Source organism: Amycolatopsis sp. NPDC098790 (assembly GCF_044759945.1).
Taxonomy (GTDB): Bacteria; Actinomycetota; Actinomycetes; order Mycobacteriales; family Pseudonocardiaceae; genus Amycolatopsis.
This window is the reverse complement of sequence record NZ_JBIWAI010000002.1, coordinates 2,263,958-2,318,892: the sequence shown is the minus strand read 5'-3', so window position 1 is coordinate 2,318,892 and position 54,935 is coordinate 2,263,958. Positions and strand designations below refer to the sequence as shown.

Genomic DNA, 54,935 nt, shown 5'->3' with positions numbered 1-54,935 from the left:
GTCAGCCGCGTTACGGGCGGCAGCGGGCGCCGCAGGGCCAGGGCGCCGTGGTCGTCCGGCGGGAGCGCGTACCCGGCCGCTTCGGCGAGCGACAGCATGCGGACCGGTTCCGGCGGGTCGCCGCCGACGCGGTGGCGCAGGTCGAGCAGGCTGCCCGGGTAGTCCTCGGAGATCGCGCCGACCCACGGGACGCCGGCCTGCCGCAGCAGCAGCGCCAAGGGCAGCGGCGACTGGTGGAACGACGTCAGGATCAACGCCCGGTCGAACGACTTCGCCCGGATCCGCGACACGAACTCGCCGGTGTCCTCGGCGGTGACCGGGGGCGGCGACGGGTCGATCCACGGCGCCGTCCACGTGAGCACCTCGTCGACGCCCGGCAGCAGCTCGGCCGCGGCACGCCCGTGCGGCCCGGCCAGCAGCGTCACGTGGGACGCCTGCGCGGCGACCGCGCGCACGCACGGGCCGGCCAGCAGGACGTCCCCGAGGTTGTCCTGGCGGGCGACGAGCACCCGGCTCATCCGGCGACCCCGGCGACGCGCAGCGCTTCGGACAGGTCCTTCGCGACGGCGGCGTGCCGGCGCGCGCGGGCGATCTCGGGTTCGAGCGTGCGGGCCGTCGGCACCAGCACCGCGCGCGCCCCGGCGGCCAGCGCGGCGTCGACGTCGGCGCCGGTGTCGCCGATGACCACGCAGGACGCGGGGTCGACGCCCAGCTCGCCGGCCGCGCGCAGCACCATGCCCGGCCGGGGTTTGCGGCAGTCGCAGCCGTCGCCGTCGTCGTGGACGCAGACCTGCCACGTGCCGAACGGGCCGAACAGCTCCTTGACGCGGGCGTTCACCGCGGCGAGCTGGTCCGGGCTGATCAGTCCTTTCGCGACACCCGACTGGTTGCTGACCACGCCTACCGGGACCCCGCGGTCGCGCAGCCCGCGCACGAGCTCGACGGCGCCGGGCACCGGGCGGACGCCGGCCGGGTCGTTGAGGTAGGGGACGTCGACGATCAGGGTGTCGTCCCGGTCGAACAGCACCGCGACCGGCGGCTTCGGGCGCCGCGCCGCGATTTCTCCGCGGACGCGGTGGTAGCACGCGGCCGGCGGGATGAGCGCGCTCGTCACGGCCATCCGGGCGATCTCGCCGGGGGTGCGGGGGCCCGGCAGGATCCGGCGGGTGGCGAACTCCGCCGTCAGCCCGGCCCAGATCCCGGCCGCCACCACCGCCTTCCCGCGCCGGCGCAGCACCGGCAGGGCCAGCGCCGCCAGACCGGCCACTGTGGACAGTGCGTGCAGCCCGAGCCGGCCCTGGCCCGCGCCGGTGCGCTGCCGCCAGAGGACGCCGTGCTTGGCGCGCATGAGCGCGTTGTCCGCGTTGCCGCGCTGGGCTTTCAGGCTGTAGAAGAAGCCGGCGCGGCGGGCGGGGTGGGTCGTCAGCCGCTCGCCCTGGTCGATCCGGTGCCCGGCTTCGGCGACGCGCAGCGCGAGGTCGGAGTCTTCGCGGAACGCGCGCGGGAACCGCTCGTCGAACCCGCCCACTTCGACCAGCGCCGCGCGCCGGTAGGCCATGTCCGCGGTGATCCACCGCGCGTGCTCGAGGCCCGCCGTGCTGCGCTCGTCGTCGGTCGGACGGCGGTCCGTAGGCAGCGGGACGGTGATCCGCCCCTGGGACGCGGCCACCTCGGGTGGCAGCCACAGCAGGTCCTCGGCGAGCTGCCGGGGCCAGTCGGGGGCGAGCACGACGTCGTCGTCGACGAACGCGATCCACTCGCTTTCCGCCGTGCGCCAGCCGAGGTTCCGCGCGGCGGCCGGGCCGCGCCCGCCCGAACGCAGGACGCGGACGCCGCCGGGAACGTCCAGATCGGACCCGCCGGGGCGGTCGTCGACGACGAGGATCTCCGCCGGGCGCGGGCCTTCGCCGCCGAGCATCGTGTCGAGCAGTGGCCGAAGCGTCTCCCGGCCCGTCGTGGGGATCACCACGGTGTAGTCGAGCGAAGCAGTCACCGGACCGGGCTACCCGCGTGGCGCCCGGTCAAACGGCGTGTCGATCGCGGGCGCGCGGGTAACCGGGCAGGGACACGGAGGAGGTGCGGATGACCGCGGGGACGATCGAAATCCGGAACCCGGCCGACGGCAGCGTGGTGGGCAGCGTGCCGACCGCGGGCGAAGACGAGATCGACGCCGTCCTGGCCCTGGCGAACGAGACCAAGGCCGCGTGGGCGCGGACGCTGGCCGCCGAGCGCGGCGCGCTGCTGCACAGCGCGGCCGAGCGGCTGCGGGCCCAGGCGGACGAACTGGCCGCCGCGAACGAGAAGGAAACGGGACGGCCGCGCGACGAAGCCCGTGAAGGCGTGCTCGCCGGCGCCGGCACGCTGGACCAGTACGCGGAGCTCGGCCCGGTCCACCGCGGGCGCAGCCTGCTCGGCGACCCGGGCGCGACCGACCTGATGGTGCCCGAGCCGCGCGGCGTGGTCGTCGCGCTGACGCCGTGGAACGACCCGGTCGCGGTCGCCTGCGGCCTGCTCGGCGCGGCACTGGTCACCGGCAACACCGTGGTGCACAAGCCGAGCGAGCGCGCGCCGCACACGGGACAGCTGCTCGGCGAAATCCTCGTCGGCGTGTTCCCCGGTGGCGTGGTGCAGACCGTGCACGGGGACGGCGGGGTCGGCGCGATCCTGGCGGTGCGCGACGACGTCGACGTCCTCGCCCACGTCGGCAGCACGGCGACCGGCCGGTCGATCGCCGCGAGCGCGGCCGCGACCGGCGCGAAGACGCTGCTCGAGAACGGCGGCAACGACCCGCTGGTGATCGACGCGGACGTCGACCCGGCGTGGGCGGCGGGCCAGGCGGCGCTCGGCGCGTTCGCCAACTCGGGCCAGATCTGCGTCGCCGTCGAACGGATCTACGTCCACGAAGCCATCGCCGACGCCTTCCTCGAGGCACTGGTCAAGGAGGCCGAAGCGCGGACGCTCGCGCCGCTGGTCGATCGGCGCCACCGCGACCACGTGCACTCGCACGTCGCGGACGCGGTCGAGCGTGGGGCCCGGGTGCTGACCGGGGGAGCGGTCCCGGACGGTCCCGGCGCGCACTACCCGGCGACGGTGCTCACCGGCTGCGCGTCCGAGCTGCGGGTGATGGCCGAGGAGACGTTCGGCCCGGTGGCCCCGGTCCAGGTCGTGCCGAGCTTCGACGAGGGGCTCGCCGAAGCGGCGAAGGGCGACTACGGCCTGGCGGCGACCGTGCTCACGGCGTCGATGGCGAACGCCCAGCGCGCGTGGCGGGAGCTGCCGGCCGGGACGGTGAAGGTCAACAACGTCTTCGGCGGCGCCCCCGGCGGGGCGGCACATCCCCGCGGGCGCAGCGGGAACGGCTACGGCTACGGGCCGGAACTGCTCGACGAGCTGACCCAGACGAAGCTCGTGCACGTGGCGCCGCCCGGATGACCGACCGGCACGGCAGAACGCGGCACGGCGGAGATCGGCACGGCGGGGACCGGCGTCCGGTCCGGCTGAAGGCGGGCGACGAGGTCCGGCGGGGCCTCGCCGCCGCGTTCGGCACGGGCGGCGCGGACGTCGACGGGCACGACCGGACGCCGGTGGGCTGGTTCGCCCGCGCCGTGCGGGTGCCCGGCCGCGAACGCCGGATCCTCGTCCAGACGGCCAAGGCCACGCTGGCGGCGACGGCGGCGTGGCTGCTGGCGACGCTGGTGCTGAAGCTGCCGCAGCCGTTCCTCGCGCCGTACGCGGCCATCTTCCTGGTGGAAGCGACCGTGTACCGGTCGCTGCGCGGGTGGCTCCAGCAGGTCGGCTCGGTGGCCACGGGCGTGCTGCTGGCCGCCGTGGCCGGGCAGCTCATCCCGGCGCAGGCGGTCGCGCTGGCCGTCGTCGTGTTCGTGGGCCTGCTCGCGGGGAACTGGCGGCGGTTCGGCGACGCGGGGGTGTGGGTCGGCGTCACCGGCATGCTGCTGATCTCCTACGGCACCGCCCGCGACCTTTCGCTGCTGGGCGACCGCCTCCTGGAGACGGCGCTGGGCGCGGCCATCGGCGTCGCCGTCAACACGCTGATCTTCCCGCCGCTGTACGGCGAACGCTTGGCCACGGCGACCGATCAGCTGGCTAAGGCGCTGGCGGGCCTGCTCGAGTCGCTGTCGGACCTGGTGCGCCGCGACGAGCCGGGCGACCTCGACGACCTGCAGGCGCAGTCCCAGGACACCCGGAGCCAGGTGCTGGCAGCCGAGGAGGCGGTCGGCCTGACGCGCGAAGGGCGGATGCTGAACCTGCGCCGCGGCCGGCCGACGTCCGGCGCGCACCACGAACGTCCACTTCGGACGCTCACCGCGCTGTGGCCCGCGGTGGCGCAGCTGGTCGCGGCGGTGCGCACGACGGCGCAGGCGCGCGACCGGCACCCGTTCGAGTACCCGTGGGCGGACGCGCGCGGCTCCCTGGCCGACCTGGTGCACCTGCTGGCGGGCGCCGTGCAGGCGGTCGCCGTCGCGGGGGAGCCGGTCGACTTGGAGGAATGCCGCGCGCTGCTGGAAAAGCTGGAGGAGCGGCTGGTGACGGCGGACGAGGACGGCGTGCCGGCCCGGCTGGGCCTGGGCACGATGATCCTTCCGGCACGTCTGCTGGTGGAGAAGCTGGAGAACCGCTGACCGGACGCAGCCGACCTGACGTGAATGACTCATTCATGTCGCCAGGCGACATGAATGAGTCATTCACTACGTCGGTGGAGCGGGCCGGGCCGTCACGGCACGGCGATGGCCGCCTCGGCTTCCGAGCGGTGCCGGCGGCAGGCGGTGCAGACCATCGTCTGGCCCAGCAGTGAGCCGTCCCCGGCGATCAGCCGGGCGACGTGCAACGAGGGCAGGCCGCACTCCTCGCAGGGAATGGGCTTGCTGTCGCGGCTGATCATGACTCGGTTCGGCATCGGTGAAGCCCCCTGACGGGATCGAAGGTCCCACCCGGCTACCCAGTGGCCTGCACCACACTCATCTGGAGCAAGGACCTCACTCGAAAGGAGTAGTCAGGACGCCGGGTACTGCTGCGCTCCGAGCACGGTCGCGAGGTGGACGGCGTTGCGGACCAGCGTCGCGTTCGTCGACGCCACGGCCTTCGGCGTCTCGTCGAGGTCCTGGTAGTCGCCGCCCTGCATGGCTTCGCCGTTCCAGTACGTCGCGCCCTGCGCGGGCACCGTGAAGCCGGTGTCGTTCAACGCCTGGAACAGATCGGCGATGATCTTGTGCGCGCCGTCTTCGTTGCCGACGACGGCGGCCACCGCGACCTTGCCGAACATCGCCGGCCGGCCCTCGTCGTCGGTCTCGGACAGTTCCGCGTCCAGCCGCTCGAGGACGCGCTGCGCGACGCTCGACATGTGGCCGACCCACGTCGGGGTGGCGATCAGCAGGATGTCCGCGGCCGCGATCCTGCGGCGGATCTCCGGCCACTCGTCGCCCGCGCCCATGTCGGCTTCGACGCCGGGACGGACGTCGTGGTCGACCACCCGGACCACCTCGCCGGTGACGCCGCGCTCGGCGAAGAGGTCGAGCAGCTGGCGCGCGATGAGGTCGCTGCTCGACTTCGACGGCGACGGCTTGAGCGTGCAGGTCAGCGCGAGGACGCGCAGGGTCATGACTGCCTCCTGGGTTGGGTGCCGACGCCCACGTGCGTGAAGCCCGCGACGGCGTCGGGGTCGAGCAGGTTGCGCGTGTCGACGACGATCGCCTGCGCGGCGGACGCGGCCAGCCGGGCCCAGTCGAGGTCCCGGAACTCCGGCCATTCGGTGAGCACGACCAGCGCGGCGGCGTCCTTGGCCACCAGGTACGGGTCGTCGACGACCTGGACGGCGTCCAGGCCGGGCACGGCACCGACGGCCGGGTCGTGGGCGGCCAGTTCCGCGCCCGCGCGGGCGAGGTCGGCCGCCACCGCCAGCGCGGGCGAGTCGCGCAGGTCGCCGGTGCCTGCCTTGAACGCCAGGCCCAGCAGGCCGATCCGCGTGCCGGCGAGGGAGCCCGCCGTCGATCCGGTGACAGCCTGGCGCACCGCCCGCACGACCCGTGCGCGCTGCCGGGCGTTGACGCGGACGGCGTCGCGCAGGATGCCGAACTCGACGCCGGCGGATTCGGCCGCGTGCAGCAGCGCCGAGGTGTCCTTCGGCAGGCACGAGCCGCCCCAGCCGGGGCCGGGGGCGAGGAACTCCGGGCCGATCCGCGCGTCCAGGCCCATGGTGCGGGCGACTTCGCGGACGTCCGCGCCGAACCGTTCGCACAGTTCGGCGAGGACGTTCACGTAGGACAGCTTCACCGCGAGGAACGCGTTGCTCGCGTACTTCGCGAGTTCGGCGCTGGCGGAGTCGGTCGCCACCACGGGCGCGCCGGTCGGCTCGTACAGCCGGGCCACGCGCGAAGCCGCCGGCGATCCGGCCGGGTCGGTGCCGACCACGACCCGGTCCGGGTGCAGGAAGTCCTCGACGGCGTGGCCTTCGCGGAGGAACTCCGGGTTGGCCACGACCGGCAGGTCGTCCCGCCCCAGCAGCCCGGGCAGCCGGGCCGCGGTGCCGACCGGGACGGTCGACTTCGTGACGACCACGCAGCCGGGCCGCAGCAGGCGCCCCAGCTGCGGCAGGACGTGTTCGAGCACGCCGAGGTCGGGCCGGCCGTCTTCGGCGGGCGGGGTCGGCAGGCACAGGAACACCAGGTCGGCGCCGTACAGCTCGGCCTGGGCGTCGGTGAAGGTGAGCGTGCCGTCGCCGAGGCCCTGCCCGACCAGCTCGGCCAGACCGGGCTCGGCGATGCCCACCTCGCCGCGACCCAGGGCGTCCACTTTGGACACGTCGGCGTCCACGCAGGTCACCCGGTGCCCGAGCCGCGCGAAGCAGGCGGCACTGGTCAGGCCGACGTAGCCCGCGCCGACGATCCCGATGTGCTCAGCCATGCGCCACCCGCGCTTCCAGCGCCGAGCGGGTCGCGGCGAGCACGCGTTCCTCGCCGAGGAGCAGCAGCCCGCCGTCGGGTTCCGAACCGTGCGGGTCGCCGACGTTCCCGGCCCAGAGCACGACGTGCTGCCGCGCGGATGGCGGCGGGCCCCACAGCCGCGGCGGGGTCGGGCCGAACAGCAGCACCGACGGCGTGCCGAACGCGGTCGCGAGGTGCCCGACGCCGGTGTCGCCGCAGACGACCAGCGCGGCCCCGGCCACCAGCGCGGCCAGCTCGGCCAGGTCCGTCCGCCCGGCCAGCACGGCGTCTTCGCCGAGCCCAGCGCGGTCGGCGATAGATGCCGCCAACTCGCGCTCGGCGGCGCTGCCGGTGAGCACCACGCGGTGCCCGGCCGCGGCGAGCGCCCGCACGACGCCGGCGAACCGATCCGGCGGCCAGCGGCGCGCGGGGAAGGCCGCGCCGGGGTGCACGACGACGGCGTCCGGCGCGGGGCTCGGGCCCGGCGGTACGGGCAGCCGCAGCGCCGTGCGGTCCGCTTCCAGGTGGGCGTACTCGACGAGCCGGCACCACCGGTCGACCTCGTGGACGTCGTCGCGCCACTCGAGGCCGGGGACGTCGGGGAAATCGGGGTGGTGGTGGGTCAGCAGCTCGGCGGGATCGGTGGCCAGCAGGTCGTGGATGCTTTCCGGCCCGCTGCCGTGCAGGTTGACGGCGAGCCGCGGCGGCGGCCCGGGCCACGCGAGGTCGCCCAGGCCCGCGGTCGGCAGCAGCTCGTCGACCGCGTCGATCAGCCCGACGAGGTCGCGCAGCCCCTCGGGGGCGGCCAGGACCAGGCGGTCGTCCGGGTACGCGGCGCGCAGCGCCCGCAGCGCGGGGACCCCGGTCAGCAGGTCGCCGAGCCCGAGCGCGCGCAGCACGAGGACCGCGGAGCTCACGGCCACGACCCCTCCTCCGACGCGCACACGACCAGTTCGCGCACCTCCGAGCCGGGCGGCTGCTGGAGCGCGAAGACGACGGTGTTCGCGACGTTCTCCGGCTGGTTGAGCTTCGCGTCCGGCGGCGGCTTGTACTGGTCGGTGCGGCCGTCGAAGAAGTGCGTCCACATCCCGCCCGGGATCAGCAGCGTGACGCCGACGCGCCCGGCCAGCTCCGCGGCCAGCGCGCGGGTGAACCCGACGACGCCGAACTTCGAGGCGCAGTAGGCGGTCGCGTCGCTCACCGCCTTGATGCCCAAAGTGGACGCCACGGTGACGACGGTTCCGTGTGCCCGCTCCAGATACGGGAGCGCGGCGCGGATCACCGCGACGGTGCCGAGCAGGTTCACCTTGACGACCCGCTCCCAGTCCTCAGTGGACACTTCGCCCAGCGGACCGCAGGCGTCGGTGCCGGCGGCGGTGAAGACGCCGTCCAGACCACCGGCGCGCTCGGCGAGTTCACGGACCGCGGCTTCGGTCGCGGCGGTGTCGGTCAGGTCGGCTTCGACGTATTCGGCCGGGTCCTCGGGGCGGACGCGGTCGAGGACGTAGGGGGTGCCGCCCGCCTTGCGGACGGCGTCGACGGTGGCGGCGCCGAGGCCGGAAGCGCCACCGGTGATCAGGACGTTGCCGAGGGGTCGCATCGCACTCCTTCGCAAGCTTCGGGGTTCAGGCACTGGCCGCCGCGGCGACCAGCCGCGACGTCGAGTAGCCGGGGACGGTCGGGACGAGCACGACCTCGCCGCCGTGGCGTTCGACGACCTCGCGTTCGGGCAGGTCGGCGGCGGCGTAGTCGCCGCCCTTGACCCACACGTGCGGGCGCAGCCGCTCCAGCACGGCGGCCGGCGACGATTCGTCGAACACGGCGACGGCGTCCACAAAGGACAACGCGGTCAGCAGCCGCGCCCGGTCGCGGTCCCGCACGAGCGGGCGGCCGGGTCCCTTGAGGGCCCGCACCGACGTGTCGGAGTTGAGGCAGACGACGAGGGCGTCCCCGAGCGCGCGGGCCTGCCGCAGCAGGCTGACGTGCCCGGGGTGCAAGAGGTCGAAGCAGCCGCCGGTGGCGACGAGCCGGCCACCGCGGTCCCGGACGCGCTCGGCGAGGCCGAAGGCGTCGGTGGCCGGCTGCGGGTCGGCCACCGGACCGTCGTTCGTGGACAGTGCGGTGGCGCCGCCGTCGGCGACGAACCGGGCCGCCGCTTCGACCGCGGTCGTGACGGCTTCCCCGGCGTCCGCGCCGTCGAGCAGGGCGGCGGTGGCGGCCGCGGCGAACCGGTCGCCCGCGCCGCACGTGTCGGGCGCGGCGTGCCCGGGTGCCCGCGCCGCGGTGGGGACCGGCACGGCCGTTTCGCCGAGGCCGTCGGACACCACGGCGCCGCGCGAGCCGACGGTCACCGCGACCGCGTCGGCGTGCCAGTGCCCGCGCAGCAGCTTGGCCAGCTCGGCCGGCTCTTCGTGGCCGGCGAGCACCGCGCGGGCCTCGGCGAGGTTCGGGGTGACCAGCGCGATGCCGGGCACCGGCTGGGCGCCGCGGGGGTGCGGGTCCCAGACCACCGGGACCTTCTCGGCCCGGTCGCGCAGGAGCCGGCGGATGTGCGGGTTGCGCGTCAGGCCGCGTCCGTAGTCGGCGACGAGGATCGCGCCGGCGTCTTCGAGGACTTCGCGCACCTCGGCGGGCAGCGGGCCGGTGGTGGCCGTGCCGTCGCCGGAATCCAGGCGCAGCAACGACTGCCCGCCCGCGCGGACGCGGGTCTTGCACACCGTCGTGCCGCGCAGGGGCAGCGGCAGCACGGTGACGTCGGGTTCGAGCAGGCCGGTGAGCGCGTGCCCGCCTTCGTCGTCGCCGAGTGGCGTCACCAGCACGACTTCGGCGGCGGACCGCGCGGCCAGCAGGGCGGCGAGGCCGGCGCCACCCGGGCGGCGGCGGCGTGCGGTCAGGTCGACGACCGGTACCGGCGCCTCCGGGCACAGCCGCTCGGCGGTGCCTTCGGCGTCGACGTCGAGCAGCGTGTCGCCGAGGACGACCAGCGGCTTCACGCGGTCACTCCGAGCGCGTCGTCGAGCGCCGCGCACAGGCCGTGCACCAGGGCGAGGTGCATTTCCTGGACGGTCGCGACGGCCGGGGCTTCGACCGTCACGGCGTCGTCGCACAACGCGGCCAGGGGGTTCGGCGCGGGACCCGTCAGCGCCCAGGTCGTTACGCCCAGTTCGTGCGCGGCCTTCGCGGCGGCGACGACGTTCTGGCTGGTTCCGCTGGTGGACAGGCAGACCAGCACGTCGCCCGGGCGCCCGTGCGCGCGCACCTGGCGGGCGAAGACCTCGTGGTCGCCGTAGTCGTTGACGATGGCGGTGGTCGCGGAGGTGTCCGCGTGCAGCGCGATCGCCGACAGCGGCTGCCGTTCGTCGCGGAACCGGCCGACGAGCTCACCGGTCAGGTGCTGGGCCTCGGCCGCGCTGCCGCCGTTGCCGCAGGCGAGCAGCCGGCCGCCGGCCTCGAAGACGCCGGCCAGGTGCCGGCCCCAGCCGGTGATCTTGGGGGCGGATTCGCGCATCCGCCGGGCAGCCTCGGCCAGAGCGGCGAGATGGTCTTCCATCACGGCACCTCCTTCTCCTCCGGCGACGCCGCGCCGGCTCGTGTCGGACGGGGACGCCGGAGCACGAACGGCCCCAGCGCCAGCAGGTCGATCGGCGCCGAGCCGAAGCACTCGAGCGCGTCGCGGGGGGAGTCGACCATCGGCCGGCCCGCGGTGTTGAGGCTGGTGTTGATCACGACCGGCAGGCCGGTGCGCCGCTCGAACCCGGCGAGCATCCGCGCCAGCACGGGGTTTTCGCGGTCTTCGACGGTCTGCACGCGAGCCGTGCCGTCGACGTGGGTGACGGCGGGGATCTTCTCCCGCCAGTCTTCGGCGACGTCGTGCACGAACAGCATGTACGGGCTCGGCAGCGGGCCGCGGGTGAAGATCGCGGCCGCCCGCTCGGCGCGCACCATCGGCGCCACCGGGCGGAACTGCTCGCGGCCCTTGACGTCGTTGAGGCGTTCGAGGTTCGCCTTGCGGCCCGGGTGGGCGAGCAGCGACCGGTGGCCGAGCGCCCGCGGGCCGAACTCGGCACGGCCCTGGAACCACGCGACGACGGCGTCGTCGGCGAGCGCTTCGGCGACGGCCTCGGCAACGTCGCCGGGACGTTCGTACGGCAACTTGGCCTTGATGAGGATCTCTTCGAGCTCCTCGTCGGTCCATTCGCGACCCAGGCCGGCGTCGCCCATCGGCGCGCCGCGTTCCCCGGCGTCGGCGGCCAGCTGCAGGGCCGCGCCCAGCGCCGTGCCGGCGTCGCCCGCCGCGGGCTGCACCCAGACGCGGTCGAACGGGCCTTCGGCGTGCAGCCTGCTGTTGGCGACGCAGTTCAGCGCGATCCCGCCGGCGAGGGCGAGGTCGCGATGACCGGTGCGGTCGTGCAGCCAGTCCGTCAGTTCCAGCAGGATGTCTTCGAGGACCTTCTGGACGCTCGAAGCCAGATCGGCGTGCCGGCGGGTCAGTTCTTCGCCCGCCCCCCGGCGCGGGGCGAGCGCGCCGAGGTTCACGCCGGCGGCGCGGAAGCCGCCGTCGCCGGTGACGTGGACGTGCTCGCACAGCTCGTCGAGGAACTCCGGCTTGCCGTAGGAGGCCAGCGCCATGACCTTGTACTCGTCGCTGGAGCGGGCGAAACCGAGGTGCTCGGTGAGGTCTTCGTACAGCAGCCCGAGCGAGTGCGGGAGCTTCTGCGCGGCCAGTTCCTTGAACCGGCCGTCGCGGTACTCACCGGCCAGGTAGGACGTGCTCTCGCCGCGGCCGTCGGCCACCAGCACGGCGCAGTCGCCGAACGGCGCGGCCAGCGCGGCCGACGCGGCGTGCGCGACGTGGTGGCGGACGAACTTGACGATGCCCGGGTCGAGGCCGGGCAACGCGGACTTGAGGAACAGCGGCGCGCGTTTCGCGAACTCGGTCCGCAGCTCCTCGCCGCTCGGGTCGTGGCCGGCCAGGCCGGGTTCGACCAGCGCGGGGTCGTAGGAGTACCCGACGGCGTCGAGGTCCTTCGCGGACAACCCGGCTTGCTCCAGGCACCAGGCCGCCGCCTGCGCGGGCTGCTCCCACGTGGAGAACGGGACGGCCTGCTTGCCGTGCTTGCGGCGGCTGAAGCGTTCTTCTTCGGCCGCGGCGACGATCTCGCCGTCCACCACCAGCGCGGCGGCCGGGTCGTGGAAGACGGCGTTGATCCCGAGGATGCGCATCGACCTGCCTCTGGCGTTCCGGTGCGGACGTCATCGCCGGTCCGCTCTCGCCTATAGCGCTACCCGGCGAAGTCACCCATAAACGATTGCGCGCAAAACCCCTGGGCGTCGCTACTCAGCGCAGCGGCGCTCGCCGGAACCACGCCGCAGTGCGACGGAGACCGTCGTCGGCGTCGATCTTCGGTTCCCACCCGAGGACGTCCCGCGCGAGGGAGATGTCGGGGCACCGGCGCTTCGGGTCGTCGACGACGGCGTCGATCTCCTCGATCGGCGAGGCCGACCCGGTGATCTCCTTGATCCGCTCGGCGACCTGGCGGACGGTCAGCTCGTGCGGGTTGCCGATGTTGACCGGTCCCGGGTGGTCCGACCGCGCGAGGGCCACGAGGCCGCGGACGGTGTCCTCGACGTAGCAGATGGACCGCGTCTGCTCGCCGGTGCCGGTGACGGTGATCGGTTCGCCCTTGAGGGCCTGGTCGAGGAACGCGGGGATCATCCGGCCGTCGTGGGCACGCATCCCGGGGCCGTAGGTGTTGAAGATCCGCGCGATCCCCGTGTCGACGCCGTGTTCGCGGCGGTAGGCCGACGTCAGCGCCTCGGCGAAGCGCTTGGCCTCGTCGTAGACGCTGCGGGGGCCGATCGGGTTGACGTTGCCCCAGTACTCCTCGCGCTGCGGGTGCTCCAGGGGATCGCCGTAGACCTCGCTGGTGGAGGCGAGGACGAACCGGGCGCCGTCGCGGCGGGCGAGGTCGAGTGCGTGCTCGGTACCGTGCGAACCCGCGCGCAGCGTCTCCAGCGGCAGGGCGAGGTAGTCGCGCGGCGATGCGGCCGACGCGAGGTGGAACACGACGTCGGCCCGGCAGCCCAGCGGCATCGGCTGGGTGACGTCGTGGCGCACGAACTGGAACTTCTCGTGGCGGCGCAGCGTGTCGAGGGTGTCCGCCGAGGACGTCGCGAGGTTGTCCACGGCGATCACTTCGACGTCTTCTCCGAGCAGCAGCTCGCACAGGTGCGCACCGACGAAGCCGGCACCCCCGGTCACCACCGCACGTTCGAACCGCCTGGTCACTCCCGGATTCGTCATGCCGTGGCGGCTACCCGGCGGTTCCCGTGGCAAACCCCGTGTAAGGCCACCCCGATCGGGTAAGCCGCCGGTATGCGAGTTCTGCTCACCGGATGGGCCAGTTTCCTGCACGGCGAAGCGACCGCGGGTGACGTCCTCAGCTTGCGCGCGGTGGGGGCCGCGCTCGCGCGGGCGGGGATCGGCCACGACGTCGCGTGGAGCCCCGGCTTCCGGCCCGGCGCCCGGCACCTGCCCGACGCGCCGCCGTCGGAGTACACGCACGTCGTGTTCGCCTGCGGCCCGGTGCACGGGCCGCAGGTGCGTTCGCTGCACGAGCGGTACGCGTCCTGCCGCCGGATCGCCGTGGGCGTGACCGTGCCCGACCCGGAAGACCCGGCGGTGACCGGGTTCCACCGGATCTTCCCGCGCGACGACGGCGTCACCGCGGACCTGTCCCTGGCCGCGACGGTCTCGACGACCCCGGTGCTCGGCGTGGTGCTCGCCCCGCACCAGCCCGAATACGGCGGTGCGGGGCGGCACGACGACGTCCACGAAGCGCTGACCGGCTGGGTCGCCGGCCTGGACTGCGCGCGGGTGCCCCTGGACACCCGGCTGGCGCACGAGGACTGGGAGCGGTGCGCCACGCCGGACCAGTTCGTCTCCCTGGTGTCCAAAATGGACGCTGTCGTCACCACCCGGCTGCACGGGCTGGTGCTCGGGTTGAAGGCGGGGGTTCCGGTGGTGGCCGTCGATCCGGTGGCCGGCGGCGGGAAGGTGACCGCGCAGGGGAAAGCACTCGGCTGGCCGGTCGTCGCCGCCGAGGACGTCGCGGACACCGCCTTGCTCGACGCCCGCCTGAAGTGGTGCCTGTCCACCGCGGTCGAGCCGCCGCCGGCGCCGTCCTTGGCCGGGCTCGTGGCCGAGCTGGCGGGCTCGCGGTGAGCGCGCGCACGACCGTCGTCATCGCCACCCACAACCGCGCCGGGGAGCTGGCGCGCACCCTCGCCCAGCTGTCCTCTTTGGACCCGCGCCCGCCGGTCGTGGTGCTGGACAACGCTTCCGAGGACGACACGGCCGACGTCGCCGCGCGCTTCCCCGGCGTCCGGCTGATCCGGCTGCCGCACAACCTCGGGGCCGCCGCCCGCACGCTCGGGGTGCTCGTCGCGGAGACGCCCTACGTGGCCTTCAGCGACGACGACTCGTGGTGGGCGCCCGGCGCCCTGCCCGAAGCCGAACGGATCTTCGACGAACACCCGCGGACCGGCCTGCTCGCCGCGCGCACCCTCGTCGGCCCGGAATGCCGGGACGACCCGGTGACGCCCGACATGGAGAGAAGCCCGCTGGGCCGTCCCGACGGCGCGCCCGGGCCGCTGGTCCTCGGGTTCCTCGCCTGCTCCGCGATCGTCCGGCGGACGGCGTACCTGCAGGTGGGCGGCTTCAGCCCGTTGCTGCACTTCGGGGCGGAGGAGCAGCTGCTCGCCTACGACCTGGCCGCGCGCGGCTGGGACGTCTGCTACGTCGGGCACCTGCGTGCCCACCACCACCCGTCGCGGTCGCGGCCGCCGTCGTCCTGGCGCCGCCGCGCCGAGCTGCGCAACCGGCTGCTCATCGCCGTGCTGCGCCGTCCGCCGCGCGTCTGCCGCCGGGAGGTGGCCCGGACGCTCGTCACCGCGCCCGGCGCCGTCCTCGGCGCGGTGGCCCGGCTGCCCCGGGCGCTCGGCTCCCGCCGCGTCCTGCCCGCCCACGTCGAACACCAGGCCCGGACTCTGGAAAGGACCGCCGAATGGCGCGCATCTCGGTCGTGATCATCACCTGCAACCGGCGAGAGCAGATGCGGGAGACCTTGGCGCACATGACGTCCTTACCGGACGATCCGCCGATCTTCGTGGCGGACAACGGATCCGCGGACGGAACGGCCGCCATGGTCGCGCGCGAGTTCCCCGGCGTCCGCCTGTTCGCGTTGGCGGAGAACCTCGGCGCGGTGGCGCGCAACGTGGCCGTCGAAGAGGTCACGACGCCGTACGTCGCGTTCTGCGACGACGACACGACCTGGCAGCCGGGTGCGCTGACCCGGGCGGCGGACATCCTCGACGCCCATCCCGGCCTGGGCTCGGTGACCGGCCGCTGCCTGGTCGAGCCGGGCCTGTCGGAGGACCCGATCACGCCGGAGCTGCGCGAATCGCCGGTGCCGGGCCCCTCGTGGCTGCCGGGGCCGGCGCTGCTGGGCATCATGGCCGGGCTGACCGCGGTGCGCGCGAGCGCGTTCCGCGAGGTCGGCGGCTTCTCGACGCGGATGTGGCTGGGCGGCGAGGAGGAGCTGTTCGCGCTGGACCTCGCCGCGCGCGGCTGGTGGATGTGCTGGGCCGAGGACGTCGTGATCCACCACGCGCCGTCGAAGCTGCGGGACCCGCGCCACCGCCGCCGCCTCGGCATCCGCAATACACTGTGGACACTCCTGCTGCGCCGCCCGTGGCCGGCGGTCTTCCGCCGCGGCCGCGAGGTGCTGCGCACGGCGCCTCGCGACCGCGCGACGGCGGCGGCCCTGCTCGACGTGCTCCGCGGCCTGCCGTGGGTCCTGCGCGACCGCCGGGTGGTTCCACCGCACGTCGAGCACGGCCTGTACCTGCTGGAAGAACCCCAGCGGAATTCGAAGGCCCGCCGTTACGTGGGCTGAACGCCGTGACGGCCCATTCACGGCCTGAGAAGCCAGGGTCCGGCAAAGTCGCGCGTGCTCATTCCCCTCTCTGCTCAGGGCGCAGCTCGCGCTTCAAGCCGGAAGGGCGCTCCTCCTCGGCAGCCCGGAGGCCGCGGCGGTGCCGCGAATGCCTCATTCGAGACCTCCCACGTCCCGAATGCGGCATTCGCGACCTTCAAGTCCTGGCTGCCGCCAGGGCGGAGACCTGGCCTGAGAAGCCGTGAATGGGCCGTTCTCGGTCTTCGTCAGCGGGCCTCGGCGGTGGCGGCGGTCTGCGGGACGAGCTTGTGGTACGCCCGCAGCGTGTCGGCCGCGACGCGGTCCCACGAATAGCGGGCCACCGCGCGGTCGTGGCCGGCGGTGCCGTACGCGTGGCAGAGCGCCGGGTCGTCCAGCAGCCGGCGGACCCGGGACGCCAGCTCCTTCGGCTGGTGCGGCCGGACCAGCAGCCCGGTGACGCCGTCGACGACGGTGTCGGTCAGCCCGCCCACCGCGGCCGCGACCACCGGGACCCCGCAGGCCATCGCTTCGAGGGGCACGATCCCAAACGGCTCGTACCACGGCGTGCACACGACGGCGTCGGCCGAGCGCAGCAGCGCCGGCATGTCCTCACGCGACACCTGGCCGGGCCACCGGACGCGTTCGCCGACACCGAGCCGGTCGGCCAGCTCCCGCAGCCGCTTCGCCTCGGGGTCCTGCGACAGCCGCCCACGCTCGGGACCGCCCGCGATCACCAGTTCGGTGTCCGGCAGCTGCGCGAGCGCGGTGATCGCGATGTCGAACCCTTTACGCGGCACCAGCCTGCCGACGGCCACCAGGCGGTGGCGTTCCCGGCGGCGGGCGATGGGCCCGTCGGGGGAGAAGCGCCCGAGGTCGACGCCGCAGGGCACGATCGAGATCCGCGACCGCGGCACGCCGAGGCGCGACAGCTCGAACACCTCGTCGGAGCAGGTGGCGATGACGCGCCCGGCCTGCCGGCCGATGATGCGCTCCAGCCGGATCCGGTCGGCCGGGCTGGTGTCCTGGTCGCCCTGGTACCGCTTCTTGACGACGCCCAGGGCGTGGAACGTCTGGGCGACCGGTGTCGTGGTCGCGCTCGCCGCGAGGACGGTCGCGAGGCCGGACATCCAGAAGTGCGCGTGCGCGACGTCCGGGCGGTCGGCGGCCCACCGGTCGCGCAGGAAGCTCCCGAACTCGCCCATGTACGGCAGGAGGCGGTCCTTCGGCTCCTTCCGCGGCGGCCCGGCGGGCACGTGCACGACGTCGTACCCCTGCGGCGTCCGGACCTCGGCGGGTTCGTCGAGGCTCTCCCGGCGCGTGTAGACGGTGACGTCGTGGCCGGCGCGCACCAGGGCCGCCGACAGCTCGGCGACGTGCACGTTCTGTCCGCCGGCGTCGGCCTCGCCCAACGCGGCCAGTGGGTTGGCGTGCTCGGACACCATCGCGATCTTCATCGGTGAGGCGTTCCCTTCGGGGTTCAGCGGGCCGTCTCGGCGAGGAGGTGGTCCCAAGTGGTGAGGAAGGCGTCCAGCCCGTGTTTTTTCAGGGCGTGTTCGCGGGCGTTCTTGCCGGCCAGCGCGGCGAAGTCGGGTTCGTGCACCAGCTCGCGGAAACCCCGGGCCAGCACGGAAACGTCGGTGGAGAGCACGCCCGCGTCGGGCGGCACGGCCTCGATCGCTTCGGTGGCGGCGAAGACGACGACCGGCATGGCCAGGTGCATCGCCTCCAGGAGGGACAGTCCCAGCGACGTCCAGCGGGCGGTGTGCAGGTAGACGCGGCGGCGGGCGATCTCGTCGTGCAACGCCGGCGCGGGGACGTCGCCGCGGCCGCCGACCTCTTCCGTGCCCATGCCGAACAGGTCGACCGGCGCGGCTTCGGCGAGCGTGTCGAGGAGGTCGGCGCCGGTGACGCGGCGGCGGCGCACCGGTTCGTTGATCATCGACACGCCGGCGGCGAGCTCGCCGGTGTAGCGTGCGCCGGGGTCGGGGATGCCGTGCGGGACGACGGTGGTGGGCGCGCGGCCGCAGTCCCACATCGCCTCGTTGAAGTGGGTCACGTGCGCGACCGTGATGTCCGACCGCGCTGCCAGCGGGTGCTCGCTCGAAGCGGCGTACGGCCGCGGCGCGTTGTGCTCGACGTAGACGGCCGGCGCGCCCAGGCGCGCCACGAGGTCCAGCTCCTCCGGGCGCTGCACGACGACGACGTCCGGCTCGGCCTCGGCCAGGCGGTCGAGCGGCACCTCGGTCACGGACGGCCAGTCGCGGCCCGCCTTCCCGAGTCCCCAGGGCGCGCCTTCGGGCGACACCGGCAGCAGGTACTGGTGGCGGCCGCGGACGAAGGCGTCGGTCCACGAGCCGTGCACGTGCCAGAGCAGTACCCGCAGGCGCCGGGATCGGGGTTCGGTCATGGCCCACTGGTTTCCCGGAGAACGGGCGTTAAACGTGCAGTTGAACGGGGTACCCGGCTCGTGGCTGCTGCGTCGACGAAGGGACGGCCATCCATGCGGTTCACCCCACGGGGTACCCGGTTCTTCGACCTGCTCACCGACGCGGGCAGAAACCTGGTGACCGCCACGGCGGTGCTGCGCGACCTCGTCGCCGCCGAACCCGGCGAGCGGGAACAGCTCGCCAAGCGCCTGCACGAGGTCGAGCACCACGGCGACGAGCTGATGCACACCATCATGGTCGAGCTGAACAGCTCGTTCGTGACGCCGTTCGACCGCGAGGACATCCAGGCGCTGGCCGGGAAGATCGACGACGTCCTGGACTTCATGGACACCGCGGCGGACCTGGCCGTGCTGTACCGCATCGAGGCGTTCCCGCCGGGCACCGACGTGCTGGTCCGGGTGCTGTGCCGGTGCGCCGAGCTGACCGCGAACTCGATGCCGGGGCTCGCGAAGGTGGGCGAGCTCGAGCCGTACTGGATCGAGATCAACGAGCTGGAGAACGAGGCCGACCGCGTCTACCGGCGGGTACTGGCCCACCTGTTCGAGCCGGGTGGCGACGCGCTCGAGGTGCTGAAGACCAAGGAGGTCGTCGAGCAGTTCGAGCTGGCGGCCGACGCCTTCGAGCACGTCGCCGACGTGGTGCAGACCATCGCCGTCAAGGAGTCCTGAGTGACGGGCACGGCCGCCCTGGTCGTGGTGATCGTCCTGACGCTCTTCTTCGATTACACCAACGGGTTCCACGACGCGGCGAACGCGATCGCGAGCGCGGTGTCGACGCGGGCGCTGACCCTGCGCGCGGCGCTGCTGCTGGCAGCGGTGATGAACCTGGCGGGCGCACTGCTGTCGACGGGCATCGCCGCGACGGTGGCGAAGGGCATCATCGACGTCCCGGCCGGCCCGGACGCGCTGACGGTGGTGTTCGCCGCTCTCGCCGGCGCGATCACCTGGAACCTGGTGACCTGGTACTTCGGGCTGCCTTCGTCGTCCTCGCACTCGCTGATCGGCGGGATGGTGGGCGCGGCGCTGGCCGCGGCGAGCACGGTGCACTGGGCGGGGATCGCCGAGAAGGTGCTGATCCCGATGGTGGCGTCGCCGCTGCTCGGGCTGGGGCTGGGGTACGCGGCGATGGTGGCGGCGCTGTGGTTGCTGCGGCGGGCGAACCCGCACCGCAGCGGCCGGGTGTTCCGCCGGTTCCAGATCCTTTCGGCGTCGGCGCTCGCCTTGGGCCACGGGTTGCAGGACGCGCAGAAGGGCATGGGCGTGATCGTCCTGGCGTTGGTGGCGGCGGGGGAGCAGTCGACGTTTTCGGTGCCGTTGTGGGTGACCCTGCTGTGCGCGGCGGCCTTGTCGCTGGGCACCTATTCGGGTGGTCTCCGGATCATGCGGACACTGGGCCGGCGGGTGTTCCCGCTCGACCCGCCGCACGGGTTCGTGGCGGAGTCGGTGGCGTCATCGGTGCTGTACGTGACGGCGTTCGCGGTGAAGGCCCCGATCTCGACGACCCACGTGATCACGGCGGCGATCATGGGAGTGGGCGCGACGCGGCGGCTGTCGGCGGTGCGGTGGGGGATCGCGAGGGACATCGTGCTGGGGTGGGTGTTGACCTTCCCGGCGGCGGCCGCGGTGGCGGCGGCGGTGTACCTGGTGGCGGACGCGCTGACCTGAGCCGCGTGGGTCGGTCTGGGCCGAGGCGATGACAGGAATGAGTCATTCACGTCGTCTGGCGACATGAATGAGTCATTCACGTCATCCGGCCGCCGCGAGCCGCTGACCTGAGCCGCGTTTGCCGTCTCCTCCTGCGGGAAACCGGGCCCCGAGACCCGTACCCGGAAAGGGAGAGCCATGAAGGCAGTGACCTGGCACGGCAAGCGCGACGTCCGCGTCGACGAAGTACCGGACCCCAAGATCGAGGAGTCCACCGACGCCGTCATCCGCGTCACCTCGACCGGGATCTGCGGCTCCGACCTGCACCTCTACGAAGTGCTCGGCGCGTTCATGACCGAAGGCGACATCCTCGGCCACGAGCCGATGGGCGTCGTCGAGGAGGTCGGGGACGCCGTGTCGAACCTCAAGCCCGGTGACCGCGTCGTCATCCCCTTCAACATCTCCTGCGGCCACTGCTGGATGTGCGAACGCGGCCTGCAGTCGCAGTGCGAGACCACCCAGGTCAAGGAACACGGCAAGGGCGCTTCGCTGCTCGGCTACACCAAGCTCTACGGCCAGGTCCCCGGCGGCCAGGCCGAGTACCTGCGCGTCCCGCAGGCGCAGTACGGCCCGATCAAGGTCCCCGAAGGCCCGCCGGACGAGCGGTTCGTCTACCTCTCCGACGTCGTCCCCACCGCGTGGCAGGCCGTCGAGTACGCCGCCGTCCCGAAGGACGGCACCGTCGTCGTCTTCGGGCTCGGGCCGATCGGGCAGATGTGCTGCCGGATCGCGCGGCACCGCGGGGCCGCGCAGGTCATCGGCGTCGACCTCGTGCCCGAGCGGCTCGCCCGGGCCCGCGAGCACGGCGCCACCGCCCTCGACACCCGCGACCACAAGGACATCGGCGACGCCATCCGGCAGCTCACCAGCGGCCGCGGCGCGGACTCCGTCATCGACGCCGTCGGCATGGAAGCCCACGGCGCCCCGGTCGGCAAGCTCGCGCACACCCTCGTCGGCCTGCTGCCGCAGCCGCTGGGCGAGAAGATCACCGAGAAGGCCGGCATCGACCGCCTGAGCGTGCTCTACGCCGCGATCGACGCCGTCCGCCGCGGCGGCACCATTTCGCTGTCCGGCGTCTACGGCGGCATGGTCGACCCGATGCCGATGATGGAGCTGTTCGACAAGCAGGTGCAGCTGCGGATGGGCCAGGCCAACGTCCGGCACTGGCTCGACGACATCATGCCGGTGCTCACCGGCGACGGCGACCCGCTCGGCGTCGAGGGCTTCGCCACCCACAAGCTGCCGCTGGCCGACGCGCCGCGCGCGTACGAGATCTTCCAGAAGAAGCTCGACGGCGCGCAGAAGATCCTGTTGCAGCCCAACGCGTAACCCCGGGAGGGAACCGACCCTTGCGAGCCGTCACCTCGCTGCCGTACGAAATCACCGTCACCGACCACGTCCGGATCCCGGCGTCCGACGGGACCGTGCTGTCCGCCCGCATCTGGCGGCCGGTCTCGTCGGACACCGAGCCGGTGCCGGCGATCCTCGAGTACATCCCGTACCGCAAGCGCGACCTGACCGCCCCGCGCGACTCGATCCACCACCCCTACCTCGCCGGCCACGGCTACGCGTGCGTGCGCGTCGACATCCGGGGCACCGGCGAGTCCGAGGGCGTTCTGGCCGACGAGTACCTCGAACGCGAGCAGCTCGACGCCGAGGACGTTCTCGAGTGGATCGCCGCGCAGCCGTGGTGCACCGGCGACACGGGCATGATGGGGATCTCCTGGGGCGCGTTCGCCGCTCTCCAGGTCGCGGCGCGCAAGCCGCCGAGCCTGCGCGCGATCGTGATCTCGTCGTTCACCGACGACCGGTTCGCCGACGACATGCACTACATGGGCGGCTGCCTGCTGTCGGACAACGTCGCCGAGTCGGGCACGATGTTCTCCTACGCCACGTTGCCGCCCGACCCCGCGGTCGTCGGCGAGCGGTGGCGCGAGATGTGGCGGGAGCGGCTGGAGAACTGCAGCCTGTGGATCGAGAACTGGCTCGGCCACCAGCGCCGCGACGACTACTGGCGGCACGCTTCGGTGTCGGAGAACTACAGCGACGTCCAGGTCCCCGTGCTGGCCTCCAGCGGCTGGGCCGACGGCTACTCCAACGCCGTCATCCGGTTGCTCGCCCACCTCGACGTCCCGCGGCGCGGGCTGATCGGGCCGTGGTCGCACAAGTACCCGCACCTCGGCGAGCCGGGCCCGGCCATCGGGTACCTCCAGGAAGTCGTGACGTGGTGGGACCACTGGCTGCGCGGAGTCGACAACGAGGCCATGGACGGGCCGATGCTGCGGACGTGGATGCAGGAGAGCGTCCCGCCCTCGACGTCCTACGAGGACCGGCCCGGCCGGTGGGTCGGCGAGGCCACCTGGCCGTCGCCGCACGTGAAGCCGCAGGAGCTGCCGCTGACCCGGCACCGGCTCGCGCGGCCGGGGGAGACCGTCGAAGACGAGGCGCTGACGGTGTCCTCGCCGCTGTCGGTCGGGCAGTTCTCCGGCAAGTGGGCGTCCTACAGCGCCCCGCCGGACCTGCCCTACGACCAGCGCGAAGAGGACGGCGGCTCGCTGGTCTTCGACACCGACGTGCTCACCGAGCGCTGCGAGATCCTCGGCTCGCCGGTGGTGCGGCTGGAGGTGTCGGCCGACGAACCGGTGGCGATGGTCGCCGCCCGGCTGTCCGACGTCGCCCCGGACGGGCGCGCCACCCGCGTCACCTACGGCCTGCTCAACCTGACCCACCGGGACGGCCACGACGAACCCGCGCCGATGGAGCCGGGTCAGCGGTGCGCCGTCGAGATCGAGCTGAACGCCGTCGCGCAGGCTTTCCCGGCGGGGCACCGGATCCGGCTGTCACTGTCCACTTCGTACTGGCCGCTGGCGTGGCCGCCGCCGAAGCCGGTGCTGCTGAGTGTCCACACCGGACACAGCGCGCTGGAGCTGCCGGTGCGGCCGGTCGCCGAACCGGACGAGCTGCCCGCGCGGCCGTTCGGCGAACCCGAAGGCGCGCCGCCGATCTCCGTGACGCCGGTGGTGCCGGGGGAACAGCGCTGGACCGTGTCGCGCGACCTCGTCGACTACCACTCGGCGCTGGACATCGTGAAGAACGAGGGCACCGTGCGCTTCGACGACCTCGACCTCGAGGTCGCCCGCGACGTCCGGGAGCGCTACACCTGGGAGGCCGACGACTTCTGCTCGCCGGTCGCCGAAACCGAGTGGGTCGTGACGTTCTCCCGCGGCGAGTGGCTGGCGCGCAGCGAGACGCGCACCCGGGTGTCCTGCACGGACACCGAGTTCGTGATCGACGCCCGGCTCGACGGCTACGACGGCGCCCGCCGGATCGTCTCCCGCAACTGGCACCGGCGGATCCCGCGCGACCTGGTCTGAGTTTCATGTTCGCGTCACGGGGTACGCACTCCCTGTGCGGATCGTGATCACCGGGGCCACCGGCAACGTCGGGACGGCGCTGCTGGACGCCCTCGACCCTGCCTGCGACGTCGTCGGCCTGGCGCGCCGGCTGCCCGACACCACGGCCGAGCCGTACCGCCGGGCGGGCTGGCGCGCCGTCGACGTCGGGGTCCGGGGCGCCGAGCAGGAGCTGACCGGGCTGTTCGACGGTGCCGACGCCGTCGTCCACCTCGCCTGGTCCATCTCGCCCGTGCGCGGCGACCCGCCGATGTGGCGCACCAACGACCACGGCACCCGGCACGTCCTCGCCGCGGCCGCGGCGGCCGGCGTGCCGCACCTGGTCGTCGCGTCGTCGGTCGCGGCCTACGGCCCCGCGCCGCGCTGGGAGAAGGTGCCGGAAACCCACGCGTGCACCGGGATCCCGCACAGCGCCTACAGCCGCGGCAAGGCCGCGCTGGAGTCCCTGCTCGACCGGTTCGAGGAACGCCACCCCGAGGTCGCGGTGGCGCGGATCCGGCCGTGCGCGATCGTCCACCGGCGTGCCGCCGGGGAGTTCGCGCGCTGGCTGCTCGACCCGGTGGTGCCCGCCCGGATCGTCGGCGGCAAGCGGCTGCCGGTTCCGCTGTGGACCGGCCTGCGCGCCCAGGCGGTGCACACCTCCGACGTCGCCGAAGCGATCGGGCTGATCCTCGAACGCCGGTTCGCCGGCGCGGTCAACCTCGCCGCGCCCGAGGTCCTCGACTCCGACGCGCTGGCCGCGGTCCTCGGCGGACGGCGGATCCCGGTCCCGAAGCCGTTGGCGCTGGTGGCCGTCCGCGCGGCCTGGGCGGCCGGCGCGCTGCCGGTGCACCCGGGCTGGCTGGAACTCGCCGACCGCGCCGCGCTCGCGGACCCGACGCTGGCGGAGACCGCGCTGGGCTGGCAACCTCGGTACGACGCCGCGTCCGCGGTGGCCGAACTGGTCGCCGGGCTCCGGTCGGGCGAGGGGGCGGCGAGCCCGCCCCTGGCCCCGCCGCGCCGCGGTGGGGTCGTGTCCAGGCTGCGCTCGCTCACGCGGGTGGGGCCGAGCCACCAGTCGCAAGCCTGAACGGGAGGCCGCCAGTGAGCACCGAAGCCGCCGACGCCGTGGTGATCGGCGCCGGCCACAACGGACTGGTGGCGGCGAACCTGCTGGCCGACGCGGGCTGGTCGGTGCTCGTGCTGGAGGCGACCGAGCACGTGGGCGGCTCGGTCCGCACGGCCGAGGTCACCGAACCGGGCTTCCGCAACGACCTGTTCAGCGCGTTCTACCCGCTTTCGGCGGTTTCGCCGGTGATCCGCGGCCTGAAGCTGGAGGAGCACGGCCTGCGCTGGCGGCACGCCCCCGACGTCCTCGCGCACATCTTGCCCGACGACCGGTGCGCGGTGCTGTCCCGGGACGTCGACCGCACGGCGGCGTCGGCCGACGAGTTCGCCCCGGGCGACGGCGACGCGTGGCGGCGGCTGTTCGAGCAGTGGCGGGAGATCCGCGAGCCGTTGCTGAACGCGTTGTTCACGCCGTTCCCGCCGGTCCGTCCGGCACTGAAGCTGTTGCGGCGCACCGGAACCGGCGACGCGCTGCGCCTGGCGCGGATGCTGACGCTGCCGGCGCGCCGGTTCGGCGACGAGCTGTTCACCGGCGAGGGCGCGAAGCTGCTCGTGGCGGGGAACTCCGCGCACAGCGACCTTTCCGTGGACAACGCGGGCAGCGCGGTCTTCGGCTGGCTGCTCGCGATGATCGGCCAGGACGTGGGTTTCCCGGTGCCCGAAGGCGGGGCCGGGGAGCTGGTCGCGGCCTTGGTGCGCCGGCTGGAGTCCCGCGGCGGCCAGGTCCACTGTGGACGGCCGGTGCGCGAGGTGCTCGTCGGCGACGGCCGCGCGCTCGGCGTCCGGGACGGCTCGGGGGTCGCGGTGCGGGCGAACAAGGCCGTGCTGGCCGATGTGCCGGCACCGGTGCTGTACCGCAGGCTGGTGGGGGAGGAGTGGCTGCCGTCGCGGCTGCTCGAAGACCTCGGCAAGTTCGAATGGGACAGCGGCACGGTGAAGGTGGACTGGGCGCTGTCCGGCCCGATCCCGTGGACGGCCCCGGAGGCGCGCGGCGCCGGCACGATCCACTTGGGGACGGACCTGGACGGGCTGTCGGCGTTCGGCGGCGAACTGGCCCGCGGCCGGACCCCGCGCCGCCCGTTCCTGCTGCTGGGCCAGATGACGACGACGGACCCGACGCGCTCGCCGGCGGGCACGGAGGCGGCGTGGGCGTACACCCACGTACCGCGCGGCACGATGGAGAACCGCACGGCGCTGGAGCGGCGGGTCAAGCGCATCGAGGAGACGGTCGAGGCGAACGCGCCGGGGTTCACCGGGCTGATCAAGGCCCGGTACGCGCAGGGGCCGGCCGAGCTGGCGGACCACAACCCGGGCCTGGTGGGCGGCGCGATCAACGCGGGCACGACGGCGATCCACCAGCAGCTGTTCTTCCGGCCGGTGCCGGGAACGGGGCGCGCGGACACACCGGTCGACCGGCTGTTCCTGGCTGGGGCGTCGGCGCACCCGGGTGGGGCGGTGCACGGTGGGCCGGGCGCGAACGCGGCCAAGGCGGCGCTGGCGCGGGCGGGTGTCCTGGGTGGGGGGTACGCGGCGGTGATCCGGGCGGCCCACCGCGCGATCTACGGCTGAGCGCGGTGCCGCGGACCGCGAGCCCCATCCACCGCTGAGCCTTCGCCCTATTTCGCTTGCGGCGGTATCCCCGCTGCCGCATACTCGGCCGCCGGTGTCGGGACCTGCGGAAACGGGTGGTTCGTGTTCGATGTGATCATCGCCGGGTGTGGGCCCACCGGCGCCATGCTGGCTGCCGAGCTGCGGCTGCACGAGGTACGGGTGCTCGTCCTGGACAAGGAACCCGAGCCCGCGTCGTCGTTCGTCCGGGTCGTCAGCCTGCACACCCGCAGCCTCGAACTCATGGCGATGCGCGGCCTCCTGGACCGCCTCCTCGAACACGGTCGGCGGCGGCCGGTCGGCGGGGTCTTCGCCGCCATCCCGAAACCCGCGCCCGAAGCGCTGGAATCCGCCTACCAGCTGGGCATCCCGCAGCCCGTCGTCGACCGGTTGCTCGGCGACCACGCGGCCGACCTGGGCGCGGAGATCCGGCGCGGCCGTGCGCTGACCGGTCTGGACCAGGACGACGAAGGGGTGACCGTCGAACTCGCCGACGGCGAGCGGCTGCGGTCGCGGTACCTCGTCGGCTGCGACGGCGCCCGCAGCACCGTGCGCAAGCTGCTCGGCGTCGGCTTCCCCGGCGAACCGTCGCGCACCTTCACGCTGATGGGCGAGGTGGAAGCCGGCGCGCCACCGGAGGAAATCTCCGCCAGGGTCGCCGAGGTTCGTGAGACGACCAAGGCCTTCGACTTCCGGCCCATGGGAGCCGTCTACCGCGTCGTGGTTCCCGATTCAGGAGCCGGCGCTGAACAGCCGACTGTCGAAGACTTTCGGCAGGCGTTGCGTGCCGTCGCCGGCACCGACTTCGGCGTGCACTCCCCACGCTGGCTGTCCCGCTTCGGCGACGCGACCCGGCTGGTCGAGCAGTACCGCGTCGGACGCGTGCTGCTCGCCGGCGACGCCGCGCACATCCACCCGCCCGCCGGCGGGCAGGGCCTGAACCTCGGCGTCCAGGACGCGGTCAACCTCGGCTGGAAGCTCGCCGCCCGGATCCGCGGCCGGGCACCGGAAACCCTGCTCGACACCTACCACGCCGAACGCCACCCGGTGGCCGCGGACGTCCTGGCCAACACCCGCGCTCAGGTGGAACTCCAATCCGCCGGAGCCGTGCGCGCGCTGCTGACCGAGCTGATGGACCTCCCCGAGGTGAACCGGTACCTGATCGAGAAGATCATCGCGACCGGCGTCCGCTACGACTTCGGTGAAGGCCCGGACCTCGTCGGAAGGCGCCTGCGCGACGTCGAGCTGAATCGGGGAAAGCTCTACGACCGGCTGCACCGCGGGCGCGGCCTGGTCCTCGACCGCACCGAACGGCTGAGCGCCGGCGGCTGGGCGGACCGGGTGGACGTCATCGCCGATCCGGCCGCCGCGCTGGACGTCCCCGCGCTCCTGCTCCGTCCGGACGGGTACGTCGCCTGGGCCGGTGACCGGCAGCAGGAGCTGGACGTCCACCTGGCCCGCTGGTTCGGCGAGCCCGGCTGATCACGGGCGCGGGTGGCCGCTCTTCGCCCGGGCGTGCTTGCCGGTCGCCAGGTCGGCCAGCCGGGCCAGTGACTCCGTGTTCCGAGGCTTCACCAGCAGCGACTGGACGGCCGCCGGCAGCACCTTCCCGGGACCGCGGACGATGTGCTCGGTCATCCGGACCAGCGTCGCGCCTTCGCCGTGCGGTACGAGCGTGAGCCCGACCGCCGCCGCGCCCAGCGGCCAGCCGCGGGCTTCGAGGGACAGCGACAGGCCCGGCTCGACGGCCGTCACGACCGTCTCGTCCTGGATGTGCACCGGCCACGGGCCCACGCTGTGGTGGATCTTCGAGCCCACCGCGGGCCAGTCCTGCTCGACGTCGCGGATGTGCGAGCTGCCGACCACCCAGCCGGCGTAGAGCCAGCCGTCGGCGAGGACGTCGAACACGGCCTCGGGTGGTACGTCGATCACGCGGCTGACCTCGGTCACGGCTTCCTCCTGCTGTTCGGGACGAACCAGGAGTACCCCGCCACGGACGGGGTATGCCCCGCGCCGACGCAGGAGGTGGCGATGGCAGCCGATGGACGGAAAGCGCCCGAAGGTCCGGGCGAACTGAACAAGCGGACCTGGGGCGGGGTGCTCAAGCGCACCTTCAAGCAGTTCAACCGCGACAACCTGACCGACTGGGCCGCGGCGCTCACGTACTACGGCGTGCTGTCGCTGTTCCCGGGCATCATCGTGCTCACGGCGATCCTGGGCCTGCTGGGGCCGAACGCGATCCAGACCGTGATCGACAACATCAACCAGCTGGTTCCGGGGCAGGGCAAGGACATCCTCGTCGGCGCGATCAAGGAGCTGGCGGGCTCGCGCAGCCTGGCCGGGCCGCTGGCGATCATCGGCCTGCTCGGCGCGCTGTGGTCGGCGTCCGGCTACATCGGGGCGTTCATGCGCGCGTCGAACGCGATCTACGGGATGCCGGAGGGACGGCCGGTCTGGAAGACGATCCCGCTGCGGATCGCGCTGACGGTCGGGATCGTGGTGCTGCTGGCGGCGTGCGCGCTGGGCGTGGTGGCGACGGGCTCGGTGGCCCGCCGGATCGGCGACGCGATCGGCCTCGGGTCGACGGGCGTGCTGGTGTGGGAAATCGCGAAGTGGCCGGTGATCGCGCTGCTCGTCAGCCTGGCGTTCGCGCTGCTGTACTGGGTGGGGCCGAACGTGCGGCTGCCGGGGTTCAAGTGGCTGACGCCGGGCGGGTTGCTGGCGGTGGTGCTGTGGGTGCTGGCGTCGGCCGGGTTCGCGTTGTACGTGGCGAACTTCGGGTCGTACAACAAGACCTACGGTTCGCTGGCCGGGGTGATCGTGTTCCTTGTATGGTTGTGGATCTCGAACGTCGCGGTGCTGCTGGGGGCGGAGCTGGACGCCGAGCTGGCCCGCGGGCGCGCGATCGAGGCGGGCCGTTCGGACGACCAGGAGGAGCCGTTCCTGCCCCCGCGCGACACGAAGGCGATGGACGACGACGAAGCCGCGAGCGTGGCGAAGGAAACCGAACGGAGCTGAGCGGATGGCCTGCCGGATCACGGAACTGGTGCTGGACTGCCACGACCCGGACCGGCTGGCCGAGTTCTGGTGCGCGGTGCTCGGCTACGAGGTGATCGGCCACGAGCCGGACGGCCTGGAACTCGGGCCGCCCGGCGGCCGCTTCGGTTCCGGCCCGCCGACGCTGGTCCTGGCGCAGACCGAGAATCCCCGGCGCGGGAAGCTGCCGTTGCACCTGGACGTGAGCCCGGCGGGGACGGACCACGAGACGGAGCTGGCGAGGTTGCTGGCGTTGGGGGCCCGCCGGGCGGACGTGGGCCAGGACGGGACCGAGTCGTGGGAGGTGCTGCAGGACCCGGAGGGCAACGAGTTCTGCTTGCTGCGCAAGGACGTGGGGGAGGGCTGAGGGACGTTTCGGCGGATGTCTTGAATGAGTCATTCAGGACCTCGGAGGTCCTGAATGACTCATTCAAGACACGGGTGATTGTGGACATTTGTGATCTGGCGGGCGCGGGGCGGGGATAGCTGTCCTGTTGCGTCCCCTTCCGGCACCCCGAAGCTGTCATTGTGACTACGGCCGGCAACACCGCGTCAAGGCGGGAAAGATGCCTTGACCCGGCGTTGCCGGCCGTGTTCTGGCTTCGGATCGGGGTGCGGGGAGGTCTGGGTTCTCGTCGGTGCCTGTTCTCGCAGCCCTCTCGCCTGTGAAATCGGCAGGGCGAGGCAAGGCAGGCGGGCGCCCTCGGACCCCGGCCAACCCCTCCGGCCACCCTCAGCTGTCGGCAGCCTCCGCCGCGCACCGCCGCCACCGGACCTGATCCCCCGCAACCGGATCGGCGTGCCAAACAGCAGTCCCTTCGGACTCCCACACCGGCACCAACCGCCCGGTAACGACCCGTCCGCGAGCGACCCGCCCGAACAACTCGACCCCATCGGCCCGACGAGCCGCCGGAATCCACGCCGGGAACCTCGTGCGCGGCAGTTTCCGCTCGACCCACTCCCGGGCCGATCCCTCACTGCCGTGGTCGGACTCGACGATGCTCGACACCGGCCCGTCGCCGCCGACCGTCAGGCCGATCGACGCGCGCCAGCGCACGGAAGAAGCGTCGGGGTTCATCGGTCCCAGGTTCCCGGACGAGCGGGTCCGCGGGCCAGTACACGGACGGGTGGATCGCACTTCACTCACCGTGTCTCCTGTCACTCGACCGGGGAAGCCGGGGAAGTCTGTCCCCGACACAGTCACGCGCGGCTGAGCAGCCGCGCGCACGCCTTCTCCAGCACCGCCCGCGCGTCGTCGCCCTCGAGCCGCGCGGCCCTCTTCATCGCCGACGAGATCGTGCGCTCGTCGCGGTACGCCTCCACCAGCCGGGGGTCCACATAGGACGACCGGCACACCGCCGGGGTGTTGCCCAGCGCCTTCGAGACCTCCTTCATCACCCCGGACTCCGCCCGCTTGGCCGCCGCCTTCGACGCCGGGGCCTCCGCCGCCGCGAACGCGGCCGCCGCCAGGACCGTCGCGTTCCACGTCCGCAGGTCCTTCGCCGTGCAGTCGTCGCCGGCCAGCTCCTTGAACCGCTCGTTGACGTCGGCCGCGTGCACCTCGTGCCACGTCCGGCCGTCGCGGTAGACGAGCAGCCGGTCACTGCCCGTTTTGCTGCGCAGCAGCGACTTCACCACCGAAGCCAGCGCGGCGTCCCGGATCGCCACCTCCCGGTCGAGACCGCCCTTCGCGACGTAGCAGAACCGGCACTCGTCGCCGCGGACCGACGCGTGCGAGCGCAGGAGCGTCGCGACGCCGTGGGTGCCGTTCTCCTCCGCGTACTCCTCGCCGCCGGTGCGGAAGATCCCGCGGTCGAGCATCCGCAGCGCCGCGGCGAGGACCCTCTTCCGGGTGAGGCCGGACCCGGCCAGGTCCTCCTCGACCGACGCTCGCCACGACGGCAGGCGGCGCGCCATCGCCAGCACGCGGTCGTGCTTCTCCTCGTCGCGGTCCCGGCGCCACTGCTCGTGGTAGAGGTACTGGCGCCGCCCGGCGTCGTCGGTGCCGACCGCCTGGACGTGCCCGTTCTGGTACGGGCAGATCCACACGTTCCGCCAGGCGGGCGGGATGACCAGGCCCTTGATCCGGTCGAGCAGCTCCGGGTCGGTGACCGGCGAGCCATCGGGCGTGGCGTAGGAGAAGCCCCGGCCGCGGCGGATCCGCCGGATGCCGGGGCCGCGCAGGTCACTGCGGCGGAGTCGGGTGCGTCCCATCGCCGCGAAATACCCGCCCCGCGTACCGGGAAACCATGATTGCCCGGCGGCGCGCCGGGTACGCCGGGGGGAGTCAACCGGAAGGGAGCGGTCGCATGACCACCGCCACCAAGCCACTGGCCGTCGTCACCGGCGCGTCCAGCGGGATCGGGCTCGAGCTGGCGAAGCAGTTCGCCCGGCACGACTTCGACCTCGTGCTCGCCGCCGAAGACGCCGAGCTGGCCGCGGCCGCCGACGAGGTCCGCGCCTGCGGGGCGCGGGTCGACGAGGTACGAACCGATCTCGCCGCCGCCGAGGGCGTCGAAGAACTCGTCCGCCGGCTCGCCGACCGGCCAGTGGAGGCGCTGGCCGTCAACGCCGGCGTCGGCATCAACGGCGAGTTCGCCGGCGACACCCGGCTGGAGGACCAGCTGACCGTCGTCGACCTCAACGTGCGCTCGGCCGTGCACCTCGCCAAGCGCGTCGTGCCCGGCATGGTCGGCCGCGGCCACGGCCGGGTGCTGTTCACCTCGTCGATCGCCGGCACGTCCCCGGCGCCCTACCAGGCCGTCTACGCCGCTTCGAAGGCGTTCCTGACGTCGTTCTCCGAAGGCCTGCGGGCCGAGGTCAAGGACAAGGGCGTCACCGTGACGGCGATGCTGCCCGGCCCGGTCGACACCGAGTTCTTCGAGCGCGCGGACATGGAGGACACGAAGCTCGCCGCCGGGGACAAGGACTCGCCGGCCGAGATCGCCGAGGCCGGCTACGAAGCCCTCATGAAGGGCGAGGACAAGATCGTGCCCGGTGCGGCGAAGAACAGGCTCCAGTCGGCCGCGTCCCGCGTCCTGCCGGACCAGGCCAAGGCCAAGCAGCAGGGCAAGATGATGAAGCCCGGATCGGCGGACGCATGAGCGTGGTCAAGGAGATTTCGGCGAAGGCCAAGCAGGTCCAGCGCGGTTACGCCGGCGACGCCGACCGCCCGCTGGCCGGCTACGTCGGCTTGATGGGCGCCTACGGCACCGTCGTCGGTGGCCTGACGGCGCTGGGCCGCGTCCTCGGCAAGCGGCTGCCCACCCGGTTCGGCGTCGGCGACACGGTCCTGCTGGGCACGGCGACGTTCAAGGCGAGCCGGCTCCTGGCCAAGGACGCGGTGACGAGCCCGCTGCGCGCGCCGTTCACGCGGTACGAAGAGCCGGCCGGCGACGACGAGCTGAACGAGTCCGTTCCCGGGAAGGGGCACGTCGAGCACGCGCTGGGCGAGTTGCTGACGTGCCCGTTCTGCCTGAACGTGTGGATCGGCACCGGCCTGGCGGCGGGCCTGGTCATCGCGCCCCGCCCGACCCGGCTGGCGGCGACGGTGTTGACCGCGGTGGGCCTCGCCGACGCGCTGCACCTGCTCTACGACGCCGGCAAGAAGCTCGCGTCGGGCTGACTAGCCGGAGCTTTCCCGGGAAAGCTCCGGCCACGCGCCCGGCGGGTGGGGCGGGAGGGTCAGCTCGGCGAAGACGCCGTAGTGGTCGCTCGCCTGGACGCCGTCGATCGGGTCCACCAGCACCCGCCGGCACGCGGCGACGGCCAGCGGCGGTCCCCACGGGCCGCCGCGGACCAGCACGTAGTCGATCCGGCGGCCGGTCTCCAGGGGCATGTCGCCGGCGCGGACCAGCGCGTTCTCCGGCGTGAAGGTGTGGCCCGGCTCCGCCGGGTACAACGCCGCCCAGGCGTCGGTGTAGCAGACGCTCGTGCCGTTCAGCGCCTGCTTCCCCGTCAAGAACCGGATGCTCGCCGAGTCCGGCGGCGCGTCCAGATCGCCGAGCAGCACCACGTGCTCTTCGGGGCGGGGGAGCAGCTCCTCGACGAACCGAGCCGTGCGCAACGCTTGCACTTCGCGCTCGGCTTCGTAGCCGTAGGGCCGGCTCGGCTTGTGGTGGACCATCCACAGTGGACCCCACGGCGACGGCGCCAGCACCTGGGCGACGACCGTGGCGCACCACGCCGGCCGGATCGGCCGTCCGGCGGGCCGCTGGTCGAGCTCGTGGGTCTCGCCGACCGGCCACCGGCTCGCCAGCGCCGCCCCGACGCCGCCGTCGACGCCCGAGTGCGCGACGACGTGCCAGCCGTCGCCCAGCAGTTCGCGCACGCCGTCCGGGGCGATCTCCTGCAACGCCACGACGTCCGGCTCGAGGGCCCGCAGCCGCCCGGCGAGCAGCCGGCAGCGCTCCGGCCAGGAGGCGTGCTCCGGCGCCAGCACGTTCATCGTGAGGACGCGCAGGCGGCTCATCCGGGGCCGCGGCGCAGGGGGCGGACCGCGGGGCCCTGCACGACTTCGCCGTCCACACCGAATCGCGAGCCGTGGCACGGGCAGTCCCAGGTCTTCTCGGCGTCGTTGAAGGACACGAGACAGCCCAGGTGCGTGCAGTGCGCGCCGACGGTGTGCAGCTGCCCGGCTTCGTCGCGGTGCGCGGCGACGAGCTCGCCGCCGACGCGGACCACCTCGGCGTCCCCGGGCGCGAGGTCGTCGAGCTTCTCCGACCGCCACAGCGCCGCCACGTGGTCGCCGATCAGGTACTTCGCGACCGTCAGGTTGTCCTCGGCCACCCCGAGCACCGAGCGGGCGTCGAAGCGGTTGGGGTCGAACAGCTCCGCGGCCGGGTGCGGCTCGCCGAGGATCCGCGCGGCCAGCACGTGTCCCGCGGCGGTGCCGCCGGTCATGCCCCACTGGCCGAACCCGGTGGCCACCCACAGGTTCTTCGTCCCCGGCAGGTACCGGCCGACGTACGGCAGGAGGTCCACAGTGGACATGTCGTGCGCGGACCAGCGGTGGGTCACCCGGTGCAGGCCCGCGTGCGCGTCCGCCCAGTCCGCGAGCCGCCGGTACCGGCGCTCGACGTGGACGTGCGCCCCGACCCGGTAGTGCTCGCCGCCGGCGATCACCATCGGCGTGCCGTGCTCGGTGTGGCCGCGCACCGAGTGGTGCGTGTCGGCGTCGAGGAACATGCCCTCCGGTGGGGCGTTCCCGGCCGCCGGCCCCGCCACAACGAGGTCGCGGATCGGCTCGAGCCGCGCGAAGTACAGGCCGCGGTCGAGGACGGGGTAGTGGGTCGCGACGACGACCTCGCCCGCCACGACGTCGCCGCGTGACGTGCGGACGGTCTGCCCGTTCAGCGCGGTCGCGCGGGCGTGCTCGACGACGGTGCCGCCGGCGCGCTCGACTTCGGCGGCCAGCCCCAGCAGCCACCGGCGCGGGTGGAAGTGCGCCTGCCCGGTGGTCCGGACCGCGCCCAGCGCCGGCACGTCGAGCGCGACGTCCGTCGTGAAGGAGGCGGCCAAGCCCGCCGCGGCGGCGGCTTCGGCTTCCCGCCGAAGCGAGTCGACCGTCTTCTCCTGCGTCGTGTACACGAAGCTGTCCGCGCGCGTGAAGCCGCAGTCGATCCCGAGGTCGGCCGCGGTGGCGGCGATCCACTCCAGGGCCGCGGTCTGCGTCTTCGCGTAGGTCTGCGCCGCCTTCTCGCCGTGCCGGGAGGTCAGGTCCGCGTACTTGGCCCCGTGCTGGGCGCTGACCTTCGCGGTCGTGTGGCCGGACACCCCGGCGGCGACCCGTTCCGCTTCGAGCACCACGACCGACCGGCCGGCCCGGGCGAGCAGCAGGGCGGTGGTGAGCCCGGCGATGCCCGCGCCCAGCACCGCGACGTCCGCCGACTCCGGCACCGGCACCCCCGTCCGGTCCGGCGCGGGCGCGGTCTCGACCCAGAGGGAAAGCGGTTCGGGCAGTGCGGTCATGCGCGCGGGGTGCCCGCTCCCGGCGTCGCGAAACTCGGCCGGGTGGACCGTTTCGGCACCGGGGCGCCGGGTAGGCCGAGGTCATGAGCAACAACATCTTCGTGATCGGCCTGGACGAGGAGAACCAGCGCGTTCTGCAGAGACTGCCGTGGGCCGGGGCTTACGAGTTCCACGGTCTGCTGACCCCCGAAGAGCTGCAGCACGGCGACATCGACTTCGAGGCGCTGCTGAAGACGGCGCAGCACCAGCTCGACGCCTTCGACGGCGACGTCGGCGCGATCGTCACCTACTGGGACTTCCCGGCGGCGACGCTCGTCCCGATCCTGTGCGCCCGGTACGGCCTGCCCAGCCTGTCGCTGGAGGCGGTGCTCAAGTGCGAACACAAGTACTGGAGCCGGCTGGAGCAGCGCGAGGTGATCGACGAGCTGCCGGACTTCGGCATCGTCGACCTCGACGACGAGCACCCGGCCCCGCCCCGCGGCGTGGGCTTCCCGATGTGGCTCAAACCGGTCAAGTCGTTCTCCTCCGAACTCGCCTTCAAGGCCGGGAACGAGGCCGAGTTCGCCGACGCGGTCGCCGAGATCCGCGCCGGGGTGGGCCGGGTCGGCGAGCCCTTCGGGTACGTCCTCGACCAGGTCCAGCTGCCGCCGGAGATCGCCCGGGTCGGCGGGGCCGCGTGCCTGGCCGAAGAGGCCCTGCACGGCGTCCAGGCGGCCGTCGAGGGCTACGTGTACCACGGCGAGGTCGTCGTCTACGGCGCTCTCGACTCGGTCAACTACCCGGACAGCTCGTCGTTCCTGCGCCACCAGTACCCGTCCCAGCTGGGGGAGGAGCCCGTGCGGCGGATGCGCGAGGTGGCCGAGCGGGTGATGCGGCAGATCGGCTACGACAACGGCACCTTCAGCATCGAGTTCTTCTGCGACCCCGAATCGGGTCAGGTCGCCCTGCTGGAGATCAACCCGCGGCACTCGCAGTCGCACGCCGAGCTGTTCGAGTTCGTCGACGGCGTCGCCAACCACGAGATCATGGTGCGCCTCGGCCTCGGACAGGACCCCAGCCGCCGGCCCAGCAAGGGCAAGTACCAGATCGCCGGCAAGTGGTACCTGCGCCGGTTCGAGGACGGCGTCGTCACACGCGTGCCGAGCCGGGAGGAGATCGCGGCGATCGAGGACCGGATCGACGGCACGCAGATCGAGATCGTGCCGGAGGCCGGCCAGCGGCTTTCGGAGCTGCCGGAACAGGACAGCTACAGCTTCGAGCTGGCGCAGCTGTTCGTGGCCGCGCACACCGAACACGAGATGACGCAGAAGTACCAGGCGTGCGTGGACGCCCTGCGGTTCGAGTTCGACGAAGGCTGACAACGGGGTTTCGACGAGCGCCGGGTGGGCTATCCGAGCACCGTGGCGAGGTCTACCGTGGTCGGCGAGGAGGTGGTCACCGTGCCCGCAGTCCGGCGGGACGTCGTGGTCGCCGGAGCGTCGGCCGGCGGGGTCGAAGCGCTGCGCGCGCTGGCCCGCTCGCTGCCCGCCGACTTCCCCGCCACGGTGCTGGTGACCATGCACCTCTCCCCGGGCGCGCGCAGCGCGCTGCCGATGATCCTCGACCGGGCAGGGCCGCTCCCGGCCCTGCCCGCCACCCACGGCGCGCCACTGCGGCCGGGCGTGATCTACGTGGCGCCCCCGGACCGGCACCTGCTGACCGACGGCGGTTCGGTGATCCTGACGAACGGCCCGACGGAGAACGGGCACCGGCCGGCGATCAACGCCACCTTCCGTTCGGCGGCGGTGACGGCCGGGCCGCGCGCGATCGGCGTCGTCCTCTCGGGCACCCTCGACGACGGGACCGCGGGCCTGCGCGCGATCGTCGACCGCGGCGGTGTGGCCGTCGTCCAGGACCCGGCGGACGCGTTGTACGCGGGCATGCCCGAGAGCGCGCTCGCCGCGGTGGACGCGGAGTTCGTCCTCCCGGCGGGGGAGCTCGGAGCCGCGCTGGACAAGCTGACCCGGATCCCGCTCGACCCGGCGAGCGGGCCGCCGCCCTCGCCCGCGCTGCTGCTCGAAGACCGCATCGCCCGCGACGGCGTGCGGCTCGGCGCCGTGTCGCCGAGCGAACTGCCGCCGTCCGGGTACACCTGCCCGGACTGCCAGGGCACGCTGCTCGAGGTCGACCGGGCCGGGCAGTACCGCTGCCGGATCGGGCACGCGTGGTCGGCCGACGCGCTGCTGGCCGCCCACGAGACCGAGTTCCAGCGGGCACTGTGGACGGCACTGCGTTCGCTCGACGAGAAGGCCGGGCTGGCCGAGCGCCTGCACCGGGATTCGAAGCACCGCAACCACAGCTTGCTCGCCAGCCGGTACGCCACGACGGCGAAGGAGTGCGCGACCGCCGCGGAGACGCTGCGCAAGTTCCTGCTGTCGTTGTCGGCCGACGCGCCGGAGGAGGCCGGGCCGTGAGCGCGCCGAGCGGCCGGGTGCAGCTGGAGCCGCGGTACCGGCCCGGGGCGACGACCGCGCTGGTGACGGGGACCCTCGACATCGAGTCCTACCCCGAACTGCGCGACGGGTTGCTCAAGATCGCCGTGGAGTCGCCCGACGGGCTCATCGCGGACATCGACGCGCTGGCCATCCGCGACCCGGCGCTGGTCACGCTGTTCTCGCTGGTCGCCATGCGGATCGGCGACTGGCCGGGCATCCCCTTCTGCGTCGTCACCGGCCGCGCCGAGCACCGGACGATGTTCAGCGACCGGACCGTCGACCGCTTCGTCCCGCTGCACGAAGACCTCGAAACCGCCGAGAGCCGCCTCTCACCGCCCCCGCGCCGCCGGGCCGCGCAGCTGCTGGCGCGGTCGGTGAACTCGTCGGCGCTCGCCCGTGACTTCGTCCGCCGCGTCTGCGACGAGTGGAGCGTGCCGGCTTACACCGACGACGCCCTGCTGGTCGCGACGGAGTTCGTCGAGAACGTCATCCGGCACACCGGGTCCACCCCGCGGGTGCGCCTGGAGCTGCGGCACGGCATGCTGAGCGTCGCGGTGACCGACGACGAGCCGAGGCAGGCGGTCCTGCTGGAGCGGCTCGACGCCCTCGAACCGGGTCTCGGGCTGCGCATGGTCGCCGAGGTGGCGAAGGTGTGGGGCTGCTCCCGCACGTGGTCCGGCGGCAAGGTCGTCTGGGCCGTGCTGACCAGGAGTACCGCTCCTCCCGGTGACGGCGACAGCGGGTAGCGTGTCGGACCGTGACCGAGCCCAAGGAGCCGAACGGCGAGTTCGAATCGGTGCTCGCCTACCTGAAGGAGTCGCGGGGCTTCGACTTCACCGGGTACAAGCGGAGCAGCCTGATGCGGCGGGTCCGCAGGCGGATGAGCCAGATCGGCATCGACAGCTACACCGACTACATCGACCAGCTCCAGGTGAACTCCGAGGAGTTCGTGGCGTTGTTCAACACGATCCTGATCAACGTCACCGGGTTCTTCCGCGACCCCGACGCCTGGGACTACCTGCGTGAGCACGTGCTGCCCGGACTGCTGGCCGAGCGCAGCCCGGAGGAGCCGATCCGGGTGTGGAGCGCCGGCTGCGCGGGCGGGCAGGAGGCCTACAGCCTCGCCATGCTCTTCGCCGACGCGATCGGCATCGACGCGTTCCGCCAGCGGGTCAAGATCTACGCCACCGACGTCGACGACGAGGCACTGGGGCAGGCCCGGCACGCGGCCTACACGCCCGCCGAGGTCGAGGGCCTGACCGAGGAGCAGCTGGAGCAGTACTTCGAGCTGCAGGGGAGCCGGTACTGCTTCCGCAAGGACCTGCGCCGCTCGGTGATCTTCGGCCGCAACGACCTGGTGCAGGACGCGCCGATCTCGCGCATCGACCTGCTGGTCTGCCGCAACACGCTGATGTACTTCAACGCCGAGACCCAGACGAAGATCCTCGAGCGGTTCCACTTCGCGCTGGCGCCCAAGGGCATGCTGTTCCTCGGCAAGGCCGAGATGCTGCTTTCGCACGCCCGGATCTTCGAGCCGCTCGACCTCAAGCGGCGGGTGTTCCGCAAGGCCGTCAACGCGCCGGTGAGCTACAACCACTTCGTCTCGACGGGCTTCCCGCAGCGCCGGACCCGCGACATCTCCGGGCTGGACGAGCTGCGCGAGCACGCGTTCTCGGCGAGCCCGGTGGCCCAGATCGTGGTGACCGAGGACGAGGTCACCGCACTCGTCAACGCGCAGGCGGAAGTCGCGTTCGGACTGTCCGAACGCGACATCGGCCGCCCGCTGCGCGACCTCGACGTGTCGTACCGGCCGGTGGCGCTGCGCGCGTACGTCGAGCAGGCGCGGCTGGAGCGGCGGTCACTGCGGATCAAGGACGTCGAATGGCGCCGGGCCGGCGAGGTCGTCTGGTACGAGGTGCACGTCAACCCGCTGGTGGGCAAGGAGAAGAAGCTCCTCGGCGTGTCGGTGGTGTTCCACGACGTCAGCTGGGCGCGGCAGCTGCTCACCGAGCTGGAGCACACGAACCGCCAGCTGGAGTCGGCCTACGAAGAGCTGCAGTCGACGAACGAAGAGCTGGAGACCACCAACGAAGAGCTCCAGTCCACGGTGGAGGAACTGGAGACCACGAACGAGGAGCTCCAGTCCACCAACGAAGAGCTGGAGACGATGAACGAGGAGCTGCAGTCGACCAACGACGAGCTCCAGACGATCAACGACGCCCTGCGCGAGCGCAGCCTCGACCTCGACGAGGTCAACGAGTTCTTCGAGTCGGTGCTGACGTCGGTCCAGGCGGGCATCGTGGTGGTCGACCGCGAAATGCGGGTCAAGGCGTGGAACCGCGGCGCCGAGGACCTGTGGGGCGTGCGCCGCGAGGAAGCCGAGGGCACGCACCTGCTCAACCTGGACATCGGGCTCCCGCTGACGGAGCTGCGCCCGGCGGTCCGCGACGCGCTGGCGGACGCGGGTTTCCACGCGGAGGTCGTGCTGGAGGCGATCAACCGCCGCGGCCGGTCGACCGTGGTGCGGCTGCGGTGCAGCGCCCTGCGCAGCGCGAACGGCGAGAGCCAGGGCGCGTTGCTGATGATGGAGGACAACTCGGCGCCGGTGTGACGGCGGACGGGTTCGGCGGCCGGCCGGTCCCGTGCGGCCGGGCCGCGGTGTTCTCGCGTCAGGTGCCCGGTACCGGCTGACCGGTCAGCCGGACTGCGGGTCGCTGTCGTCGTGCTGGTCGCCGCTCGACGTGCCCTGCTCACCGCGCAGGGTCTCGCGCTGGGCCTCGGGGGTGTCGCCGTGCGGGTCGTCGCCCTCGGCCGGGTCCGTCGGGTGCTGCGTGCGGTCCTGCGACGTCATTTCGGTTCCTCCTCCAGGGTCCGTTCCGGAGGCGGTTACCCCGCCGTCACCCGTTCAACCACCCGCGCCTCATCCGTTTGCGCGGATCTTCGCCGGGTAGCCGGGGGCGACGCGGTTGTCCGCCGGCGAGTGCCGGGGCCGCGGCGAGGTGAAGGAGACCGAGATGACCACGTCGGCGGAACCCGTCCGCCCGGGCCCCTTGGCCGCCCGGCCCGTCGTCCTCCGGCCCGCGCCGCGGCTGCTGCGGCTGCCCGGGGTCTACCGTCCCCAGGAGGACACCGCCCTGCTCGCCGCGGCGATCGCCGACCTGGCGATCCCGCCCGGCGCGCGGGCCCTCGACCTCTGCACGGGCACCGGCGCCCAGGCGCTCACCCTCGCCCGCCGCGGCGCGGAAACGGTGCTGGCACTGGACCTTTCCCGCCGAGCACTCGCGTCGGTCCGGCTCAACGCCCTGACGCGGGGCCTGCGCATCCGCCCGCGTCGCGGCGACCTGACGACCGCGCTGGGGGAGGGGCCGTTCGACGTGGTCGTCGCGAACCCGCCGTACGTGCCGTCCCCGGCCGCGACGGTCCGCGCGACCCGCGGCTGGGACGCGGGCCCCGACGGCCGCGCCGTCCTCGACCCGCTCTGCACCCAGGCGCGCACGCTCCTGCGTCCCGGCGGGACGCTGCTGATCGTCCACTCCACGATGTCCGATGTGGACAAGTCGGCGGAAATGCTTGCTGCGCAGGGACTTCGGGTCGAGGTGGACAGGAGGGCCCGCATCCCGTTCGGTCCGGTCCTGTCCGGACGGACGGAGTTCCTGGAGGCCGCCGGCCTGATCGAGCCGGGGCAGCGGATGGAGGAGCTGGTGGTGCTGCGTGCCGTCCGCTGACCGCCCCCGCCGTGTCACGGTCGTCCCGGGTGGACCGGTCCTCGTCGAAGGACCGGTCGAGCTGTGCACTCCGGACGGCGAGGTGGTCACGTCCGACCGGTTCGTCGTCGCGGTGTGCGCGTGCCGCCGGAGCAAGCGGTTCCCCTTCTGCGACACGAGCCACCGCAAGCGAGTTCGGGCTCAGCCCGCCGGCTGACGCAGCGACGACCGGCCGGCGCGCCAGTTCTCCAGCAGACCCGCGCCGAAGCGGCCCTCCAGGAACTCCGTCGCCTGGATCCCGAACACGACGTCGGCGGCCAGCCCGGGCTCCCGCTCGAGCAGGTCGCCGAGCACGTCGTGGCGCATCACCTGTTCGTGCACCGCGTCCGCCTCGATGTGCTCCGTGTAGAAGAACCGGCACGCCTCGGGTGCGTTCATCCGCCGCAGCGCCTGGTCCAGCCGCGTCGCGGACGGTGCCGTCGTGATCTCCGCCGCCGCGAAGTGGCCGCACAGCGCTCCTCGCAGCGAGCGGTGCAAGCCGAACATCGACATCATGTTGACCACCGCGAGCATCGCCGCGGGCACCTGGTCGATCAGCTCGAGGTACCCGTCCGGCAAGCCCGCGCCGCGCAACAGGTCCGCGTACAGGCGGGAGTGCGCGAGCTCCGCGCGGCCGCCGCCGAACTCGTCGAACTCCACCGCCACCAGCGCCGCCTTGGCCCGGCCGCGCAGCCGTGGGATCACCCACGCGTGCGGGTCGGCCTCCTTGTGGTGGTAGATCGAGCGGTGTGTGAAGTACTCGCGCACCTGGTCCCAGGTGCCGTGGTCGCGCAGGAAGTGCGACAGCCCTTCGGCGTCCAGGGGTTCGACCAGCAGCGCGTCGAGCTCGGCGGTGACGTCGTCGCCGCCCGGCACGCCTTCCCGCAACGCCGCCAGGAACCGCGCCTCCAGCGCCCCGCGCAGCCGCAGCAGTTCGGGGTCCCACTCCCAGTCCGCCGAGACGCCCGGCAGGCCCTGGTAGTGCAGCTCGTAGCACAGGTGCAGGGCGAGCTGGAGGTCGTCGCCGAGCGGGTCGGTGTCCGCCAAGCCGTCGAAGCTGAGGTCCGCGCGCGGCTGTTCCCGCAGCAGCGTCTGCAAGACCGACTCCGAGAGCGGGCCGCGGGACGCCGGCAGCGTGGCGGCGATGGAGGTCGTCATGGCCGGGGTTTACCCGGTCAGCCGCGTTCCATGCCCCGCCGGCACGGTCCGCGCGGTGAGCCACCGCACCGCCTCCGCCGTCCCGCGCCCGGCGACCGCGCGCTGCTGCACCGAACCGGTCCCGTCGGCACGCAGTGCCGCGACGAGCGCCTGGACCTCGGCCAGGTCCCCGCTGTCCTCGAGCGCCGTCCGGACGTGCTCCAGCAGCGCCTCGACCCGGGACCACGCCGGGCGGCGCGTCCCTTCGAGCGGATCGACCAGCGGGCCGGCCAGCCCGTGGCGCGCCGCGGCCCACACCGCCGCCGCGGCGACCTGCGGCGACAGCGGCGCGGCTTCGCGCCCGGCGGCCAGGTCGTCGAGCGCCCGCCGCACCAGCGCCCGGCTCAGCAGGGCCTGCAGCACGGCGTGGTCGACGGTCAGCGCGGTGTCGGCGACGCGGAACTCCACGGTCGGGAAGCGGCCGGAAACCCGGGCCAGCCAGAACGTCTGGTCCGGGTCGACCAGCGCCCCGCACTCGACGAGCGTCTCGACCGTCCGCCGGTACTCGGCGTGGTCCCGCAGGTGCGGGGCGACGCCGGAGCCGGGGAACCGGGACTGCAGGACCATCCGCCAGCTGTGGTAGCCCGTGTCGCGCCCGTGGTCGAACGGGGCGTTGGCGGAGAGGGCGAGCAGGGTGGGCAGCCAGCGGCCGAGGTGGTTGACGACCGCGACCGCGGTGTCGGGATCGGGGACCCCGACGTGGACGTGGCAGCCGCAGGCTTCGTAGTCGGCGACCACCGCGCCGTAGGCGGCGTCGATCTCGGCGTAGCGGCCGGTGGCCGCGGGCGGCGGCGTGGCCGGCCCGGGCCCGACCGGCGTCCCGGTGGCCAGCAGCGCGCAGTCCTCGGCCGCGGCCGCGCCCGCCAGCACCCGCCGGGCCGCCGTCAGCTGGTCGCGCAGCTCGCCGGCGGTGGTGCAGACCCCGCTCGCGGCCTCGATCTGCGTGAGCCGCAGCTCGCGGTGCACCCGGACGCCGTCGGGCAGCGGGCCGTGGTGGGAGTACCGCGCCAGCACCGGCTCCGCGCACGCCGACGCGTGCCCGGTGCGCGGGTTGACCAGCAAGAACTCCTCTTCGACGCCCATCGTGGGCGGGCCGTCGGACATGGGCGGGCTCCTTCCGCGCGGGCGCTCGGCGGCGGTTACCCGTTCGGTCGCCGGAAATGCGCCTGGGCCCGGCCTTTGTTTGGCCGTGGACGCGCGAGGGGTACCTCGCACCCATGACAACTCACGAGCGTCCGCGCGTGGCCGGGGTCGATCCGCCGCTGACGCACCGGCTGCCGTCGCCCCGCGCCCCGGCCGAGAACGACCTCCGGAGCAAGCTCCGGTGGAAGTCTCCCGACGCGATCGTCGTGCAGGTCGGCGGCGAGATCGATCTCTGCACCGCGGCCGCGCTCGAGGCGACCTTGGCCGAGCACGTCCGCGCCCATCCCGGCGTCCTGCGGGTCGACCTGGGCGAGGTCCGGTTCTTCGGCGTCGCGGGCCTGCGGGTCCTCGTGCGCGCCCACCGGCACGCGGAAGCGGCCGGCGTCCACCTCGTCGTCGACCCCGGCCGGTCCCGCGCCGCCGTCCGCGCTCTCGAACTGCTCGACCGGCTCGGACCGCTCCCGCTTTAGCCCTCGGTCAGGAGGTCGACGACGGCTTCCGCCCGGTTCTTCTCCGCGAAGACGCGCCGCTGCCGGTCGGCGCCGCCGCCTTCGGCCGCCAGGCGGCTCGTCTCCTCCCGCGCGAAGTCCAGGTCTCCCGCCGCCTCCAACGCGGGTGCGGTCAGCGCGATCAAGTCGTCGAGCACCGCCTTCACCGGCTCCAGGTCCCCGGTCCGCGGGTGCGGGCAGCAGCCGGTCACGCCTTCCTTCGACGCGCGCCAAAGCCGGCCGCGCAGCACTTCGTTCGACAGCTCCGGCGCCGGCCCGTCCTCGGCCAGCGCGGTCGCGACGAGCCCGCGCGCCAGCACGGCCAGCAGCACCGCTTCCGTCGGCGTCGCGGCGACGTCGGAGATGCGGAACTCCAGCGTCGGCTGCTTCTCCGACAACCGGACGTCCCAGTAGATCATCCCGCGGTCCAGGATCGCGCCGGAGCGCAGCCAGCCGTCGACGATGCTCTCGTACTCGTCGAGGGACGCGAACCGCGGCGGCGGCCCGGCCGAAGGCCACCGGCTCCACTGGTGGTAGCGCCAGCTGGCGTAGCCGGTGTCGTAGCCGTCGACGATCGCCGAATTGGCGGTGACCGCCAGCAGCGCGGGCAGCCACGGCCGGACGTGGTTGAGCACGTCGATCCCGCGCGCCTTGTCGGGGATCGCGACGTGCACGTGGCAGCCGCAGGTGAGCGAAGTCCACGCGGTGGCGCCGAAGTGCTCGGCCATCCGCTGGTAGCGCGGGTTCGGCGTGATCCGCGGCGGCTCCGCTTCGGCCAGCGGTGGCGCGCCGGCGGGGAGCAGCCGGTAGCCGCGCGCCCGGGCCGCCTTGGCCAGGTCTTCGCGCAGCCCGCCCAGCTGCCGCAGTGCCTCGGCGTGGGTGTGGCAGACGTCGGTGGCGGCTTCGGCCTGCGACAGGTTCAGCTCGTGTTGCAGCTCGCCTTGGACGTCCTCGGCGGCTTCCGCGGCGTCGACGACGTCGTCGCCTGCCTGCGAAAGATGACCACGCCGGTCGACGACGAAGAATTCCTCTTCGACGCCGAAGGTCAGCACGTCTGGGTTCACCGGGGTTTCTCCTGCGGGTCGGGAGCCGGTCGAATACCCGGGCGGGGGCTTGCGCAAACGGCGTTTTCCCGGGCGGGGAGCGGGTAACCGGGCGGTCATGAATTCGAGCGCCGCCCCCACGCCGTCGCTGCTGGCCGCCGACGCCGGGGCCACCGTGCGACGGCTGGCCTGCTGCGTCGGCGAAGGCGAGCTCGACTCACCCGCCGAGATGTACCGCGTGCTGGGCGCCCTGCGGCTGCTCGCGGACGACCTGACCCACCTGCTGCCGGCCCTGCAGGGCCGGCTGGAGGACGGTCTGCTGTCCGGCCGGGTGACCGGCCCGGGCGGCGGCGACGCCGTCGCGGCGACGTGGGACTCGGTGGGGGCCGTCGGCCGGGCGTTGACCCACGCCCGGACGGTGGCGCTGCTGATGACGAAGGAACTGGAGAACGCCCAGGTCACCCTGCGGGGCCTGGCCGCACCGTGAGGACACCGATGTCGACCGACGCGATCGTGCTGCTCAAGAACGACCACAAGACCGTGGAGAAGCTGTTCAAGGAGTTCGAGAAGGCGGGTGAAGAGGCGTACGGCGAAAAGCGCCGGATCGCCGACTCGATCATCGAAGAGCTGACCGTCCACGCGTACATCGAGGAGGAGATCTTCTACCCGGCCGCGCGCGAAGCCGTGCCGGAGACGAAGGACCACGTCCTGGAAAGCGTGGAGGAGCACCACGTCGTCGTGTGGATGCTGTCCGAGCTGCTCGGCATGGACCCGAAGGACGAGACCTTCGACGCGAAGGTGACGGTGCTGACCGAGAACGTCCGCCACCACGTCGAAGAGGAAGAGGACGAGTGGTTCCCGGAGGTCCGCTCCGCGTTGGGCCGCAAGAAGCTGCAGGAACTGGGGCAGCGGATGATCGACGCCCGCGGTGACGCGCCCAAGAACCCGTTGGAACTCAAGAGCGCCAAGGCTTAACCCCGCGCCACGACCCGGACCGACTCCAGCGACGAGTCGGCCGGGTCGGGCAGTTCCATGCCCGCTTCCAGCCCGCTGCGCAGGTACCCGAGGATCGGCTCGGTGATCACCTCACCCGGCAGCACGCCCGGCGCGCCCGGGGGATAGGGCGTGATCATCTCCGCCGCGATGCGGCCCGCCGCCTCGGCCAGCGGCACCTGCTCGGTGCGGCCGAAGAACGCGTCGCGCGGCAGCATCGCCGTCTCCAGCTCGAACTCGTGCGGCGGCGGGATGTCCACCGTCGGCGGCTTCTCGAACGAAGGCGCGGCCTTGAGGAGGGCGCCGAGCGCGTCGATCAGCGTGCTCGCCGTTTCGTCGTCGTCGGCATGGGTGAACTGGGCCACCGTCCGGCGGTGGTCGGACAGGCCGACGGTGACGTGCCGGTGCTCGCGCAGCCAGTCGGCGGCCTGGTAGCCGCTGATGCCCAGCGGGTCGAGGTCGAGCACGACCTTGAGCGGGTCGACGGAGTCCGCGAGGTCCGGGCCGAGGAACTCGTCGTGCAGCACGGTGAACCCGAGCTCGCCCAGCCGGCCGCGCACCGACGTCACCAGCTGCAGCGCGCCGTCGAGCAGCTGCTTGCCCTGCTCGGCCATCTGGCGCCGCCAGCCGTCGAGTGCGGCGTACACCAGGGAACTGGCGCTCGTCGTGCCGAGCAGGTCCTCGCGCGCCTTCAGCACGGCCGGGTCGACGCGGTCGCCCTGCAGGTGGAACACCGAGCTCTGCTCGACCGCCGCGCCCATCTTGTGGACGCTCGTGACGCACACGTCGGCGCCCGCGTCCATGCCCCACGGCGGGAGGCCGTCGTGGAAGGGCAGGTGCGCGCCCCACGCCTCGTCGACGATCAGCGGGATCCCGCGTTCGTGGCACCAGTCGGCGACCGCGCGGATGTCGCCGCACGTGCCGTAGTCGGTGGGCGTCACCATCAGCGCGCCCTTGACCTCGGGGTCGCGCTCGTACGCCTCCGCGAACTCCTCGACGCCCGGCGGGTGCGTCATCCGCTGGTCGGCGTCCCACAGCGGCCGCACCCACACCGGCTGCACGCCGCTGACGATCAGGCCGGAGACGACCGACTTGTGGACGTGCCGCGGCACCAGCAGCTTCTCGTGCGGGCCGGCGACCGCGAGCATCGCGCTCTTCACCGACAACGAGCTGCCGCAGGTGGAGAAGAACGTGTGCTCGGCACCGACCGCGTCGGCCATCAGCTGCTGGGCCTCGGCCAGGACACCCCGGCGCATCAGCCGGTCGTCGAGGCCGTTGAGCGCGATGACGTCGGACCGGAACACGTCGGCGCCGACGACGTCGAGGACCCGCGGGTCGACGCCCCGCCCCTGCTTGTGGCCGGGCGCGTTGAACGGGACGTACCCGATGCGGTGGTATTCGCGCAGCGCGTCGAGCACCGGTGCCTTGCTGTGGTCCATGCGGCGCGGGTAGCCGGAAGCCGGCCGGGTGAAACACCCACGGTGGTGTGACCGTGCGTGGTAGGGGTATTCCGGTGGGCATGGAGTGGCACGAAGAGCTGCACGAGCGGACCGACGAGCGGATCGGTGCGCTGGCGGACCGGCTGTGGGCGGTCGCGACCGCACTGCACGAGCGGCCGGAACTGTCCTATGAGGAGCACGCGGCCGCCGAGCGGCTGACCGGCGAGCTGGCCGCCGACGGGTTCGACGTGGAGACCGGGGTCGCCGGGCTGCCCACGGCGTTCGTCGCGCGGGCGGGGAGCGGGCGCCCGTGCGTGGCGCTGCTGATGGAGTACGACGCGCTGCCGGGGCTGGGCCACGCGTGCGGCCACAACCTGATCGCCGCGGCCGGGCTCGGTGCCGCGCTGGCGGCGCGCGAGGTGCTGGCGGACGAGCCGGGATCGCTGCTCGCCGTGGGCTGCCCGGCCGAGGAACGCGGCGGCGGCAAGGTGGCGCTCGCCGAGGCGGGCGTCTTCGACGACGTCGACGCGGCCCTGATGGTCCACCCCGGCGTGCATTCGTGGTCGTGGGCCCCGCTGACCGCGCAGGTCGAGCTGAAGGTGACCTTCCACGGCCGCGCGGCCCACCCGACCGGCGACCCGGAGGCCGGCATCGACGCCCTGTCCGCGCTGATCCAGGCGTTCGGCGCGGTCTCGGCCCTGCGCCAGCGGCTCCCGGCGGGCTCCCACGTCCAGGGCATCATCACCCACGGCGGCGAGGCCACGAACATCGTCCCCGACCGCGCCGAAGGCCGCTTCGGCCTCCGCGCGCTGACGACCGACGCGCTGGACCGCCTGGCCGAGGACGTCGCGACGTGCGCCCAGGGAGCGGCACTGGCGACGGGCGCGAAGGTCGACGTCGAACGCCTCGGGCGCGGGTACGCGCACTTCCGCGACAATCCCGTGTTGTCGGAGCGGTTCACCGAGCACCTGGCGGCGTGCGGCATCCGCGCGACCCCGCCGGCGCCGGGGGTGTTCCTGGGATCGTCGGACATCGGCGACGTGAGCGTCCGGGTCCCGGCGATCCACCCGTTCGTGGCGATCACGGCGGAGGAGTACTCGGACCACACACCGGAGTTCGCGGCGGCCGCGGCCAGCCCGCGCGGCCGGTCGGCGATGCTGGCATCGGCGGCGGCGCTGGCCCGGACGGCGGTGGACTTGCGTACGCACCCGGCGCTGGTCAGCCGGGCGTGGGATTGCTTCCGGGACCTGGAGCGGAACGGGCACTGAGCGCGCCCGTCCCGCCCCCGGTTCACGCGACGGAGGTGTAGTGCGAGGCGTCACCTTCCAGCGATTCGCTCGCCCGCCCGTCGACGCCCACCGGGACGTCGCCGGCCACCGTGACGCGGTTGAGGCGCCGGGGGAGACCGTCGTAGTTGTCGATCGCGTAGTGCTGGGTGATGCGGTTGTCGAACAGCACCAGCTGGTTGGGCTCCCACGCCACGCGCACGACGTTCTCCGGCCGCGTCACGTAGGACTGCAGCAACCGCAACAGATCCCGCGACTCGCTGACCGACAGTCCTTCGATCCGCTGCGCGAACCCGCCGATGAACAGGCCGCGCTCGCCGGTCGCCGGGTGCACGCGCACCACCGGGTGCACCGTCCGGTACTTGCGCGAGACGAACTGGGCGCGGCGTGCCTGCTCCTTCTCGTCCACCGTCTCCGGCGGCTGGACGTAGTCGTAGTCGTTGGTGTGCACCGCCCGCAGCGTGTCGGCGAACGCCCGCAACGGCTCCGGTAGGTCGCGGTAGGCCGCGGCGGCGTTGGCGATCAGCGTTTCCCCGCCGTAGGGCGGCACCACGAGGCTGCGCAGCGTGCTGGCCTTCGGCGGGTTGAGCACGAACGTGACGTCGGTGTGCCAGTGGTTGGCCCGGCCCAGCTCGCTGTCCACCGGCAGGATCGTCGGCGCGCCGTCGGCCGCGGGCACCGTCGGGTGCGCCTTGGTCAGCTCGCCGAACCGCGCGGCGAACCGCTGCTGGCCCTCGTCGTCCAGCTCGGTGTTCCGGAACACCAGCGCCTTGTGCTCGTGCAGGGCGTCGGCGAGGAACGCCACCTGGGTGACGTCGAGGTCGCCGGCCGGGTCGAGGCCGATGATCTCGGCGCCGATGTTCCCGGTGATCTTGCGGACGTCGGTTCTGATCGCGGTCATGCGGGCTCCTTGACTCGGTTGCGGTTGACGGGACGCGCGAGGCCGTAGTGCTCGCGCAAGGTGGTGCCGGCGTACTCGGTGCGGAACAGCCCGCGCCGCCGCAGTTCGGGGACGACGAGGTCGACGAAGTCGGTCAGCCCGCCGGGCAGGGTGGGCGGCATGACGTTGAAACCGTCCGCGGCGCCGCCGGTGAACCACGCCTCCAGCTCGTCGGCGACCTGCACCGGCGTCCCGGCGAAGACGCGGTGCCCGCGCCCGCCCGCCAGCCGTTCGAGGAGCTGCCGGATGGTGAGGTCTTCGCGCCGGGCCAGGCCGACGACCAGCTCGAACCGGCTCTGGCCGCCTTCGGTGAAGCTGCCGACGTCCGGCAGCGGGCCGTCGAGCGGGTAGCCGGTGACGTCGTGGTCGAGCATCTTCGACAGCTGCCGCAGCCCGTAGTCCGGCGTGATCAGCGCGTTCAGCTCGGCTTCGCGTTCGCGCGCCTCGGCTTCGGTGCGGCCGAGGATCGGCGAGATGCCGGGAAGGATCTTGATTTCGTCCGGCGTCCGGCCGTACTTCGCGAGCCGGCCTTTGACGTCGTCGTAGAAATCCTTGCCCTCGGCGAACGTCTGCTGCGCGGTGAACACGGCTTCGGCGTGCCGGGCCGCGTACTCCTTGCCGGTTTCGGACGAGCCGGCCTGCACGAGCAGCGGGTGGCCCTGGACCGGCCGTTCGATGTTGAGCGGCCCGCGGACCTGGAAGTGCGGGCCGTCGTGCTCGATCGCGCGGATCCGGTCGGTGTCCGCGTAGACCCCGCTCGCGCGGTCGACGAGCGCGGCGTCGTCGTCCCAGCTGTCCCAGAGCTTCTTGACGACCTCGATGAACTCGTCGGCCCGCTCGTAGCGCGCGGCGTGCGCCGGCCGCTTGGCCAGGTTGAAGTTCCGGGCCTCGTCGATGCCCGCCGAGGTGACGATGTTCCAGCCCGCGCGGCCGCCGGAGAGGTGGTCGAGCGAAGCGAACTTGCGCGCCAGGTGGTAGGGCTCGTTGTAGGTCGTGGACGCCGTCGCGATGAGTCCGATGTGGACTGTCGACGCGGCGAGCGCCGACAGCAGCGTCAACGGCTCGAAGTGGCTGTGGGAATTGTGCTTCACGTTGCCCCACAGCGCGACGCCGTCGGCGAGGAACAGCGAGTCGAGCTTGCCGCGTTCGGCCGTGCGCGCGATGTCGACGTAGTGCTGCAGCGTCCGCGCCCGGTGCGGGTCGGTCGACGGGTGCCGCCACGCGGCTTCGTGGTGGCCGTTCGGCATCACGAACGCGTTGAGGTGCATCATGCTTTCTCCTTGGGACGCCAGGTCGAGAACCGCCGTTCGAGGACGACGAAACCGGAGTTGACGAGCACGCCGAGCACCGAGACCGCGATGATCCCGGCGTACATCTGCTGGATCTGGAAGTTGACCTGGCTGGTGTTGATGAGGTAGCCGAGCCCGGCCTTCGCGCCGACCATCTCGGCCGCCACGAGCACCAGGATCGAGTAGGACGCCGCCATCCGGATGCCGGTGAACACCGTCGGCACCGCCGAGGGCAGGATCACCTTCCGGAACAACCGCGGGCTGGACAGCCCGAGCGAGCGGGCCGCCTTCACCAGCAGCGGGTCGACGGTGTTGACGCCGGCGATCGTGTTGAGCAGCACCGGCCACACGCAGGCGTAGACGACCAGGGTCACTTTGGACAGTTCGCCGATGCCCAGCAGCAGCGTGAACACCGGGAGCAGCGCCAGCGCGGCGGTGTTGCGGGCGAGCTCCAGCAGCGGCTGCAGGAACCGCGCCACCGGCCGGTACCAGCCGATCAGCAGCCCGAGCGGCACCGCGACCGCGACGGCGACGGCGAACCCGGCGGCCGACCGGCCGACGCTGGCCAGGAGGTGATCGGCCAGTTCGCCGTCGAGCGCGAGGTCCCAGAGCGCCTGCAGGTCCTCCGACAGCGGCGGGAGGAACGTCCGGGTGCCTTCGTCGAGGACGAACCGGGGGACCAGCTCCCACAGCGCGACGAACAGGACGACCGCGGCGGACGCGTGCACGGCCCGGGTGAGCGTCTTCGTGAACCGGCGCGGTTTCGGCGGCGAGGCTTCCGGTCCGGTGTGGACGGCCGGTGCTTCCAGCGTGGTGGTCATCCGGCCGCGCTCCGTTCGTGTTCGGCCGCCTTGCGGACCTCGTCGTGCAGCAGTTCCCAGAGCCGGTGCCGCTGCCGCCCGAACGCCGGGTCGGACCGGACGTCGCCGGAGCGGTCGCCGAGCTCGATGTCGACGACGGCCTTGAGCCGCCCGGGCCGGGACGTCAGCACGGCCACGCGCTGTCCCAAGTAGACGGCCTCGTCGATGCCGTGGGTGATGAAGACGATCGTCTTGCCGGTGCGGCGCCAGATCCGCAGCAGCTCGTCCTGCAGCTGCTCGCGGGTCTGCGCGTCGAGCGCGGCGAACGGCTCGTCCATCAGCAGCACGGCCGGGTCGTAGGCGAGGCTGCGGGCAATCGCGACCCGCTGCTTCATCCCGCCGGACAGCTCGTGCGGGTAGCGGTCCTCGAAGCCGGAAAGCCCGACCAGGGCGAGGTATTCGCGGGCCCGCTCGGCCCGTTCCCGCTTGCCGAGCGCCCCGCCTTCGAGACCGAATTCGACGTTGGCGCGGGCGGTGCGCCACGGGAACAGCGCGTACTGCTGGAAGACGACGCCGCGGTCGAGCCCGGGTCCGCGCACCGGCTCGCCGTCGATGAGGACCTCCCCGGACGTCGGGGTGGTGAGCCCGCCGAGCAGGTCGAGCAGCGTCGACTTGCCCGAGCCGCTCGGTCCGACCAGCGAGAGGAAGGTGCCGTCGGCGACGTCGAGCGAGACCTCGTCGAGGGCGGTGAGCGCGCCGAAGGTCTTGGTGACCGACCGGATGCCGATCACTTGGTCACCGCCGGGGCGCCGTCGCGGTAGGGGTTGAACTCGTTGGTGTAGAGCTTCGAGGTGTCGATCCGGTCGCCCTTGATGTAGTCCTGCTGCTTCAGCCACGGCTCCCAGAGCGTGAAGTCCTTGTCGGCGATGAGGCCGCCGTGGGTGATGCCGACGCTCTTCCAGTACTTGAGCGTGTCGGTGTTCTCGTTGCGGCCGCGGGCCTGGATGATCTTGGTGAAGCGGGCGATCACCTGCTCGCGCGGGGTGGTGCGCTCCCACTCGATCGCCTTGGCCACAGCCGAAACGAAGATCTTCGTGGTCTCCGGGTACTTCTTGATGAAGTCGGTCCGCAGCACGTACGGGCCGCCGTTGTACGGGCCGAACGCCTGGACGTCGCTGAAGAGCGGCCGGATGCCGCCCACGGCGAGGGCGTGGTCCTGCAGGATCCCCTGCAGCGCGACGACGTCGAGCTGGCCGTTGCGCAGCGCCTGCTCGGCGTTCACCGGCGGGATGACGACGAGCTGCACCTGCTTGATCTCGTCGTCGGACAGGCCCTGGTTCTTCAGCCAGGTGTCGAGCGCGGCTTCGAGGTTCGCGCCGGCGGTGTTGACGCCGACCTTCTTGCCGATCAGGTCGCGGGCGGTCCGGATCGGACTGTCCTCTTTGGTGTAGTAGCCGATGAAAGCCTTGTCGTCGGAGCCGTAGTAGTTGACGACCGCCTTGACGGGCGCGCCCGCTTCGACGAGCTTGACGACCGCGCCGGTGAAGGCGCCGCCGAAGTCGGTCTGGTCGGTGGCCGCGGACTGGATGTCCTGCGGGCCGCTGATCGTGTTGCCGACCCACTTCAGCTTGACCGGGCCGAAGTAGCCCAGGTCTTCGGCGAGTTCGGGCAGGGTCACGGAGTTGGCGCTGCCCTGGTAGCGCAGTTCGAGTTTTTCCGGCTGCCCGGGCGTGCCGGTCGCCGTCGCCGACGCGCACCCGGCGAGCAGGATCGCGGCGGCGGCCAGGAGGGGCCAGGTTTTCTTCACGGTGGTTTCGTCCGTTCCGGGAGTCGGTGGGGATGCACCGATTGTTCGGGCCCGCCGTCCGGACGGTCAATTTTGCGAGTTCGTGAAATAACTCCGGTGGTTCACGAGGCGTGGGAGAGTGCGGAAAGCAGCGGACCGAGCGGGTTGCCGTAGAGGAGGTCGAGCAGCACCGCGCCGCCGGCGGTGGCCAGCTCCGTGCCCGGGAAGCTGGTGCCCACAACGGTTTCCGTGCTGTCGAGGCGGCGGGAGCGCTCGCCGACCTCGTCCCGGATGGCGGGAAGGCAGCCGGGCACACCCGCTATGCTGCGGTCGACCACGACGAGCACGGCCGGGTTGAGCACGTCGAGCAGCAAGGCCGCCGCCTGGCCGATCAGCCGGGCGCGGTCGAGGAACATCCGCACCGCGGCGGAATCGCCGCGTCCGGCGAGCGCGAGCAGTTCCGGGAAATCCGGGCGCGCGATCAGCCCGCTTTTCGCGGCCCGGCGCGCGAGGGTCGCTTCCGAGACGGTGGCTTCGAGGCAGCCGGTGCGCCCGCACCGGCACGCTTCGGTGCTGTCGTCGACCGGCAGGTGCGCGACGGCACCCGCGGCCGAGCGCGGCCCGTGGTGCACGGTGCCGCCGGTGGCGAACGCGGCGTCGACGACGTTGCCGGTGAACAGCTGCACGACGCTTTCGCGCGCCCGCGGGTGCCCGAAGAGCTGCTCGGCGTGCACGAGGGCGCGCGCGTGACCGTCGACTTCGACGGCCAGGCCGGTGCTTCCGGCGAGCAGCTCGCGCACCGGCACGTTCTTCCAGCCGAGCAGCGGGTGTTCGACGACGGTGCCGGATTCCCGGTCGACCCAGCCGCCCGTGGCGACGCCGAGCCCGAGCGGTTCGCGGTCCGGGGCGTGCCCGAGCAGCAGGTCGTCGAGGATCTCGGCGGCGCGGGCGAGGAGGTCTTCGGCGGCCAGGCCGTCGTGCGGTTCTTCGTGCTGCACCAGGACGTTCCCGCGCAGGTCGAGCAGCGCGACGGTGGCGTGGTGCACGGCGACGTGCAGCGCACCGGCGACGTGCCGCCCGGTGTCGAGGTCGACGGGCACGTGCGGCCGCCCGA

55 protein-coding genes (2 of these 55 running past the window's edge) are annotated in these 54,935 nt (G+C 73.0%); 26 read left to right on the top strand and 29 right to left on the bottom strand.

The genetic code is table 11. The annotated features are described in order from the left end of the window. Positions 1-518, bottom strand: partial view of a glycosyltransferase family 9 protein gene (locus ACIQWX_RS24405; protein ID WP_400875171.1) — the 5' portion only. Its footprint begins 517 nt before the window's first position; the window shows 518 of its 1,035 coding nt (coding positions 1-518); the start codon lies at positions 516-518; its stop codon lies off the left edge, out of view. Next, positions 515-1,993, bottom strand: a complete 1,479-nt coding sequence (locus ACIQWX_RS24400) for an HAD-IIIA family hydrolase (protein ID WP_400875168.1) — start codon at positions 1,991-1,993, stop codon at positions 515-517. The genes ACIQWX_RS24405 and ACIQWX_RS24400 overlap by 4 nt, the downstream gene beginning before the upstream one ends. Positions 1,994-2,082: 89 nt before the next feature. Between ACIQWX_RS24400 and ACIQWX_RS24395 the strand changes: the two genes are divergently transcribed. After that, positions 2,083-3,432, top strand: a complete 1,350-nt coding sequence (locus ACIQWX_RS24395) for an aldehyde dehydrogenase family protein (protein ID WP_400875164.1) — start codon at positions 2,083-2,085, stop codon at positions 3,430-3,432. Further along, entirely contained in the window at positions 3,429-4,640 is a 1,212-nt protein-coding gene (locus ACIQWX_RS24390) for an aromatic acid exporter family protein (RefSeq protein WP_400875162.1), read from the top strand. Before ACIQWX_RS24395 ends, ACIQWX_RS24390 begins: the two co-directional genes overlap by 4 nt. A gap of 92 nt (positions 4,641-4,732) precedes the next feature. Here ACIQWX_RS24390 and ACIQWX_RS24385 read toward each other — a convergent pair whose 3' ends face one another. From ACIQWX_RS24385 to ACIQWX_RS24345, 9 genes are all read right to left on the bottom strand, one after another. After that, positions 4,733-4,915, bottom strand: coding sequence for a hypothetical protein (locus ACIQWX_RS24385; protein WP_400875160.1), 183 nt, complete (start codon positions 4,913-4,915; stop codon positions 4,733-4,735). A 96-nt stretch (positions 4,916-5,011) separates the two neighbouring features. Then, on the bottom strand, positions 5,012-5,617 hold the full coding sequence (locus tag ACIQWX_RS24380; protein ID WP_400875157.1) for a flavodoxin family protein: 606 nt from the start codon (positions 5,615-5,617) through the stop codon (positions 5,012-5,014). Continuing rightward, positions 5,614-6,918 (bottom strand): UDP-glucose dehydrogenase family protein, encoded by a 1,305-nt coding sequence (locus tag ACIQWX_RS24375; protein WP_400875154.1) that lies wholly within the window; start codon positions 6,916-6,918, stop codon positions 5,614-5,616. Before ACIQWX_RS24375 ends, ACIQWX_RS24380 begins: the two co-directional genes overlap by 4 nt. Then, the gene (locus ACIQWX_RS24370) at positions 6,911-7,861 is read right to left on the bottom strand and encodes a glycosyltransferase family 9 protein (RefSeq protein WP_400875152.1); all 951 of its coding nucleotides are present in this window, start codon (positions 7,859-7,861) and stop codon (positions 6,911-6,913) included. Before ACIQWX_RS24370 ends, ACIQWX_RS24375 begins: the two co-directional genes overlap by 8 nt. Continuing rightward, positions 7,852-8,538, bottom strand: a complete 687-nt coding sequence (locus ACIQWX_RS24365) for an SDR family oxidoreductase (protein ID WP_400875149.1) — start codon at positions 8,536-8,538, stop codon at positions 7,852-7,854. The genes ACIQWX_RS24370 and ACIQWX_RS24365 overlap by 10 nt, the downstream gene beginning before the upstream one ends. Positions 8,539-8,563: 25 nt before the next feature. Beyond that, the gene (locus ACIQWX_RS24360; RefSeq protein WP_400875146.1) at positions 8,564-9,931 is read right to left on the bottom strand and encodes a PfkB family carbohydrate kinase; all 1,368 of its coding nucleotides are present in this window, start codon (positions 9,929-9,931) and stop codon (positions 8,564-8,566) included. Continuing rightward, on the bottom strand, positions 9,928-10,488 hold the full coding sequence (locus ACIQWX_RS24355) for an SIS domain-containing protein (RefSeq protein WP_400875143.1): 561 nt from the start codon (positions 10,486-10,488) through the stop codon (positions 9,928-9,930). The genes ACIQWX_RS24360 and ACIQWX_RS24355 overlap by 4 nt, the downstream gene beginning before the upstream one ends. Then, positions 10,488-12,161, bottom strand: coding sequence for a carbamoyltransferase (locus ACIQWX_RS24350; protein WP_400875140.1), 1,674 nt, complete (start codon positions 12,159-12,161; stop codon positions 10,488-10,490). The genes ACIQWX_RS24355 and ACIQWX_RS24350 overlap by 1 nt, the downstream gene beginning before the upstream one ends. A 115-nt stretch (positions 12,162-12,276) precedes the next feature. Further along, the gene (locus ACIQWX_RS24345; protein WP_400875137.1) at positions 12,277-13,242 is read right to left on the bottom strand and encodes a UDP-glucuronic acid decarboxylase family protein; all 966 of its coding nucleotides are present in this window, start codon (positions 13,240-13,242) and stop codon (positions 12,277-12,279) included. A 72-nt stretch (positions 13,243-13,314) separates the two neighbouring features. Between ACIQWX_RS24345 and ACIQWX_RS24340 the strand changes: the two genes are divergently transcribed. Genes ACIQWX_RS24340 through ACIQWX_RS24330 form a run of 3 tightly spaced genes read left to right on the top strand, consistent with a single transcriptional unit; the run spans position 13,315 to position 15,895 of the window. Continuing rightward, entirely contained in the window at positions 13,315-14,163 is an 849-nt protein-coding gene (locus tag ACIQWX_RS24340; protein WP_400875135.1) for a polysaccharide pyruvyl transferase family protein, read from the top strand. Then, positions 14,160-15,026 carry a glycosyltransferase family 2 protein gene (locus ACIQWX_RS24335; protein WP_400875132.1) on the top strand — a complete coding sequence of 289 codons (867 nt, stop codon included), beginning with the start codon at positions 14,160-14,162 and terminating at the stop codon, positions 15,024-15,026. Before ACIQWX_RS24340 ends, ACIQWX_RS24335 begins: the two co-directional genes overlap by 4 nt. Then, entirely contained in the window at positions 15,005-15,895 is an 891-nt protein-coding gene (locus tag ACIQWX_RS24330; RefSeq protein ID WP_400875129.1) for a glycosyltransferase family 2 protein, read from the top strand. Before ACIQWX_RS24335 ends, ACIQWX_RS24330 begins: the two co-directional genes overlap by 22 nt. Before the next feature lie 266 nt (positions 15,896-16,161). On the opposite strand, the gene ACIQWX_RS24325 is transcribed toward ACIQWX_RS24330, so the two are convergent. Both ACIQWX_RS24325 and ACIQWX_RS24320 read right to left on the bottom strand, forming a co-directional pair. Further along, positions 16,162-17,370: a glycosyltransferase family 4 protein gene (locus tag ACIQWX_RS24325; RefSeq protein WP_400875126.1), complete on the bottom strand. Its 1,209-nt coding sequence runs from the start codon at positions 17,368-17,370 to the stop codon at positions 16,162-16,164. A gap of 23 nt (positions 17,371-17,393) precedes the next feature. Further along, positions 17,394-18,323 (bottom strand): glycosyltransferase, encoded by a 930-nt coding sequence (locus ACIQWX_RS24320; protein ID WP_400875124.1) that lies wholly within the window; start codon positions 18,321-18,323, stop codon positions 17,394-17,396. 93 nt (positions 18,324-18,416) lie between these two features. Between ACIQWX_RS24320 and ACIQWX_RS24315 the strand changes: the two genes are divergently transcribed. From ACIQWX_RS24315 to ACIQWX_RS24285, 7 genes are all read left to right on the top strand, one after another. After that, a complete protein-coding gene (locus ACIQWX_RS24315) occupies positions 18,417-19,031 on the top strand; it encodes a DUF47 domain-containing protein (RefSeq protein ID WP_400875121.1) in 615 nt (204 codons plus the stop codon). Further along, positions 19,032-20,027 (top strand): anion permease, encoded by a 996-nt coding sequence (locus ACIQWX_RS24310; protein ID WP_400875119.1) that lies wholly within the window; start codon positions 19,032-19,034, stop codon positions 20,025-20,027. A gap of 177 nt (positions 20,028-20,204) precedes the next feature. Then, the gene (locus tag ACIQWX_RS24305) at positions 20,205-21,395 is read left to right on the top strand and encodes a zinc-dependent alcohol dehydrogenase (RefSeq protein ID WP_400875116.1); all 1,191 of its coding nucleotides are present in this window, start codon (positions 20,205-20,207) and stop codon (positions 21,393-21,395) included. A gap of 20 nt (positions 21,396-21,415) precedes the next feature. Further along, complete coding sequence (locus tag ACIQWX_RS24300; RefSeq protein ID WP_400875113.1) at positions 21,416-23,440, top strand: CocE/NonD family hydrolase; 2,025 nt, start codon at positions 21,416-21,418, stop codon at positions 23,438-23,440. A 34-nt stretch (positions 23,441-23,474) separates the two neighbouring features. Then, positions 23,475-24,548: an NAD-dependent epimerase/dehydratase family protein gene (locus ACIQWX_RS24295; protein ID WP_400875111.1), complete on the top strand. Its 1,074-nt coding sequence runs from the start codon at positions 23,475-23,477 to the stop codon at positions 24,546-24,548. Between the two features lie 14 nt (positions 24,549-24,562). Further along, positions 24,563-26,155: a phytoene desaturase family protein gene (locus ACIQWX_RS24290; RefSeq protein ID WP_400875108.1), complete on the top strand. Its 1,593-nt coding sequence runs from the start codon at positions 24,563-24,565 to the stop codon at positions 26,153-26,155. Positions 26,156-26,278: 123 nt separating this feature from the next. Then, on the top strand, positions 26,279-27,676 hold the full coding sequence (locus ACIQWX_RS24285) for an FAD-dependent monooxygenase (RefSeq protein WP_400875105.1): 1,398 nt from the start codon (positions 26,279-26,281) through the stop codon (positions 27,674-27,676). Here ACIQWX_RS24285 and ACIQWX_RS24280 read toward each other — a convergent pair whose 3' ends face one another. Then, positions 27,677-28,144 (bottom strand): SRPBCC family protein, encoded by a 468-nt coding sequence (locus ACIQWX_RS24280; protein ID WP_400875102.1) that lies wholly within the window; start codon positions 28,142-28,144, stop codon positions 27,677-27,679. An 81-nt stretch (positions 28,145-28,225) separates the two neighbouring features. On the opposite strand from ACIQWX_RS24280, the gene ACIQWX_RS24275 reads away from it, so the two are divergent. Both ACIQWX_RS24275 and ACIQWX_RS24270 read left to right on the top strand, forming a co-directional pair. Continuing rightward, entirely contained in the window at positions 28,226-29,212 is a 987-nt protein-coding gene (locus ACIQWX_RS24275; RefSeq protein WP_400875099.1) for a YihY/virulence factor BrkB family protein, read from the top strand. A 4-nt stretch (positions 29,213-29,216) separates the two neighbouring features. After that, positions 29,217-29,597, top strand: coding sequence for a VOC family protein (locus tag ACIQWX_RS24270; protein ID WP_400875096.1), 381 nt, complete (start codon positions 29,217-29,219; stop codon positions 29,595-29,597). A 366-nt stretch (positions 29,598-29,963) separates the two neighbouring features. Here ACIQWX_RS24270 and ACIQWX_RS24265 read toward each other — a convergent pair whose 3' ends face one another. Both ACIQWX_RS24265 and ACIQWX_RS24260 read right to left on the bottom strand, forming a co-directional pair. Beyond that, positions 29,964-30,308, bottom strand: a complete 345-nt coding sequence (locus ACIQWX_RS24265; protein WP_400875093.1) for a hypothetical protein — start codon at positions 30,306-30,308, stop codon at positions 29,964-29,966. A gap of 122 nt (positions 30,309-30,430) precedes the next feature. Next, positions 30,431-31,444 (bottom strand): DNA topoisomerase IB, encoded by a 1,014-nt coding sequence (locus ACIQWX_RS24260; protein WP_400875090.1) that lies wholly within the window; start codon positions 31,442-31,444, stop codon positions 30,431-30,433. 95 nt (positions 31,445-31,539) lie between these two features. Between ACIQWX_RS24260 and ACIQWX_RS24255 the strand changes: the two genes are divergently transcribed. Beyond that, positions 31,540-32,334: an SDR family NAD(P)-dependent oxidoreductase gene (locus tag ACIQWX_RS24255; protein WP_400875087.1), complete on the top strand. Its 795-nt coding sequence runs from the start codon at positions 31,540-31,542 to the stop codon at positions 32,332-32,334. Next, a complete protein-coding gene (locus tag ACIQWX_RS24250) occupies positions 32,331-32,855 on the top strand; it encodes a DUF1360 domain-containing protein (RefSeq protein WP_400875084.1) in 525 nt (174 codons plus the stop codon). Before ACIQWX_RS24255 ends, ACIQWX_RS24250 begins: the two co-directional genes overlap by 4 nt. Here ACIQWX_RS24250 and ACIQWX_RS24245 read toward each other — a convergent pair whose 3' ends face one another. Both ACIQWX_RS24245 and ACIQWX_RS24240 read right to left on the bottom strand, forming a co-directional pair. Beyond that, a complete protein-coding gene (locus ACIQWX_RS24245; protein WP_400875081.1) occupies positions 32,856-33,701 on the bottom strand; it encodes an endonuclease/exonuclease/phosphatase family protein in 846 nt (281 codons plus the stop codon). Further along, the gene (locus ACIQWX_RS24240; RefSeq protein WP_400875079.1) at positions 33,698-35,200 is read right to left on the bottom strand and encodes an FAD-dependent oxidoreductase; all 1,503 of its coding nucleotides are present in this window, start codon (positions 35,198-35,200) and stop codon (positions 33,698-33,700) included. The genes ACIQWX_RS24245 and ACIQWX_RS24240 overlap by 4 nt, the downstream gene beginning before the upstream one ends. Before the next feature lie 83 nt (positions 35,201-35,283). Between ACIQWX_RS24240 and ACIQWX_RS24235 the strand changes: the two genes are divergently transcribed. Genes ACIQWX_RS24235 through ACIQWX_RS24220 form a run of 4 tightly spaced genes read left to right on the top strand, consistent with a single transcriptional unit; the run spans position 35,284 to position 40,285 of the window. Next, positions 35,284-36,558 carry an acetyl-CoA carboxylase biotin carboxylase subunit family protein gene (locus ACIQWX_RS24235; protein WP_400875077.1) on the top strand — a complete coding sequence of 425 codons (1,275 nt, stop codon included), beginning with the start codon at positions 35,284-35,286 and terminating at the stop codon, positions 36,556-36,558. A gap of 42 nt (positions 36,559-36,600) precedes the next feature. Further along, positions 36,601-37,653, top strand: a complete 1,053-nt coding sequence (locus ACIQWX_RS24230; protein WP_400875074.1) for a chemotaxis protein CheB — start codon at positions 36,601-36,603, stop codon at positions 37,651-37,653. Next, complete coding sequence (locus tag ACIQWX_RS24225) at positions 37,650-38,420, top strand: ATP-binding protein (RefSeq protein ID WP_400875071.1); 771 nt, start codon at positions 37,650-37,652, stop codon at positions 38,418-38,420. Before ACIQWX_RS24230 ends, ACIQWX_RS24225 begins: the two co-directional genes overlap by 4 nt. A gap of 11 nt (positions 38,421-38,431) precedes the next feature. After that, positions 38,432-40,285 carry a CheR family methyltransferase gene (locus ACIQWX_RS24220; protein ID WP_400875068.1) on the top strand — a complete coding sequence of 618 codons (1,854 nt, stop codon included), beginning with the start codon at positions 38,432-38,434 and terminating at the stop codon, positions 40,283-40,285. Between the two features lie 84 nt (positions 40,286-40,369). On the opposite strand, the gene ACIQWX_RS24215 is transcribed toward ACIQWX_RS24220, so the two are convergent. After that, positions 40,370-40,525 (bottom strand): hypothetical protein, encoded by a 156-nt coding sequence (locus ACIQWX_RS24215; RefSeq protein WP_364457981.1) that lies wholly within the window; start codon positions 40,523-40,525, stop codon positions 40,370-40,372. 163 nt (positions 40,526-40,688) lie between these two features. Here ACIQWX_RS24215 and ACIQWX_RS24210 point away from each other — a divergent pair, with 163 nt between their 5' ends. Together ACIQWX_RS24210 and ACIQWX_RS24205 are read left to right on the top strand one after the other, a co-directional pair. Beyond that, the gene (locus ACIQWX_RS24210; RefSeq protein WP_400875064.1) at positions 40,689-41,399 is read left to right on the top strand and encodes a methyltransferase; all 711 of its coding nucleotides are present in this window, start codon (positions 40,689-40,691) and stop codon (positions 41,397-41,399) included. Continuing rightward, entirely contained in the window at positions 41,386-41,595 is a 210-nt protein-coding gene (locus tag ACIQWX_RS24205; RefSeq protein WP_400875061.1) for a CDGSH iron-sulfur domain-containing protein, read from the top strand. The genes ACIQWX_RS24210 and ACIQWX_RS24205 overlap by 14 nt, the downstream gene beginning before the upstream one ends. On the opposite strand, the gene ACIQWX_RS24200 is transcribed toward ACIQWX_RS24205, so the two are convergent. Both ACIQWX_RS24200 and ACIQWX_RS24195 read right to left on the bottom strand, forming a co-directional pair. Further along, positions 41,580-42,575: an iron-containing redox enzyme family protein gene (locus ACIQWX_RS24200; protein WP_400875058.1), complete on the bottom strand. Its 996-nt coding sequence runs from the start codon at positions 42,573-42,575 to the stop codon at positions 41,580-41,582. The genes ACIQWX_RS24205 and ACIQWX_RS24200 overlap by 16 nt on opposite strands. Positions 42,576-42,584: 9 nt before the next feature. After that, positions 42,585-43,718, bottom strand: a complete 1,134-nt coding sequence (locus ACIQWX_RS24195) for a glutamate--cysteine ligase (protein ID WP_400875055.1) — start codon at positions 43,716-43,718, stop codon at positions 42,585-42,587. Between the two features lie 113 nt (positions 43,719-43,831). On the opposite strand from ACIQWX_RS24195, the gene ACIQWX_RS24190 reads away from it, so the two are divergent. Continuing rightward, positions 43,832-44,227, top strand: a complete 396-nt coding sequence (locus tag ACIQWX_RS24190; protein ID WP_400875052.1) for an STAS domain-containing protein — start codon at positions 43,832-43,834, stop codon at positions 44,225-44,227. Here the strand turns inward: ACIQWX_RS24190 and ACIQWX_RS24185 are convergent. Then, entirely contained in the window at positions 44,224-45,309 is a 1,086-nt protein-coding gene (locus tag ACIQWX_RS24185) for a glutamate--cysteine ligase (protein ID WP_400875049.1), read from the bottom strand. The two genes, ACIQWX_RS24190 and ACIQWX_RS24185, sit on opposite strands and share 4 nt — an antisense overlap. A 97-nt stretch (positions 45,310-45,406) precedes the next feature. Between ACIQWX_RS24185 and ACIQWX_RS24180 the strand changes: the two genes are divergently transcribed. Together ACIQWX_RS24180 and ACIQWX_RS24175 are read left to right on the top strand one after the other, a co-directional pair. After that, positions 45,407-45,775, top strand: coding sequence for a hypothetical protein (locus tag ACIQWX_RS24180; protein WP_400875046.1), 369 nt, complete (start codon positions 45,407-45,409; stop codon positions 45,773-45,775). Positions 45,776-45,783: 8 nt separating this feature from the next. Beyond that, the gene (locus tag ACIQWX_RS24175) at positions 45,784-46,263 is read left to right on the top strand and encodes a hemerythrin domain-containing protein (RefSeq protein WP_400875043.1); all 480 of its coding nucleotides are present in this window, start codon (positions 45,784-45,786) and stop codon (positions 46,261-46,263) included. Here ACIQWX_RS24175 and ACIQWX_RS24170 read toward each other — a convergent pair. Then, positions 46,260-47,720 carry an aminotransferase class I/II-fold pyridoxal phosphate-dependent enzyme gene (locus tag ACIQWX_RS24170; protein ID WP_400875040.1) on the bottom strand — a complete coding sequence of 487 codons (1,461 nt, stop codon included), beginning with the start codon at positions 47,718-47,720 and terminating at the stop codon, positions 46,260-46,262. The two genes, ACIQWX_RS24175 and ACIQWX_RS24170, sit on opposite strands and share 4 nt — an antisense overlap. Positions 47,721-47,800: 80 nt before the next feature. Between ACIQWX_RS24170 and ACIQWX_RS24165 the strand changes: the two genes are divergently transcribed. After that, positions 47,801-48,988: an amidohydrolase gene (locus ACIQWX_RS24165; RefSeq protein ID WP_400875037.1), complete on the top strand. Its 1,188-nt coding sequence runs from the start codon at positions 47,801-47,803 to the stop codon at positions 48,986-48,988. 22 nt (positions 48,989-49,010) lie between these two features. Here ACIQWX_RS24165 and ACIQWX_RS24160 read toward each other — a convergent pair whose 3' ends face one another. From ACIQWX_RS24160 to ACIQWX_RS24135, 6 genes are all read right to left on the bottom strand, one after another. Then, on the bottom strand, positions 49,011-49,907 hold the full coding sequence (locus tag ACIQWX_RS24160) for a TauD/TfdA dioxygenase family protein (protein WP_400875034.1): 897 nt from the start codon (positions 49,905-49,907) through the stop codon (positions 49,011-49,013). Next, the gene (locus ACIQWX_RS24155) at positions 49,904-51,217 is read right to left on the bottom strand and encodes an LLM class flavin-dependent oxidoreductase (protein WP_400875031.1); all 1,314 of its coding nucleotides are present in this window, start codon (positions 51,215-51,217) and stop codon (positions 49,904-49,906) included. The genes ACIQWX_RS24160 and ACIQWX_RS24155 overlap by 4 nt, the downstream gene beginning before the upstream one ends. Further along, positions 51,214-52,056 carry an ABC transporter permease gene (locus ACIQWX_RS24150; RefSeq protein WP_400875028.1) on the bottom strand — a complete coding sequence of 281 codons (843 nt, stop codon included), beginning with the start codon at positions 52,054-52,056 and terminating at the stop codon, positions 51,214-51,216. Before ACIQWX_RS24150 ends, ACIQWX_RS24155 begins: the two co-directional genes overlap by 4 nt. Next, positions 52,053-52,826, bottom strand: a complete 774-nt coding sequence (locus ACIQWX_RS24145; protein WP_400875025.1) for an ABC transporter ATP-binding protein — start codon at positions 52,824-52,826, stop codon at positions 52,053-52,055. The genes ACIQWX_RS24150 and ACIQWX_RS24145 overlap by 4 nt, the downstream gene beginning before the upstream one ends. Then, a complete protein-coding gene (locus tag ACIQWX_RS24140; protein WP_400875022.1) occupies positions 52,823-53,842 on the bottom strand; it encodes an ABC transporter substrate-binding protein in 1,020 nt (339 codons plus the stop codon). Before ACIQWX_RS24140 ends, ACIQWX_RS24145 begins: the two co-directional genes overlap by 4 nt. Positions 53,843-53,943: 101 nt before the next feature. Then, on the bottom strand, positions 53,944-54,935 hold the 3' portion of the coding sequence (locus ACIQWX_RS24135; RefSeq protein WP_400875891.1) for an ROK family protein. The gene runs 220 nt beyond the window's last position; only the last 992 of its 1,212 coding nucleotides appear in the window; its start codon lies off the right edge, out of view; the stop codon is at positions 53,944-53,946.

Bases quoted from the DNA above. Each gene is read 5' to 3' on its own strand.
- ACIQWX_RS24395 (WP_400875164.1), top strand. From the start codon at position 2,083: ATGACCGCGGGGACGATCGAAATCCGGAACCCGGCCGACGGCAGCGTG.
- ACIQWX_RS24390 (WP_400875162.1), top strand. From the start codon at position 3,429: ATGACCGACCGGCACGGCAGAACGCGGCACGGCGGAGATCGGCACGGC.
- ACIQWX_RS24385 (WP_400875160.1), bottom strand. From the start codon at position 4,915: ATGCCGAACCGAGTCATGATCAGCCGCGACAGCAAGCCCATTCCCTGC.
- ACIQWX_RS24380 (WP_400875157.1), bottom strand. From the start codon at position 5,617: ATGACCCTGCGCGTCCTCGCGCTGACCTGCACGCTCAAGCCGTCGCCG.
- ACIQWX_RS24375 (WP_400875154.1), bottom strand. From the start codon at position 6,918: ATGGCTGAGCACATCGGGATCGTCGGCGCGGGCTACGTCGGCCTGACC.
- ACIQWX_RS24365 (WP_400875149.1), bottom strand. From the start codon at position 8,538: ATGCGACCCCTCGGCAACGTCCTGATCACCGGTGGCGCTTCCGGCCTC.
- ACIQWX_RS24355 (WP_400875143.1), bottom strand. From the start codon at position 10,488: ATGGAAGACCATCTCGCCGCTCTGGCCGAGGCTGCCCGGCGGATGCGC.
- ACIQWX_RS24350 (WP_400875140.1), bottom strand. From the start codon at position 12,161: ATGCGCATCCTCGGGATCAACGCCGTCTTCCACGACCCGGCCGCCGCG.
- ACIQWX_RS24345 (WP_400875137.1), bottom strand. From the start codon at position 13,242: ATGACGAATCCGGGAGTGACCAGGCGGTTCGAACGTGCGGTGGTGACC.
- ACIQWX_RS24340 (WP_400875135.1), top strand. From the start codon at position 13,315: ATGCGAGTTCTGCTCACCGGATGGGCCAGTTTCCTGCACGGCGAAGCG.
- ACIQWX_RS24330 (WP_400875129.1), top strand. From the start codon at position 15,005: ATGGCGCGCATCTCGGTCGTGATCATCACCTGCAACCGGCGAGAGCAG.
- ACIQWX_RS24325 (WP_400875126.1), bottom strand. From the start codon at position 17,370: ATGAAGATCGCGATGGTGTCCGAGCACGCCAACCCACTGGCCGCGTTG.
- ACIQWX_RS24320 (WP_400875124.1), bottom strand. From the start codon at position 18,323: ATGACCGAACCCCGATCCCGGCGCCTGCGGGTACTGCTCTGGCACGTG.
- ACIQWX_RS24315 (WP_400875121.1), top strand. From the start codon at position 18,417: ATGCGGTTCACCCCACGGGGTACCCGGTTCTTCGACCTGCTCACCGAC.
- ACIQWX_RS24305 (WP_400875116.1), top strand. From the start codon at position 20,205: ATGAAGGCAGTGACCTGGCACGGCAAGCGCGACGTCCGCGTCGACGAA.
- ACIQWX_RS24275 (WP_400875099.1), top strand. From the start codon at position 28,226: ATGGCAGCCGATGGACGGAAAGCGCCCGAAGGTCCGGGCGAACTGAAC.
- ACIQWX_RS24270 (WP_400875096.1), top strand. From the start codon at position 29,217: ATGGCCTGCCGGATCACGGAACTGGTGCTGGACTGCCACGACCCGGAC.
- ACIQWX_RS24265 (WP_400875093.1), bottom strand. From the start codon at position 30,308: ATGAACCCCGACGCTTCTTCCGTGCGCTGGCGCGCGTCGATCGGCCTG.
- ACIQWX_RS24260 (WP_400875090.1), bottom strand. From the start codon at position 31,444: ATGGGACGCACCCGACTCCGCCGCAGTGACCTGCGCGGCCCCGGCATC.
- ACIQWX_RS24255 (WP_400875087.1), top strand. From the start codon at position 31,540: ATGACCACCGCCACCAAGCCACTGGCCGTCGTCACCGGCGCGTCCAGC.
- ACIQWX_RS24250 (WP_400875084.1), top strand. From the start codon at position 32,331: ATGAGCGTGGTCAAGGAGATTTCGGCGAAGGCCAAGCAGGTCCAGCGC.
- ACIQWX_RS24245 (WP_400875081.1), bottom strand. From the start codon at position 33,701: ATGAGCCGCCTGCGCGTCCTCACGATGAACGTGCTGGCGCCGGAGCAC.
- ACIQWX_RS24240 (WP_400875079.1), bottom strand. From the start codon at position 35,200: ATGACCGCACTGCCCGAACCGCTTTCCCTCTGGGTCGAGACCGCGCCC.
- ACIQWX_RS24235 (WP_400875077.1), top strand. From the start codon at position 35,284: ATGAGCAACAACATCTTCGTGATCGGCCTGGACGAGGAGAACCAGCGC.
- ACIQWX_RS24215 (WP_364457981.1), bottom strand. From the start codon at position 40,525: ATGACGTCGCAGGACCGCACGCAGCACCCGACGGACCCGGCCGAGGGC.
- ACIQWX_RS24210 (WP_400875064.1), top strand. From the start codon at position 40,689: ATGACCACGTCGGCGGAACCCGTCCGCCCGGGCCCCTTGGCCGCCCGG.
- ACIQWX_RS24200 (WP_400875058.1), bottom strand. From the start codon at position 42,575: ATGACGACCTCCATCGCCGCCACGCTGCCGGCGTCCCGCGGCCCGCTC.
- ACIQWX_RS24195 (WP_400875055.1), bottom strand. From the start codon at position 43,718: ATGTCCGACGGCCCGCCCACGATGGGCGTCGAAGAGGAGTTCTTGCTG.
- ACIQWX_RS24190 (WP_400875052.1), top strand. From the start codon at position 43,832: ATGACAACTCACGAGCGTCCGCGCGTGGCCGGGGTCGATCCGCCGCTG.
- ACIQWX_RS24180 (WP_400875046.1), top strand. From the start codon at position 45,407: ATGAATTCGAGCGCCGCCCCCACGCCGTCGCTGCTGGCCGCCGACGCC.
- ACIQWX_RS24175 (WP_400875043.1), top strand. From the start codon at position 45,784: ATGTCGACCGACGCGATCGTGCTGCTCAAGAACGACCACAAGACCGTG.
- ACIQWX_RS24170 (WP_400875040.1), bottom strand. From the start codon at position 47,720: ATGGACCACAGCAAGGCACCGGTGCTCGACGCGCTGCGCGAATACCAC.
- ACIQWX_RS24165 (WP_400875037.1), top strand. From the start codon at position 47,801: ATGGAGTGGCACGAAGAGCTGCACGAGCGGACCGACGAGCGGATCGGT.
- ACIQWX_RS24160 (WP_400875034.1), bottom strand. From the start codon at position 49,907: ATGACCGCGATCAGAACCGACGTCCGCAAGATCACCGGGAACATCGGC.
- ACIQWX_RS24155 (WP_400875031.1), bottom strand. From the start codon at position 51,217: ATGATGCACCTCAACGCGTTCGTGATGCCGAACGGCCACCACGAAGCC.
- ACIQWX_RS24150 (WP_400875028.1), bottom strand. From the start codon at position 52,056: ATGACCACCACGCTGGAAGCACCGGCCGTCCACACCGGACCGGAAGCC.